This window comes from Leeuwenhoekiella polynyae (assembly GCF_004104075.1).
GTDB classification, from domain to species: domain Bacteria; phylum Bacteroidota; class Bacteroidia; order Flavobacteriales; family Flavobacteriaceae; genus Leeuwenhoekiella; species Leeuwenhoekiella polynyae.
In genome coordinates this window covers 1-43,463 of sequence record NZ_QOVK01000030.1, presented here as the reverse complement: position 1 = coordinate 43,463, position 43,463 = coordinate 1, and the positions used below count along the sequence as shown (strand labels likewise).

Below are 43,463 nucleotides of genomic sequence, written 5' to 3'. Positions count from 1 at the left end.
TTATTCAGGAGCATTATGAGCAGGCTGAAAACATCAGTATTGATTATGGTATCTTAGAGAAAAGTGGGAACGTAGGTGTTATTCCTGCAACATTTGATTGGAGTGATCTTGGTGCCTGGGGTGCTTTATATGACAACTTGGAGAAAGATGCAGAAAATAATGTAGTTGTTAATGCCCGTGTTGTTAATCGAGATTCAAAAGGCAACCTTATTCGTTCTGAAAAAGGAAAAGTGGTTGTGGTTGATGGTCTTCAAGATTATATAGTGGTAGATAGTAAAGAGGTGTTGGTCATTATGCCGAAGGCTAACGAACAAGATGTGAAAATTATGAGAGCGCTTGTTCAGGAGAAATATGGAGATGATTTAGTATAATATTTAATGGAAAACAAAGGCCAAAATCCAGAAACGGCAGGTTCTGTATCTAACGAGGCTGTTCGCAGAGATGTCAAGAGTCTTTTTAAGAGTGGAAGAACTTTTTTATCAGAGCTTCTAGATATTCGTAGCGATACAGATCGAGACTCTACGATTGAAGCAGTTAAGAAGGATATATCTTTTAAAGGGCATAACGCCTGGATTCTTATATTTTCAATTTTTGTAGCCTCTATAGGGCTTAATGTAAGCAGTACGGCTGTTGTTATTGGCGCGATGCTTATATCTCCTCTTATGGGTCCTATCGTAGGTATCGGACTTTCTTTAGCTATCAATGATATAGAGACTTTAAAACGCTCACTTATCAATCTGGCTGTAATGATTGTTTTGAGTGTGCTTACGGCTACACTTTATTTTGCGGTTTCGCCTATTTCAGAATTAACCCCAGAGCTTGAAGCAAGAACCTACCCAACAATTCTTGATGTGCTTGTAGCAATTTTTGGTGGTCTTGCCTTGATTGTCGCAAAGACCAAAAAAGGCACGATTGCTAGTGTTATTTTTGGTGTTGCGATTGCGACTGCTTTAATGCCTCCGCTATGTACTGTGGGGTATGGTCTGGCGATGGGAGAATGGCAATACTACGCAGGGGCATTTTATCTGTTCTCTATCAATGCAGTTTTTATCGCCCTGTCAACTTTTATCGTAGCAAAGTTTTTGGGTTTTCCGATGGTGAAATATGCAAATTCAAGACGTCGTCGCTTTGTGACTCAAATGGCATCTTTGATTGCGCTTGTGGTGATGATTCCTAGTTTGTATTTGTTTTACAAATTATATAAAGAGCAAGTGTTTACCTCAGCGACTAAAGAGTATGTGACGAATGTAATTCGCTATGAAGGCGCTGAAGTAGTGAAGTTTTCTCAGGATTATAAATCAAAAAGAATAGATGTCTATTTGATTGGAGCGCTCGTTCCTAAAGATAAAATCAACGAATGGTATTCTCAATTGACAGAAGATAATCTCTTGAGTGATGCACAGCTTAAAATCCATCAGGGCTCTGATCAATCTTCTCAAATGGCTGAACAATTGTCAAGTGCGGTGCGGTCAGGTATTTTAGAGGATCTGTATGTGAATAATCAGCAGGCTCTTTCAGATAAAAATCAACAGATTCAATTGTTAGAGGAAGAACTTACGAGGATTAAGGCTTCAGCATTGCCTTTTAATAGCTTAAGTCAGGAAGTGCATATTAATTATGATGATATCGACCGTTTTGGTTTTTCTAATACGATAAACACCAATTTTGAGAAGTCTGATACCATACCTACATTCATGGTAGCTTGGAAATCATCTTTGTCAGAAAGTTCAAAGCGTAAAGAAGAGGCAAAGCTTAAAGCCTGGTTAAAACTCAAATACAAACTAGACACGCTTGCAATTGCACGTTATTAATTAGGAGTCTTTAATAACCGCTTCTCTAACCTTTTTAAACAAATCTGAAGAGTATACAAAGTTTGTGACATCATCGTTGTCTGCTCTAAAAATGGTGTCTTTAGAGCCTTCCCAGGCAAGGTGCCCTTTTTGAAGGAAAACAATTTTCTCTCCAATTTCCATCACAGAATTCATGTCGTGCGTGTTGATGATCGTGGTGATCTCATACTCGTGCGTGATTTCCTGAATAAGGTTATCAATAAGTGTTGCTGTACGCGGATCTAATCCTGAGTTGGGTTCATCACAGAATAAATATTTAGGGTTGTTTACAATCGCTCTGGCGATTGCAACTCTTTTTTGCATCCCTCCAGATATTTCAGAAGGTAGTTTGTTATTCGCATTAATGAGGTTTACTCTTTTTATTACTTCATTAGCTCGTTCTCTACGTTCTGCTTTGCGTTGTTTGGTAAACATTTTAAGTGGAAACATAATGTTTTCTTCAACAGACATAGAGTCAAAAAGAGCACTTCCTTGAAAAACCATTCCCATTTGCTCTCGTAAGGTTCTCTGATTTTCAGGAGAAAGTTCAGAATACGCTTGACCATCATACAGTATTTTTCCTTCAGTGGGTCTAAAAAGTCCTAAAAGACATTTTAAAAACACGGTTTTACCCGATCCACTTTGGCCAATAATTAGGTTTGTTTTTCCTTTCTCAAAAGTTGTAGAAATTCCTTTTAGAACCAATTCATCTCCGCCAAATCCTTTCTTCAATTCTTTTACTTCAATCATTAGCTTAAGAGTAATTGGGTTATTAAATAATTTGAAAGAATGATAAATACACTGGTCCACACAAAAGATGTGGTGCTAGCTTTACCTACTTCCAGAGCTCCACCTTTCATATAATATCCAAAATAAGAAGGAATGGTTGCGAGCAATAGTGCAAAAACGAAGGTTTTAATGAAGGCATAAACCAACTGAAACGGCACGAAATCTTCTTGAAGCCCTTGTATGAATTGATCTCCTGTTGCAAAACCGCCTAATACTGCTGCGGTATACCCGCCTAGGATTCCCAGAAACATAGCGATTGCAATAACAAATGGATAAAAAAGCATCGCCACTATTTTAGGAAAAACCAAATAGTTCAACGAATTGATTCCCATTACTTCTAATGCGTCAATTTGTTCAGTAACGCGCATTGTACCTATGCTTGAGGTGATAAATGAACCCACTTTACCTGCCATAATGATGGAAATAAATGTAGGAGCAAATTCTAGTATTATAGATTGCCTTGACGCAAAACCTATTAACGATTTAGGAAGAATAGGGTTATCCATATTTAAGGCTGTTTGTATGGCTACAACACCCCCTACGAAGAAAGAAATAAAACATACGATACCTAATGAGCCTATGATAAGGTCATCTATTTCTTTTAGGATCAAATTACGTAAGACTGATGTCTTAGTGGGTTTGATAAAAACACCCTTAAGCATCATAATATAAAGACCTATCTCTCTCAGGTATCCCATAGTTATTTTTTCAGGTCTAAAAATAGCAAAAATAGGTGGGATGCATATTTAAGATTAACTTAAACTTACATCTTGCCTGTTATGTTTTAGCTTTGTGCGTCTAAAAATAATATGATGAAATTATCTTCCCTAAAATCACTGACACTTGGTTTAATGACTTTTGCAAGTGTATCTTCTTTTGGTCAAAAAACATCAGAAAAACCCAAGCTTGTCGTGGGGATTGTTGTAGATCAAATGCGTTACGATTATCTCACAAGGTTTGATAATCAATATGGTAAAGACGGGTTTAAGCGTTTGGAGCGTGAAGGCTTCAATTGCCAGAATAACCATTATAATTATATGCCTACTAAAACGGCTCCCGGTCATACCTCTATTTATACAGGGACGACACCGCAAAATCACGGGATTATATCGAATAGTTGGTATAACAAGTTTGAGAAAAAAGATGTGTATTGTGCCGAAGATACAACGGTAGCTTCAGTGGGTACAGATGATATTGGTGTTGGTCAAATGTCTCCAAGACGTATGCGTACTTCGACGATTACAGATCAGAATAGACTACACACCCAAATGCGTGGTAAAACAATTGGAATTTCTATTAAAGACCGTGGGGCTATCCTGCCTGCCGGGCATACAGCAAATGGAGCGTATTGGTTTCAAGGCGGTGATGAAGGTGTTTTTATCACGAGCACCTATTATATGAATGAATTGCCAAAGTGGGTAAATGACTTTAATAAAAAGAAACCTGCTAAAGCTTATATGAAAGACTGGGATACGTACAAGCCAATAAAAGAATACATTGAAAGCGGAAGCGATCTTAATGATTTTGAAGGTGGTTTTAGAGGAAAAGAGACTGCTACATTTCCTTATGATTTAAAAAAATTAGAAAAAGAAAACGGAGGCTATAGTATTTTAAAATCTACTCCTTACGGAAACTCCATTACTACAGATTTTGCTATTGCAGCGCTTGATGGGGAAGATTTGGGTAAGGATGCCGATACAGACTTTCTTGCGGTGAGCTATAGTTGTACAGACTATGTGGGGCACAACTTCGGTGTTAATTCAAAAGAGGTTGAAGATACTTATGTTCGATTAGATTTAGAGATCGCAAAACTTCTTGAAGCGTTGGATAAAAAAGTAGGTAAAGGAAATTACTCAGTATTCTTAACGGCAGATCATGCCGCGGTTCACGTTCCTGCATTTTTAAGCAGTGTGAAAATTCCTTCTGGATATTTTGATATTCGCAGCTTTAGAAACGAATTGAATGACTTCATTTCACAAAAATACGGTCGTGATGATTTGATTGAAGATATTTCTAACGATCAGGTGTTTTTTAGATATACTGTTTTAGCAGATGAAAGTATAGACGCAGAAGCTTTACAAAAAGATATCAAGCATTTTACACTACAATATAAAGGAATTAGTAAAGTTTATACACGCGCTCAAATGGAACAAGGATCGTATGAAACCGGAGTTGCTTCACTTGTTCAAAAAGGTTTTGACCAAGAACGTAGCGGGGATGTGTTTTTTATTCTTGATCCCGGTTATCTAACAGGAGGACCTACCGGTTCTTCTCACGGTACTCCATATAGTTATGATACGCACGTACCCTTATTATTCTACGGAAACGGAATTAAGCAAGGGCACACGTATAGCCAAACCGTTATTACTGATGTCGCTCCTACAGTTGCAGCACTTTTAGGAATACAAGATCCTAATGGTACAACAGGAACTGTAATTACAGAAGTTTTAGAGTAACTTTTGCTTGATCTTACTCCAGCGAAGTTTACGTATAAAAGCACCTTCTTCTTGAGTCACTAAAAAGGGAAGGTGTTTTTTTTGTGCGTTGAAATAACCGGTGAGATAATCTTTAAGGAGCGTGAAGCTTTTCTTTCTAAAAGCCAGTTTAGCTGAAGCAATCGCAGTTAATAACAACCCGTAGCGCATGCCGTAGAAGGCTTCACCTTGTTTATGCTTGGCTTTAGCAGAGTAGGTGTGACCTGTGGGTTTTAGATGCTTTACCTGTAAGCTTTCATTAGTTTGAACTTCCCAGCCATGATACTGTGCCAACAGTTCGTCTAAAGTGTCCCAACCCATAGCTGTTTTGAGTCCGCTAATAGCTTTAAAACAAGCTTTACGATAGCATTTAAGAGCACCACGAATGTGATCTTTGTTAGTGAGATTTTCCAGCTTCCATGAGCCATTTTGATCTACGTAACAAAAGCCGCCATACATACCTAATTTTTCATTGTGTTGAAATGCTTTAACTACCGTCTCTAAATAATTTTCAGGAAAAATAAGGTCTGCGTCAAACTTACAAAGCAAATCATAATCTATATTCAAATGTTCTAACCCGTAATTAAAGGCTTGTACAACTTTGCTTCCGGGTAGGTGTGCCGCTTCAGAATTTTTTTGAACAAGTTGTATGCTATTATTTTTTGCGGCATATGATGCTACAACCTGTAGTGTTTCATCTGTGCTGCCATCATCAACTACTACGATCTTTTCCGCAGAAAAAGTTTGTGCAAGTAATGAGTCTAGCGTTTTGCTAATTAGTGCGGCTTCATTATACGCCGGTATGATGATAACAATTCTCATTTCCGCTCTGCGTAAACTAAATAATATCTGGGTGTAAAAAGTCTTAGTATGGGTCTAAAACCTAATTTTTTTACAGGATGCGTGAATTTTTCACGCTTTTTAATTTCCCAGCCGGCCTTTTCTAAAAGCCAGTCAAATTGCCAATCTTCAAACTCGTGATAATGTCTGTCCCATTTATCTGTTTTACTTTGATAAGCCGGAGAAAACCATAATTTCAGCGGAATGCTGGCAACTAGTTTGTCTGTTTCAATAGCTTTCAAAACATTAAAAGGTGCTAATAAATGCTCAAAAATCTCAAATGCGGTTACCGCATCAACTGTTGTATTTTTTACTGCAGTAGTATTTAGATCCAGGTCTTCACCGCTGGTGTTAGTCACCGTGTAGCCCTCTTTTTTCATTATTTCTGAAAAAGGATTGGCAACACCTAGATCTAAAACAGCACTTCCTTGTGGTAAAACTTCATTTAGAAATTGGACTGTTTTGGCGTAGCGCTTATTAGGGAATGTTTTTTCGTACACGAATGTTTTAATTTAATGATCTCGCAAAAGTAAGTGATTCTTAGTGTTTCTCTAAAATTTTAAAAAGACAATAAAGAGTAAAAGGGGAATCTTAAATTAGCTGAAGCTTGCTGATGAGAATTGTGTAAATTTACCACTTGTTGATGCAACAGATTTAACAATTATGGCAAACCACCAACTTGATCCCCAAAAATGGGTGGACAAATATTCAGATTACCTCTACAATTACACGATTGTTAAGGTGAATGATAAAGAGGTTGCTGAAGATATCATCTCAGAGACCTTTTTAGCCGGGTTAAAATCTATGAAAAATTTTAAAGGAGAAGCTAGTGAGCGAACCTGGTTGATTTCGATTCTTAAGCGTAAGATCATTGATTATTACCGAAAGATAAACTCTAATAAAGGCAAAGCTGAGGTTAGAATGAATTATTCTAGCGATGAGGAAACCGGGGATTGGTTAGAAGAACGGGTTGCAGACCCCTTTGATCGTACAGCAGAAGATGACTTAGAAAATACTGAGCTGGGCGTGGCTATTTATGCATGTTTAAATAAATTGCCTGAAAAACAAGCGGCTATATTTAAGAAAAAAACCATTGAGGGTCAGGATACCGAAACTATTTGTAAAGAATTTGATATTACACCGTCTAACTTGTGGGTTATCATACACAGAGCCCGCACAGCACTAGCAAGTTGCTTAGAAGAAAACTGGTTATAAGAGATGAAACTATTTGTAGATTGTAAAAAAGCCGGGCACCTTTGTGATAAAGGTCAATATGAAGATGCTTCTTTCTTTGAAAAGCTTAATGTGCGTTTTCATAACCTTATTTGTAAACATTGCTCTGATTATTCAGAGCGTAATGCAAAATTGACAAAGCTTCTTAAAGATCCTAAATGCAGGCAAATGCCCGAAGAATGTAAGAAGCGTATAAGAGAAGAGTTAGAACGCGAACTCGCTAAAAACAAAACTGAGCAGAAACCATAAAATAGGAATTCCTTCTACAAAAAAAGACGAATAATATGAAGGTTGAACGGTTTTAGCTTTTAGTATAGCGAAAGCTGTTAACGCTAACATTATAAAGTGAAGAATGCTGGCAGAGCTAAACCAACTTTCTCTAAAAATTTCTAAGATTACACATCCTGTAACCATCAAAAGGCCAAATAGTTTGGTTTTTTTTATGCCTAATTTTTGCGGAAGCGTCCCTAAACTTGAGGCATCATAATTAAAATCACGTATCTCAAACGGAATTATTAACGACAAAACGAGTAAAAACCGTTGAGCAGTTAATAATGTCGCATCTGTTGACCAGTCTGTAAAATCATAAACTACCGGTAAATATACACTCACTCCCGCCCATACTGCTGCAATTATAAAAATCTTAAGCGAAGGCACCATCCGTAAATTCTTCTTATGCGGTAAAAAAGGCAATGCATAGAGTAGAGTTAAAAGTGCCAGCGGTACGCAAAAAATCCAAAATTGAAATTCAAACTGAATTCCAAAATAAATCATCGCTATAAAACAAAAAACAGAGAAAACCTGAATGCTTTTTAAGCGCTCTGTTAGGTTGCGGTGATGCAAACCTGCAAGCGCAGCATACTTTACAAAATTATAACCGGTTATTGTCCCAAAAAAAATGAACCAGTCAAAGGTTTGCTCGTGTAGAAGATTCAATTCTTCTTGACTGATAAACGAGAGGCAGACAACAGACAAAGCCACGTGAATACTACTGTTGATATAAAAATCAAAAATGCTTTTAAGGCCTTTCATTTAGCAAATATAGGTTATGTGTTGATAAGTGCTTTAAGTGGTTGAAAAACTCATAATCACATGTGATTATATTCCTAACTGATATTGTAATTTTGCGCCATTCTAAACACAGATAATTTGTATATGAGAACAGATGTTTTTGCTTTAAGGCATATAGGGCCAAGACCAGAGGAAAAGGATGTAATGCTGAAAGCTTTGGGCGTTGATACAATAGACCAATTAATCTATGAAACACTTCCTGACGGAATTAGGTTAAAAAAGGCATTGAATCTTGAGCCTGCATTAAGTGAGTATGAGTATGCCACGCATATAAATGCGCTAGCAAACAAAAATAAACTGTTCAAAACCTATATAGGTTTAGGGTATCACGAGGCAAAAATTCCTGCGGTAATTCAACGTAATATTTTAGAAAATCCGGGTTGGTATACCGCTTACACTCCATATCAGGCAGAGATTGCTCAAGGGCGTCTTGAGGCATTATTGAATTTTCAGACGATGATAAGCGACCTAACCGGTATGGAGCTGGCAAACGCATCTTTATTAGATGAGTCTACAGCAGCTGCAGAAGCAATGACTTTGATTGCAGCAGTACGCAGCCGGGTTCAGAAGAAGAATGATGTAGTTAAGTTTTTTGTAGATAAAGAAGTTTTACCACAAACCCTTTCTGTGTTAGAGACCAGAGCACTTCCTGTAGGTGTAGAGTTAGTTATAGGTAACCCGCAAGAATTTGAATTTGGTTCTGACTTTTTTGGTGCTTTATTGCAATACCCTTCAGCTTCAGGAGAGATACACGATTATGCAGGTTTTATTTCCAAAGCAAAAGAAGCAGATATCAAAGTAGCTGTTGCTGCAGATATTATGAGTTTGGTCTTACTGGAAGCTCCGGGTCATTTAGGAGCAGATGTTGTTGTAGGTACTACGCAACGTTTTGGTATACCGCTAGGATATGGTGGGCCACACGCAGCTTACTTTGCAACGCGTGAAGAATTTAAAAGAAACATTCCGGGTAGGATTATTGGAGTGACCAAAGACCGTAATGGAGACCGTGCTTTGCGTATGGCGCTTCAAACCCGTGAACAGCATATTAAGAGAGATAAAGCAACTTCAAATATTTGTACTGCACAGGTTTTATTAGCAGTTATGGCCGGTATGTACACCGTATATCACGGTCCTAAGGGGCTAGAATATATTGCTACAAAAATTCACAGAACAGCAGCGACGCTAGCAGATGCTTTAGAAAACATAGGTCTATATCAGTTGAACTCTGCCTACTTTGATACCATTAGAGTGAAGACAGATGCAGAAAATGTACGCAAGTTCGCAGAAGCTAACGAAATTAATTTCTATTATCCGGATGCAGGTACGGTTTCGGTTTCAATAAATGAAACCACCAGTCTAGCTGATCTGAATAAAATTATTGCTGTTTTTGCGGAAGCTTTAGGTAAAGAGTTTACCCACTTAGAAGGTTTAGCTGGAAATATAGCAATCCCGGAAGCTTTAAGTCGTAAAACGGAATTTATGACCAATCCGGTTTTTAACAGCTACCATTCAGAAACTGAATTGATGCGTTACATCAAGCGTTTAGAGCGTAAAGATTTATCGCTTAATCACAGTATGATCTCATTAGGATCTTGTACGATGAAATTGAATGCTGCTGCAGAAATGCTTCCGTTAAGCGATGTACGCTGGGGAGGAATTCACCCATTTGTACCGGTGGAGCAGGCAGGCGGTTATCAGGAAGTATTGAAGAAGTTAGAAGACCAACTTACTGAGATCACCGGTTTTGCAGGCACATCTTTGCAGCCTAACTCGGGTGCTCAAGGTGAATATGCCGGTTTGATGGTGATCAAGGCATATCACGAAAATAGAGGAGAGGCACATCGTAACATTTGCTTGATTCCTTCTTCTGCACACGGAACCAATCCTGCAAGTGCTGTAATGGCGGGTATGCAGGTAGTAGTAACTAAAGCAACAGATACAGGTAATATTGACGTAGATGATTTGCGTGAAAAAGCCGAAAAGCATAAAGACAATCTAGCAGCATTGATGGTAACCTATCCATCAACTCACGGAGTTTATGAAAGTGCTATTCAAGAAATCACCGGAATCATACACGATAACGGCGGTCAGGTTTATATGGACGGTGCTAATATGAATGCTCAGGTAGGTTTGACCAATCCTGGAAAGATTGGTGCAGATGTTTGTCACCTTAATCTTCATAAGACCTTTGCTATCCCTCACGGAGGAGGTGGTCCTGGTGTAGGTCCTATTTGTGTGGCAGAACAGTTGGAGCCTTTCTTACCAACAAACCCTGTAATTAAAACAGGAGGAGAACAGGCAATTTCTGCAATTTCTGCTGCGCCTTGGGGTTCTTCTTTGGTTTGTTTAATTAGTTATGCATATATAAAAATGCTTGGAGCAGCTGGCTTAAAAGAATCTACAGAAGCTGCAATTTTGAACGCAAACTATATTAAAGAGCGTTTAAAAGGAGCATTTGAGGTATTGTATTCTGGTGAAAAAGGTCGTGCCGCTCACGAGATGATCATAGATTGTCGTCCGTTTAAAGAAAATGGGATCGAAGTGGTTGATATCGCCAAGCGTTTAATTGACTACGGTTTTCATTCACCTACAGTTTCTTTTCCTGTTGCTGGCACAATGATGATTGAACCTACAGAAAGTGAAAGCAAGCAAGAATTAGATCGCTTTTGTGATGCGATGATTAGCATCAGAAAAGAGATTGATTCAGCAACTGCAGATGATGAAAATAACGTGCTTAAAAATGCACCACATACATTACATATGCTTACTGCAGAAACCTGGGAATTCCCGTATACCCGTCAGCAAGCAGCTTATCCTTTAGAATACGTTGCAGACAATAAATTCTGGCCTGCGGTACGTCGTGTTGATGATGCATATGGAGATCGTAATTTAATTTGTACCTGTGCTCCTATAGAAGAATATATGGAAGCATAATTTATTATGATAATAATGTTAAAACCCCCGCATTTGCGGGGGTTTTTGTTTTACAACAAATCGTCATCAAGATAAAGTCCGTATGGTACCCCGATTATAACGGCGGGAATAAAACCCATAATAAAACAATATATGGGAGAGACCCATAGAATGGTTAAGTGATCAGTAATGTATTTGGTATTAGTAATGCATTCATATATAAAATAAGGAATGTTGAAGAGCATAGAAAATATAATTAACGACAACAATGTAAAAACTAAGCCCATTAACTTTGAATTTCTTCCATTTGAAATAGCTTTTAAGCACCAGTTGCTTACACAAATACTTACAGTGTAATTAATTATACAGGCAATCAAAAAGAAGTTTATAATATCATTGTTAAATGCATATTTGAAAGAATCAAAAAAGAAATGCATAATAGCTAAAAACGATATGATACCAAATGTTGCCAATAAAACTCCTCCTTTTACAGCTTTCTCTTGGAGTTTCATAACTGTTGAGTTTTCAAAGTTTGTCTTGATTTTTTTCTTCCTCTAAAGAATAAAAATATATTGAAGAATAGCATTAAGCCTAAATAGATCGTAAATCCACCAATTTTAGAACTTAAAACTTCGGCTAGATTTTGATAGGTGTCATCGAAGCCATAGTCGTGAATCTCCATAATTAAAAGAGCAAAACCAATGTTTAAAAGATAGAATCCTACTTTAAATAGCTTATTTGTAGCTAAAGCAATTTCTTCCTTCCCTTTAAAGATATCTATCATAAACAACCTGCCGTTTTTGAAAAGTATGTTTGATACGAAAAGCGTTAATGCAATGGTGATGGGTAAGTAGATAAAATAGCCGACTAGAATTTTTGAAGTTTCCATAAGTAATTGAATTAATGATTAATAATTTTTTTGAGTAGGTGGGTTATAAAATAAATGTTGAAAAAATGAAGTAACGCGAGTGCGATTAATAAAGAGCCTACGTATGTGCTTATCTTATTTATTATCTCTAGAGAACTCACAATTTCTGGCCATCCCTGTACTGTATATATTACAAACCCAATATTCACTAAATAGTAACCTGCTAAAAGTGATTTGTTGGTTCTGATAGTAAGTTCTTCGTCTTGGATTGCATTTAAAATAAAAGCTTTGCCGTTTGTGTAGCATACCTTGCCGATGCTGTAGATAATAATCACCATCAGAATTATATAAATACTATAAGAAAGAAGGTTATAATTCATCTCGTTATTTTTAAAGTTTCAGAAAATATTGAAATTATTATTTAAAAAAATATTAACTCATCAGTTTCATGATAGTTTTAGTAATCCAGTTTTCTTTTTGGTTTACTATTTTACCAAGCATCGTATCTGCCTTACTCACAAATTCATAAAGCTCTTCGGTCTTCATTTTAAACTTTTGAGCTTCATTACTTGGGTTGTCGTTAAAGTTTTTAACATCTGCGAGTACACGCAATGCAGGTTTGATTTCTCGCTTACTGCGTTCGATGGCAATTTTACGTGCCAGCGAGTCAACATCTTGATCTGCTTTAAAATATTCTTTGCGTTCACCGGGCTTATACTCTTTATAAACAATTCCCCAATCAATCAAACCTCGAAGGTTCATACTTGCATTTCCGCGGGAGATTTGCAGTTCTTCCATCACTTCTTCCATAGAAAGCGAATCTGGAGAGATCATCAATAGCGCGTGAATCTGAGCCATCGTTTTATTAATGCCCCACTGAGAACCTAATGCTCCCCAGGTTTGTAAAAATTGATCTTTTGCTTCCTTGAATTCCATGTTTCAAATATAGTATTTATTTTTAAAATTTCAATATTTATTGAAACTTATTTTTATTGCTGCGGTAAAACTATATTTGCGTTATGAAAGTACTCTTCTTAGGTAATGTATGGCCAGAGCCGGTTTCTTCTGCTGCAGGAACCCGTATTATGCAATTGATCAAAGCGTTTCAGAATAAGAGCGCTGAAGTGCATTTTGCCTGCGCAGCCGGTAAAACACCATTGTCTGAAGACTTATCAAAAATTAATGTGGCAGAAGAGATCATCCAACTTAATAACAGCAGTTTTGATACTTACATTAAAGATTTAAATCCCCAGGTGGTTGTTTTTGACAAGTTTGTTATTGAAGAACAATTTGGCTGGCGTGTAAAAGAGCAGTGTCCAGATGCGGTACGGATTTTAGAAACGATAGACTTGCACGGACTTAGAAAAGGGCGCGAAGCAGCTTTAAAAGCCGGAGAGTCTTTTTCTGAAAAGTATTTCCATAACGATTTTGCAAAGCGCGAATTGGCGAGTATATATCGCTGTGATTTGACCCTGGTTATTTCAGAATTTGAGATGGAAGTATTGAACGATTTTTTTAATGTTCCTGATCAACAATTGTTTTATTTGCCTTTTCTGGTGGAACCTATTTCTGATGAGGTGATTTCTATTTGGAAGCCTTTTGAGAAACGAAAGCATTTTGTGACCATTGGTAATTTTAGACACGAACCCAATTGGCTTTCAGTACGGTATTTAAAAACCGAAATCTGGCCCATAATTCGTAAACAGTTACCTGATGCAGAAATGCGTGTTTACGGTTCATACCCCGCAGAAAAACACACCCAGCTACACAATCCTAAAGAAAATTTCTATGTCTTAGGCAGAGCCGAAAGTGCACACGAGGTTATTGAAGATGCACGTGTTTTACTTGCCCCATTACTTACAGGAGCCGGTTTAAAAGGAAAATTGCTAGATGCGATGCAGTGTGGTACTCCTGCTGTAACTACAAAAGTTGGTGCTGAAGGCATGCACGGCACATTGCCTTTTAACGGAAGCGTAACTGATGATTTTAATGATTTTGCAGATGCTGCAGTCAGCCTTTATAAAGACTCCAAAGCTTGGTCAAAAGCACAAAAAAATGGAGTTAAAATTATAAATGAGCGTTTTCTACAAAGTTATTGGCAACCCCTATTTCATTCAAAAATAAATGAGCTTCTGAAAAATTTAGAACAGCATCGTCAAGCAAATTTTACAGGGGCAATGCTTTGGCATCAATCGCTACAAGCTTCAAAGTTTATGAGTAAATGGATTGAGGAGAAGAATAAATAAGCCTTCTAAAAGTATAACTTCTAGAAGGCTTATTTTATTTGTTTTCAAATTGCAAAAGCGGAGTTATGAGTAAGGAGCCCAATAAAAATATAATAGCTGCTATGCCAATCCCTATTAATACATTCTCTACGCTTGGATTTTTAGAACCAAAATATAGAAAAGACATTAATATTGATGTTCCAACAATTAAACCGCCATATAATCTGTTTTTCGCACTGTGAACTATTAACGAACCACAGCTTTTACATTCAATATTGGAGTAGCCTTTGTAACTCAGAAAGCTTTTGTAAATACTTATTGAGTTTAAATTGCTATTACAATTAAGACGCTGTGCCATTCATTAGGATTTAATCAACCCTGCTCTTTTTAATAGTGCTTCAGGATTGGGTTCTTTTCCGCGGAAGCGCTTATACAACACCATAGGATCTTCGGTGCCTCCTTGAGAAAGGATATGATTTTTGAACTTATCTGCAACTTCTTTATTAAAAATACCATTTTCTTTAAAATATGCAAAAGCGTCTGCATCCAGAACTTCAGCCCATTTATAAGAATAATAGCCACTTGAGTACCCTCCTTGAAAAATGTGAGAAAATGCTACACTCATGCAGTTTTCGGCTACATCAGGATATAATTTTGTTCCCTCAAAAGCTGCTGTTTCGTGAGCTTTTACATTTTTAATTCCGCTAGGATCTGTTGCATGCCAGGACATATCTAGTATACCAAAACTCAATTGACGCAAGGTTTGCATTCCTTCTTGAAAGTTTGCAGCCTTTTTAATTTTATCGATCAATACCATCGGGATGGTTTCTCCGGTTTCGTAATGCTTTGCGAAAAGCGCCAGAGCTTCAGGCTCATAACACCAGTTCTCTAAAACCTGACTCGGTAACTCTACAAAATCCCAAAATACAGAAGGACCGGACAAACTAGGATATGTAGTGTTTGCAAGCATCCCGTGTAAGCCGTGACCAAACTCGTGAAATAAAGTGGTAACCTCATTAAACGTTAGTAAAGAAGGCTTAGAAGGGGTAGGCTTGGTGAAGTTACACACATTAGAAACGTGTGGTCTTTCATTAACGCCGTCTTTTATGAATTGCCCTTTAAATTGGGTCATCCAGGCTCCGCCACGTTTGCCGGCGCGCGGATGAAAATCAGCATAAAAAAGAGCTTCAAAATTATCTTTATCATCAAATACCTGATAGGTTTTTACATCCTTATGATATTTTGGGATATCAAAAACCTCCAAGAAACGTAGTCCGTATAATTTTTTAGCAACATTAAATACACCGTCTATGACATTCTCAAGTTTGAAATAGGGTTTCAGCAATTCATCATCCAATTCAAAAAGCTGTTGTTTTAACTTTTCAGAATAAAAAGCGCTATCCCATTTTTGTAATTGCTCTATCCCGTCTCGTTCTTTAGCAAAGTTTTCCAGCTGTTTAAATTCCAGCTCTGCTGCAGGTTTTGCTTTTTCAAGTAGATCTTCTAAAAATCGCTCAACATTCTCGGGAGCTTTAGCCATACGCTCCTCAAGTACAAAGTGGGCGTGAGTTTTATAGCCCAGTAAATTTGCACGTTCGTGACGCAGGTTTACGATAGTTAAAACGTTGTCCTGATTATCCAACTCGTCATTATGAAAACCTTTTGCGCCAAAAGCAATCGCCATTTTTTTTCGTAGTTCACGATTTTCGGCATACTTCATAAAAGGAATATAGCTGGGGTATTCTAGTGTGAAGATCCAACCTTCTTTTTCCTTTTCTTCAGCAGTCTGTGAAGCACTCTCTATAGTGCTTTCCGGCAAACCGGCAAGATCAGCTTCATCAGTAATGTGGAGCTCAAATTTGTTCGTTTCGGCTAAAATATTCTCACCAAAAGTCAACGCGAGTTTAGAAAGTTGAGTGTCTATTTCACGTAAGCGTGCTTTTTTATCTTCAGGAAGATTTGCTCCATTTCGAGAAAAACCTTTGTACTTCTTTTCAAGAAGAACCTGTTGCTCTCTACTGAGTTCTAGAGAATCCTTAGTATCAAAAACGTGTTTTACACGTTTGAATAGGGTTTCGTTTAGTGTAATGTCGTTAGAAAACTCTGATAATAGCGGAGATACTTCTTGAGCTGTTTTTTGAATAGTCTCATTCGTCTCTGCACTGTTTATGTTAAAAAAAGCGCTGGTAATACGATCTAACTTATAGCCCGCATAATCTAAAGCAGCTATCGTATTTTCAAAAGTTGGAGGTTCACTAGAATTTGCAATTAGGTCGATTTCCTTACGAGCTTCTAGTATAGCTTGTTCAATAGCCGGTTTATAGTCAGTATCTTGAATTGCATCAAAAGGTGCGATATCAAAATTTTTAAGCAATATATTTTCTGAATCTTTCAATTTCGTATAGTGTTTTTTAAAGAATAAGCATTTAAGCTAGAGTTGTGATGTCTTTGTCGAGTATTATACTTAATTTCGTTTAAATTTAATACACGAAAAAACTGGAATAGATTTGTAGATGGGTTTGATTAATAATATTTAGAATGGTTAATAAATACTTTAATTTACCTTGACATTTCTATACTGAGCCGCTTTTAGCGGCTCTTTTTTATTTCTTAATCGAAGCCGCGCCTTGTATAACCTTATCTTTTAAGCCGGTTTTATACTGAATCACTTTCTCACGAACGACAGCATCTGAAGCTCCAAGAATCTGAGCAGCAAGAATACCCGCATTTTGTGCTCCGTCTAATGCAACGGTTGCTACAGGAACGCCGCCTGGCATTTGTAATATTGAAAGTACAGAATCCCAGCCATCAATAGAATTACGAGATTTTACAGGAACGCCAATTACCGGTAACGGTGATAATGAAGCAATCATTCCCGGAAGATGCGCTGCCCCACCGGCACCTGCAATAATTACCTGTATGCCGCGTTCGTGCGCATTTTTGCCATAATCAAAAAGTTTATCTGGTGTACGGTGAGCAGACACGATGTCTATCTCAGTAGCGATACCAAAATTTTCAAGAATATCTATTGCAGCTTGCATCACCGGCATATCACTGGTGCTTCCCATTATGATTCCTACCATTGTTTTTTATTTTGTAATTACTCGTATTGTTTTTTTAACTTCTTCAGCGATTTTACGTGCTTCACTTAAGTCACTGTTCACTATGGTCACGTGCCCCATTTTTCTAAAGGGTCTGGTCTCGCGCTTTCCGTATATATGTGGAGTAACGCCTTTAAGCGCCAAAATATTTTCGATTTTCTCATAGAAGACGTCTCCTGTAAAGCCTTCTTCACCTACAAGATTAACCATTACAGCACCAATTTTACTTTCGGTTTCTCCTAGCGGAAGGTCTAAGATCGCACGTAAATGTTGCTCAAATTGATTGGTATAACTTCCTTCTATGCTGTAGTGACCACTGTTGTGAGGTCTTGGAGCCACTTCGTTAACCAGAATCTGATCGTCTTCGGTCTGAAACAGCTCAACAGCTAGCAAACCTACATGTTCAAAAGCTTCAGAAACCTGAGTGGCAACTTCTCGTGCTTTTGCGGCAACTTTATCGTCTACTCGGGCCGGGCAAATCACATATTCAACCTGATTGGCTTCGGGATGAAATTCCATTTCTACAACCGGATAACTTTTTACTTCGCCTTTGGGATTACGAACAACAATAACAGCCAGTTCATTTTTAAACGGGATCATATCTTCTGCAATACAAGGTGTATCCACAAGTTTTTCAAGATCCGCTTGTGAGCGCACAACTTGAACTCCTTTACCGTCATAACCCCCTCGACAGCTTTTCCATACAAAAGGAAAACTCGTTTGATTTGCAGTAATAGCAAGCTTCAAGTCTTCTAGTTTTGCAAAGTGTTTGTAAGGGGCCGTAGGTGTATTTTTTTCAGTATAAAAATCTTTTTGAATTCCTTTATCCTGAATCTTGCGCAAAGTTTGTGGACTGGGGTAAACCTTGATTCCGTCTGCTTCCAGTTTTTCAAGCGCATCTACGTTTACAGCTTCGATCTCAAAAGTTACCACATCTGCTTGTTTTCCAAAATTGTAAACTGTATCAAAGTCCATCAAATCTCCCTGCTCAAAATAATTTGCAGCAAGTCGAGAAGGAGCTTCAGGATTGGGATCTAAAACGAGAGTTTGAATATCAAATTTGCGTGTTTCGTAAAGGAGCATTTTGCCCAGTTGACCACCGCCTAGAATGGCAAGTTTAAAATCTGAAGAAAAATAAGATGTCATTAAAATAGTGTCTTTTTTACTCGATACTCGAGATTTAAATAATCAGGGGTTAATCGTCTAGAATTTATCTTACAAAAGTAACTTTTTACATACAGATTGCCGAAGCGCTTACCGAAATACTTCGATTTAAACCCAGTAGATTTTTATTTTGAGCTTCCTTGTGTAATTGAAAGAGGCTCACAATGATATTCATTAACAATATGTATCTTTGCGGCTTAGTTTAAACGACTACCACACCAATCATGATTACATTAAACGGACTCCAGTTTCAAGAGTATATTTCTGAAAAAGAAGTACTCCATTCAATAGATGAGGTTGCGTTAGCCATCAACAGAGACTTTAAAGATAAGCGACCTGTTTTTTTGGTAGTACTCAACGGGGCTTACAAATTTGCAACAGAACTTCTAAGCCGTTTTGAAGGGGATTGTGAGATAGAATTCATCAAGATGAGTTCTTACGATGGTACGGCAAGTACAGGGCATGTGCAAACACATATTCCGCTTGAAGCAGATCTTGAAGAGCGTGAGGTTATTGTTATTGAAGATATTGTAGATAGCGGCAATACCATTGAGAAAATCACGCAAATGATGGTAAGTGCCGGAGTTAACAAATACCGCATTGCGAGTTTGTTTTTTAAACCCGGTTCGTATACAAAAGAATACAAAATACATTACGTAGGCCTTGAAATTCCTAATGATTTTATCGTAGGTTATGGCTTAGATTATAACGGCTTGGGGCGTAACCTCAATGCGATTTATAAACTTAAAACCACAAAAATGACAAATCTGGTATTGTTCGGCCCTCCGGGAGCAGGTAAGGGTACACAAGCCTCTTTTTTAAAAGAAAAATACAATCTAATTCATATTTCTACGGGAGATGTTTTTAGATACAATATTAAAAATACTACCGAATTGGGTACTCTGGCAAAATCATATATTGATAAAGGTCAGTTGGTGCCAGATACGGTTACCATTGATATGCTTAGTGCTGAAGTAGATAAAGCACCAGATGCTAACGGATTTATTTTTGACGGGTTCCCAAGAACTACTGCACAGGCTGAAGCTTTAGATGTGCTTTTAGAAGAGAAAGGAACTCAGGTCGCAGCAATGATTGCCCTAGAAGTAGATGATGAGATTTTAGTAAAGCGTTTGTTAGAGCGCGGAAAAACTTCTGGTAGAAAAGATGATGCAGACGAGGCTGTGATACGCAATCGTATCAAGGTTTATTATGAGGAGACCGCTATTTTAAAAGGCTATTACCAGAAACAAGATAAATATTACGGAGTGGACGGTGTAGGTGAAATCAATGAGATCACTGCACGTTTAAGCTCAGTTATAGATAAGCTTTAAAGGCTAAATAACATAAAGTTGATTATAAACCGCTTTTGTCAAGAGCGGTTTATTTTTGTATTTTGAATTAAACAATAAACAGAAAATGACCGAAGGAAATTTTGTTGATTACGTAAAAATGCATGTGTCTTCAGGAAAAGGAGGTTCAGGTTCTGCCCATTTGAGACGCGAGAAATTCGTCACAAAAGGTGGGCCTGATGGTGGAGATGGTGGTCGAGGAGGACATATTATTGCACGTGCAAACCCTAATTTGTGGACGTTGTTACACCTTAAGTTTAAAAGACACATCAAAGCTGGCCACGGAGGGAATGGTAGTAAACAAACAAGTACCGGTGCAGATGGTGAAGATATGTATGTAGATGTGCCACTGGGAACCGTAATACGTGATACTGAAACTCAGGAAATACTTAAAGAGATCACCGAAGAAGGGCAAGAGTATATCATTGCAGAAGGTGGTATGGGAGGCTTAGGAAATTCACATTTTAAGACTTCTACAAATCAAACGCCTCGCTATGCACAACCCGGTATAGGAGGTAAAGAGGTTGATGTGACGTTAGAGCTTAAGGTTCTTGCAGATGTAGGATTAGTAGGTTTTCCTAATGCAGGGAAGTCGACTTTACTTTCTGTAATCACAGCAGCAAAACCTAAGATTGCGAATTACGAGTTTACAACGCTAAAACCTAATTTAGGAATCGTTCAGTACAGAGATTTTCAAACCTTTGTAATTGCAGATATTCCCGGGATTATTGAAGGTGCTGCTGAAGGTAAAGGACTTGGTTACCGTTTCCTTAGGCATATAGAGCGCAATTCAACCTTGCTATTTATGATTCCTGCAGATGCACCTGACGTGTCTGAACAGTATCAGATTTTATTGCGCGAACTCGAGAAATATAATCCGGAATTATTAGATAAAGACAAACTAATAGCTATCACAAAATGCGATATGCTTGATGACGAGTTAAAAGCAGAGCTTAAAACCGAACTAGACAAGAATTTACCCGTTGAGTATTTGTTTATTTCGTCTGTGGCTCAGCAAGGTCTTACGCAATTAAAAGATCGCTTGTGGGCGATGCTTAATCGTCCTGCAGTACAAGAATAACTTTCCTTATTTTAGGATTTTATTGACTCTTAAGGTGCTTCATTTTATCTATTTTTAAAAGAAAAGATATGATGAAGCATTTTTTATTTTTAGTCCTTACAGCTACACTTTTCTCTTGCGGAAGTACCAAAGTGGCTTATGACTATGATGAGCAGATAGATTTCACAACCTACAAGACTTATAACTACATAGGCGAAATGCAAACTGGTATGAGCCAGCTTGACGATAATCGCCTTATGGATGCAACTGATCTTGTGATGCAAGCAAATGGATTTTCAAAATCTGAAACTCCAGATTTACTCATCAATATTGTAGTAGAACAGTATGACGCTGCACCTCAAAATTCAGTGGGAATAGGAGTTGGAGGAGGTAGTTATGGAGGCGGAGTAAGTGTAGGTGCCGGTATTCCGCTAGGCGGAAGAAAAGACTATCAGACCATCACGTTTGATTTGGTTGATGCACGTAAGGATATGTTAGTCTGGCAGGCTGTTAGCGATAGTAATGTTGCCGTAAATACGAATCCTCAGGATCGGGTAGCGTATTTTACTAAAATCGTTCAAAAAGTATTCTCAGAATTTCCACCTGAGAAATAATAGTTCAGTTTCAAGATTCATTTATTATAGTGGTCTGCTTTTTGTTTAGATTTGACTCAAACAACCAGATATGCATTTAAGAATTCTTTTTTTTCTACTTTTTTCAGCAACAGTATTTGCTCAAAAAACAGATTTTCAAAAAGCTGAAGGATATTTTAAAGCTGAAAATTTTGATAAGGCTAAGCCTATATTTTTAGCTTACTTAAAACAACATCCTAATGATGCTAAAACGCGTGAATATCTGGGTGATATAGCTTCTTACAGAGAGAATTGGGACGATGCTATAACATATTATGAGGAGCTTTTAGAAGAGAATCCTTCTAGTGCTAATTTTAATTTCAAATATGGGGGAGCTTTGGGTATGAAAGCTTTAAATATTAGCAAATTGCGTGCGCTTACTTATATAGACGATATCAAAAAACATTTTACCCGTGCTGCAGAATTAGATCCTAGACATATAGAAACACGCTGGGCGCTTGTAGAATTATACCTTCAGCTTCCGGGAATCATCGGTGGGAGCGAGAAAAAAGCTGAAGCTTATGCGATGGAACTTCAAAATATATCTCCGGTAGATGGTTATATCGCAAGAGGCTATGTAGCCGAATATAAGAAGGACATGAAAAATGCAGAAGCACTTTATAAAAAGGCTATTGAAGTGGGAGGGTCTCCCACCACTTATGAAAAGCTAATTAATCTGTATGAGAAAAAGAATGAACCTAAAAAAGCTTTAGATACAGCAGCTTCTAGTCTAAAACTTCACAAGCGTAACCAGATCAATTATCAGATAGGTAAAATTGCTGCAGAATTTAATATCGAGCCCGATTTAGGATTGGCAAGTCTTAAGCATTATATCGAAAACCATTCTGTAAAAGACGGGGTGCCGGTTAGTTGGGCACATTATCGTATGGCTCAAATCTATAAAAATAGAGGCGATAAGACTCGCGCAATTCACTACATCAATCTGGCTCTTACCGATAAGCCTGATTTTGAGCAAGCTTTAGAGGAAAAAGAACGTATTTCTAAATTATAGAATACTTATATTTCGGTCGCTTTTGATGCCGTTGATTTCTTAACTTGCGTTTTCTATTTTAACAGCAATTACAGACTATGCGTGTACATTTTATAGCAATTGGCGGTAGCGCTATGCACAATCTGGCTTTAGCATTACATCACAAAGGATATCAGGTAAGTGGAAGTGATGACGCCATTTTTGAACCTTCTAAATCTCGTCTAGCAAACTATGATTTGTTGCCGAAAGAATTAGGTTGGTTTCCTGATAAAATTGAAAAGAATTTGGATGCTGTTATTCTAGGAATGCACGCAAAGCCTGACAATTCAGAATTGCTGAAAGCCCAAGAACTCGGACTCAAAATCTACAGTTATCCGGAGTTTTTATACGAGCAGTCTAAAGAAAAAACCCGAGTTGTAATTGGCGGTTCTCACGGTAAGACCACAATTACATCGATGATTTTGCACGTGTTGCATTACCACGATCGCGAAGTTGATTTTATGATTGGTGCCCAGTTACCGGGTTTTGAGACAATGGTTCATTTAACTGAAGAGAATGATTTTATATTACTTGAAGGTGATGAGTATCTCTCTTCACCAATAGACCGCAGGCCCAAATTCCATTTATATAAACCTAACATTGCTTTGATAAGTGGCATTGCCTGGGATCATGTGAATGTGTTTCCAACTTACGAGAATTATGTTGAGCAGTTTGAGATCTTTGCAGACTCTATTTCGCGAGGCGGAATTTTAGTTTATAATGAAGAAGATGCTGAGGTCAAACGCATTGCTGAAGCTGCTACAGCTCCCACCAGAAAGCATCCTTACACCACACCAGAATATACGATTGAGAATGGAGAAACGCTGTTAGAAACTCCAGAGGGCCCCATGCCAATATCTGTTTTCGGAAAGCATAACCTGAGTAATCTTGCCGGCGCAAAATGGATTTGTCAGCATATGGGTGTTGATGAAGATGATTTCTACGAGGCAATCGCCAGTTTTGAAGGGGCGGCAAAACGTCTGGAAAAAATAGGGGAGACCGCTGATAATATTGCCTTCAAAGATTTTGCACACTCACCTAGTAAAGTAGAGGCAACTACCCAAGCAGTTAAGAATCAATTTCCAGATCGTAAACTTATTGCTTGCTTAGAATTACATACCTACAGTAGCCTTAACGCCGAATTTATAAAAGGATATAAAGGAGCTTTAGACGCTGCTGAAGAAGCGGTGGTTTTTTATTCACCGGAAGCAGTTGCGGTAAAAAAACTCGATGCGATCAGTAAAGAGCAAATAGCAGCAGCTTTTGAGCGTGAGGATCTTATTGTTTTTACAGATTCCGCTGATTTTAAAAATTATCTAAACGAGCAGGAATTCAAAAATTCTGTGTTGTTGCTTATGAGTAGTGGTAATTATGGTGGGTTAGATTTTGATAGTGTGCAAAATATGCTCTAGCCCTTTTTTATGTGGTTCGTATAGACCGAATCTAGATATATAGGAATGACGTCTGTATAATTTGTTGTAAGCGCTTGTTTAGCAGCGGTTTGATCTTTTTTATTTTTGTCTTGCGATAATTTAAATTTACCTTCCCAGGCTGTTATTTCTAGTTCAAAACCGGTAACATAATTTACAAAGGCTTCCATCCGTGGGTCTTCTTTTTCTAGAATATATTTTTGATCAGAGCCCTCAAGAAATTTGGTGAGTTCTATCATTTCCATTTTAAGTTCATCATTGCTTAAAATACGGTTTACTTTTCCTTCTAAATGTACTTTGATATAATTCCAGGTAGGTAGCTGTTTGGTGTTATAAATACTGGGTGAAATATAGGTGTCAGGGCCATTAAAAACAATTGTAGACGTAACTCCCTGTTTTAAATTTTTGAGTTGGGGATTGTTGTTATCTATATGTCCGCTGAGCATCCCGAACTTTTCATTTCTGGAATATCTTAATGGCAAATGTGTAATTATAGGTTTGTTTTCATAAACTGAAATCAACTGAGCCAGAGGAAATGTTTCAATCGTTTTGATAACGTTTTTAAACTGAGATTCCTGATGGTGTTGAGGTGGATATAAACTCATACTCCGAATTGTCTAAAGTGATGATCCAGATGTTTGTATTGCATTTTACCCCATTGCTCTGGAGTGAAGTTTCCAAAAACCGGATGCGGTGTCCAATCTTTTTTATTTTTCAGGCTGTAGAATGACTCGATAAGCGATTTTAAACGTTCTTTTTCAGTAGAAAAATCTTTAAATTCAGATACTTTAAATCTTTTTGGGGTTGGCATATTTTTTCGGAATGTACTATCATCATACATAGGCTTTTTGAAAAAAGAACGAATTAGGAAATTAGATTTGAGTCCAAAATCCTTATTATAAATAGCAATTTCCAAAGGTTTTTGACAATGATTGAGCATTTGCCCTACATTCATTTTTCCCCATTGGGCAGTACTTTCAGGAGAAAGATTAGCCAGTCGTTCTAGAATAGCGTTGTAAGTGTCTGATTCAAAAAGACTTTTCATGTTTTTTAAAAGTTTAAAGATGTGATTTAAAGGTACATTTTTTTAACTTTAGAATTCAATACGCTACTTTACAGCTGTTTAATTAAATACAATCATTAAGGTCTTTTGATGAGATCTTAAACCCAACTCATATTTATGGAGCATAAAACCGAACATTTTTCAATTAAAAATTGGTCTTTAGATGACCGACCCAGAGAAAAATTACTACAAAAAGGTAAAGACACTTTAACCGATGCAGAGCTCATTGCGATTTTGATAGGTTCAGGAAGTCGCAATGAAAGTGCGGTGAGTTTAAGTAAACGCATTTTAGCTTCCGCAGAACACAACTTGACGGCTTTAGGGAAGTTGAGTATATCTCAGTTAATGGAATTTAAAGGTGTAGGTGAAGCAAAAGCCATAACGATTGCTGCAGCGATGGAACTGGGTCGCAGACGTCGAGCAGAGAGAACCGAAGACGTTAAGAAAATCACTGGCAGTAATGCAGTGTATGAGCTTTTGAACCCAATACTGGGGGAACTCGGTCACGAAGAATTTTGGATTTTATATCTTAACAACTCTAATAAAGTGATGACGATGCACCAGCTTAGCAAAGGCGGAATGACCGGCACCTTAGTTGATGTGAGATTGGTATTGCGCAAAGCTCTTGAGACGGGTGCGGTATCTATAATTTTAGCACATAATCACCCTTCTGGTAGTTTACGTCCCAGTCAGGCTGATAAAGATATCACGGTAAAACTCAAAACCGCAGCAGCAAGTCTTGATATAAAAGTGCTAGACCATCTAATCATTACCGAAAATGCGTATTTTAGCTTTGCCGATGAAGGTTTGCTTTAAAATCTTCAGTGCTTGGAGTAAGAATAAAATCTTTGGGCTTTAAATCCTTAGAATCTTGCTTCAATCTAATTAACTGTAATTCTTTCGACTTTACTGGAAAATTGCAGAACTTGCCATTAAGAATTTGTAGATGCTCCTAATTTATACTCATAAAGTAACCCCGCGCTTACGTTATACGTTTAAGCATATTTGTACAAATATTTTAGGGATTCCTGTCAAGTTTACGACTGCGGTAGATGAGTTTATCGTGCATGACAGTCTTAAGCTTTCTTATACTAATAAGCCGCTTGGTAAAGAATTATATATAAAAAGTCAAGAGGTGCTCTTTGAGCAGGGAATAACAGATATGGAAGTCAAAGTGCAAGAGTGGCGTGATACAAAATGCTTCTTTGTTACTGGTACTAAGAGTTTCTTACCTTATGATATTTTTGCAGCAGCTTTTGTTCTTTTAAGTAGGTATGAGGAGTTTTTACCACACGTAAAAGACGAGCAAGGGAGGTTTCCTGCAGGAGAAAGTTTAGGGTTTCAGAACGAGTTTTTAACACAGCCTGTTATTGATATCTGGGCTTGTTATTTTAAAGAAGTTCTAGAGGAAAAATATCCTGATTATGATTTTGCGAAGCGGAAATTTTCTTTTCAGGCATTGGTTGATGTTGAGCAAGCTTATGAAATGTATGGCATAGGAATAATGCGCTGGTTAACCAGTTTTTTAAGTGACTTGGTACATTTTCAGTTTCAACGTATTTGGTTACGCTTTAGGGTAAATATTGGTCTGCGAAAAGATCCGTACGATACCTTTAGTTGGTTGATAAATGTTCAGAAAAATGCCAAATTTAAGTTTGTCTTCTTCTTTATGGTAGGTAACTATTCTACCTATACCAAGAACATCAGATACAATAAAAAAACTTTCAGAGAGCTCATAAAAATGGTGGGCGATTACAGTGAGATTGGCTTGTTACTTTCTAAAGAAGCTTTGTCTGGTAAAAAACAAATGAAGCTAGAAAAGAAACGAATCGAAGGTATTACTAATAAAGAACTCAATGCTGTACGTTGCAGTGCGCATATGGGGAGTTTGCCTATGCATTACCGTGAGATGATTCAGCAGGAAGCCAAGAATGATTATTCAATGGGTTACCCTGATGTTTTGGGTTTTAGAGCCGGTACTTGCACACCTTTTAACTTTTATGATCTTGATTATGAGAGTATAACTCCATTAGTTGTTCATCCTATTTGTGCACAAGCAAGTGCTTTTGAATCCCGAAGAGTAGATGTTAAAGAATTGAATCATGAACTAGATATTTTCTTTAAAATGAAAGAAGAAGTTGAGCGGGTAAAAGGTAATTTTGTGTTCAGTTTTAAAAATAAATCAGTCACTGGTAAAGGTCAGGATGAAGGCCAGTGGAAACAATTTTTTAGAGAATTAGTCAATGACTAAATTTAAAGGTATTAAGCACGTTTTTTTTGATCTGGATCATACCCTTTGGGATTTTGATCGCAATTCAGAATTGGCGTTTCAGGATATATTTAAGAAGAACAACATCAGTGTGAGTGTTGAAGATTTTTTGAAGGTTTACGTTCCTATTAATTTTGAATATTGGAAATATTATAGAGAAGCTCGCGTAACCAAAGAACAATTACGTTATGGGAGGTTAAAGAAGTCTTTTGATGCTTTACAGATAAATATTGATGATTTTCTGATAGATAGACTTTCTGTAGATTATATAGACTATCTGCCAAAACATAACCATCTTTTTGATGGTGCTATGGAGCTACTTGAAGAACTCAACGAGAAGTATCATTTGCATATTATAACCAATGGTTTTGAGGAGGTTCAAACCTTAAAGCTTCAGAATTCAAAAATAGGCCACTTCTTTAAGACGATGACTAGTAGCGAAGCTGCTGGTGTTAAGAAACCAGACTCTAAAATTTTTCACCATGCTTTAAATGCTGCAGCTGCAACTGTGACTGAAAGTATAATGGTGGGTGATACTTATGAGGCAGATATTGTAGGGGCACAAAATATTGGAATGCAGACAATCTGTTTTAATTATCACAAAGCAGATTTACACGTTGATGAAATTGCAGTAGATGATATCAAGTCTGTTCGCTTATTTTTGTAAATTGAGAACGATAACAAAACAAGATTTAGTTCGTTAGACTAATAGATTATAAAACATGATGAAAAAGAATTTAATACTAGCCGTGGCATTACTATTAGGAGTTGTAAGCCTTTCGGCTCAAGAATTAGGAGATTATAAATACATCGTTGTTCCTCAGAAATTTGAGTTTCAAGATGAAGCTGGTGAATATGATGTAAATGCACTAACCCGTTTTCTATTTATAAAATATGGTTTTGATGCATATATGGAAAACGAAGAGTTGCCTGCAGATTTAAATGAGAATGGTTGTAATACATTATACGCTAGAGCTACCGTTAGTGGGTTTTTAAGTATTAAAGCCTTGATTTCTTTAGTGAATTGCAGAGGTAAAGAAGTCTTTGTTTTACCGGAAGGGAAAAGTAAAATAAAGGAGTTTAAGGCAGGTCATCAGGATGCATTTAGAGATGCGTTTGAAGAGCTTGAAGAAGAATATGGTTATACATATTCTGATGAGATAGTAGACCGTGCTGAGCTCATTGAAGAAGATGAAGATGAGGCCGCAGAATTGGTGCCGGAAATAAGAAAAAAGCAGGAGTCTAAGGTCGTTGCTGTGACTGCCGTTGTTAAGAATACAGGTAAAGAAATAAAAGAAGAAGTGAGCACAGCGATTGATGCAGAAACTACTACTGCTCCCAGTACAAATGAATCTGTAATAGAAGAAGATATTTCAACTGTTTTAACTAGTGAAGATGGTTCATTTAGTATGAAAGCCACAACTTCTGGATTTGATGTTTACGAAGGGAGTTCTAAAATAGGGACCGCTGTAAAAACTTCAGCAGGCTCTTATTTAGTAAGCACTTCAGAATTCACGGGAGTTGGTTATTATAATGGTACAGAGTTTACTGTAGAACGTGAAATAAAAGGAGTTTCCGGATTGGTGAAAATGATTTTCACTAAAAAGTAAATAAGAATATTTACCAATAAAAAACTCCATCCTAAACTTAGGGTGGAGTTTTTTATTGGCACCGCTAAAGGGTCTATTATCCCGAGGTTTGTCATGAAATTGAGGATTTTTTTATAATGAGTGCCTCTTGAGCTTGCTTCGAGGTAGTTTACTGGAGTTAAAAGAATCAATCTAAGACTTAGTAGTTGTATTTATCTCCCCAGCGATTTTTAAGAAACTTGCGAATGCCGTCTTCTCGTGTATTGTTTCCCGGTTCATAGAGCTTTTGATTTTTAATCTCCTCGGGTAGAAATTCCTGGTAAATAAAATTTCCCGTACCATCGTGAGAGTATTTATACTCATCTCCATATCCCAATTCTTTCATCAACTTTGTAGGGGCGTTACGTAAAGCAAGCGGCACAGGTAGATCTCCGGTTTGTTTTACCAATTGCTGAGCTTTGTTAATCGCCATATACGAAGCGTTGCTTTTTGCTGAGGTTGCTAAATAGGTCACGCATTGACTCAATATAATTCTAGATTCTGGGTAGCCTATAGTTGTTACTGCGGTAAAAGCATTTGTAGCCATAATTAAAGCGGTTGGGTTGGCATTGCCAATATCTTCTGAAGCGAGAATGATCAAGCGTCTTGCGATAAATTTGAGATCTTCTCCGCCTTCAATCATTCGGGCTAGATAGTAAACCGCTGCATTGGGATCGCTACCTCTAATTGATTTTATAAATGCTGAAATAATATCATAGTGTTGCTCGCCGGTTTTGTCATACATCACCGTGTTTTGTTGCACCTTTTGCTGAACCATTTCGTTGGTAATAACTACTTTTTCAGAATTTGTGGTAGTAACAAGCAATTCAAAAATATTAAGCAGTTTACGTGCGTCACCGCCACTTATGCGCAGCAGCGCTTCAGTCTCCTCGAGTATTATTTCTTTTTTAGCAAGAATTGCATCTTGAGTCATTGCACGTTTTAAAAGCGCTCTCAGGTCATCTGCAGAAAACGGATTGAGCACATAAACCTGACAACGCGACAAGAGAGCAGGAATTACTTCAAAACTGGGGTTTTCGGTAGTTGCACCTATTAACGTCACCCAGCCTTTTTCTACCGCTGCAAGTAGCGAATCTTGTTGCGATTTGCTAAAGCGGTGGATCTCGTCTATAAATAGTAATGGGTTTTTCTGAGTGAATAATCCACCGGCATTTTTTGCTTTATCAATAACTTCACGCACATCTTTAACACCACTGTTTATAGCGCTTAAAATATAAAAAGGACGCTTTGATTCTTCGGCTATAATAGAAGCTAGAGTAGTTTTACCAACTCCCGGAGGGCCCCATAAGATCAATGAAGGAATAATACCTGATTTTATTGAAGAAGTGAGTGAGCCTTTATCACCCACAAGATGTTCTTGACTTAGATAGTCGTCTAGAGTTTTAGGACGTAAACGTTCTGCTAGTGGTGCATTCATTCTTCAAAATTATTTATTTAGCGGTGATTAACTCAAAAACTCAACTTAAAATTGAGAAATGTTTCGGCATTATTAATAACTGGTAGTTAATGGCGCAAATTACTGCCAGTATTTCCTGTTTTCGATTTTTGGTTAAACAATTGCATATTAGAAATCATTATGTGTGTGAACGATCAAAAAACAGGTTTTCAATTTAGTACAGGTGTGGTTTTGTATCCCGTATTAATTGTGCTGTTCATGTGGCTGGTCTTTTGGTTTGAACTTCGTTTTGGATACAATTTTACAGATTTTGGTGTTTTGCCCAGAACGCTTTCTGGCCTACGGGGTATTATTTTTTCACCATTTATTCACTCTGGTTTGAGTCATTTGTGGCATAACAGCGTTCCTACTTTAGTTCTAATGGGTGGCCTTTTTTACTTCTACAGACCTGTGGCTTGGCGCGTATTACTTATTTTGATACTTATTTCAGGTTTGGGAACGTGGTTATTTGGCAGACAGGCTTATCACATAGGAGCAAGCGGTGTAATTTATGGTTTGGCTTCCTTTTTATTTTTTAAAGGAATCTGGTCTAAACATTATAGGCTTACGGCCTTCTCGCTAATTGTTGTTTTTCTCTACGGAAGTCTTATTTGGGGAACGATGCCTATTCAGGAAGGTATGAGCTGGGAAGGACATTTGTCTGGTTTTCTGGGTGGACTTTTACTGGCTTTTGTGATTAAAAATAAAATACCAAAACCCGTTAAATATCATTGGGAAACCGAAGCTTATAATCCTGAAAATGATCCTTTTTTGCGACAATTTGACGAACACGGAAATTTTATAGATCCGCCAGAAGAATCTGATGAAGATTCGGAAGACGATTCAATTGTTTAGCTTCGTTGTCTTACAATTTCATATAAAAAAGCACCGCAAGCAACTGAAACATTAAGTGAGCTGATTGTTCCGACCATTGGTAATTTTGCTTTTTGATCTACGAGTTTTAAAACTCCTGCAGTTACACCTTTTCCTTCGCTACCCATAACTAAAGCAGTGGGAGTCGTGTAGTCTAAATCGTAAACTGAGCTTTCAGTTTTTTCTGTTGCAGCCACAACCTGAACTCCTGATCCCTGTAAGTAAAAAAGTGCATCTTTAATATGATCTACTTTACAAATGGGGATATTGAAAATAGCTCCGGCTGAAGTCTTAACCGTATCGTCAGTTACTGGTGCTCCCCCAGATTTGGGTACGATTATAGCATCAACACCTGTGCAAACTGCTGTACGGATAATTGCGCCAAAATTTCGAACATCGGTCAGTTGGTCTAATAATAAAAACAGTGCCGGCTTATCTGCTGCCAAAATAGCTTCAGCAGTAGCTTCAAATTCAGCAAAGCGAATAGGGGAGATTGTAGCAATCGCTCCCTGATGGTTCTGATCTGATAATTTATATAATTTTTCCTGAGGAACGTAAGAAACTGAAATTCCGTGTTCGCGGATTAAACCTTCCAACTCTTTAGAAAGCGGGTTATTCAATCCTTTTTGAAGATATATTTTACCTATTTCTTTACCGGCATTTATCGCTTCTATAATCGCCCGTGTACCGTAAATGTGAGTGCTTTTTGACATACGGCAAAGATAGGTTTGTTTTGGTGGATGCAGAAATAAAAAAGCCATCTGTAATACAGATGGCTTTTAAATCAAATAATAACTAGAGAACTTAGTTTACATCCCAGAAAATAGGAGTGTCTAATTCGTCACCACCTATTGCAGAAGCAGCAGCTGAGTAACCAGAGTTATTTAAGTTTTGTTCAATTACAGGATACGTAAAACGTAATGGAACAGCATCGAAACGAGATTGTTCAGGAGCTTCAAGTTGTGGGTAATCTAGGCGACGGAACTCTGTCCATGCTTCAAAACCACGATTGTACAGACCTATCCATTTTTGGATACCTATCTTTTGCTTGTAATTGCCCTCTGCTGTTGCATAAGCAACAGATGGTTGAGCAAGATATGTAGCAGCATCTACTTCGCTTACACCCCAATAAACCATACTGGCAGTAATGGCATCATTATAATAATCAGCAGCAACACCCGTTATGAAACCACGTTCTACGGCTTCAGCCAATAAAAAGTTGCCTTCTACTGCGTCAAAAATCACACCTTCTAAATCTGGAGTGTAAAATAAAGCTCCTAAATGAGAATAATCATTATAAGTTATATTGTCTCCATAAGGAGCTCCTATAAATTCTCCATTTACTGGATCTGACAAGAAAATTGGTCGGCGTGGATCTTCTAATTCATTTACAACATCAACAAAAGTATCAGCAGGTACAAAATCTTTTCTCTTACTCTGTACTAAATCAACCCAAAGTGGATTGGTATTAGGTGTTGTAGTAAAATAAGTTATGGTTGCATTTTGTTCATTTGTTAGAATCACATCATCTGCTGCTTCAGAAACTAATTGAGCTGCTAAAGTAGGATTCACATCTGCTAAATGCATACCCAGACGTAATTTTAAAGAATTACCAAGAGTAACCCAACTTTCTACATCTCCACCGTAATATAAATCCTGATCACCAAAGCTACCATAAGTAGGATCTAGTGCATCTAAAGCTGAATTTAAATTATCAATGATACTCGTATAGATAGCTTCATCATCTGTATACGAAGGATTAATGTTTTCTATATCTAAAGCCTCTGTATAAGGAATATCACCAAAAGTGTCAACTAATATTTGCCAAGCAAGCGTTTCTTGAATCTGAATAATTGCCAGTTTATTTGCTTTAATAGCGGTGTCTTCAGCAAATTGACCTGCAGAAACATTAAGAATTTCTTCTGCCTCGATATTTATAGCGGCTTGATCAAAATCTTTAAGAATATCACGATACATTATATTCCAGTGTCTTTCAGGAATTGATCGTGTAATAATGTTATAACGAGATTCATCGGTATACTGAGCCTCGCTCCATTGTTGCGCGAACAATCTAAATACATTGTTATTGACATTTGTATTTACTAATTGATCAGCAAGTTCTCTCTGGGCATTAGACATTAGCATCTCTCCCGGAACATCGGTAAAAGCCTTTCCGTTTTCGTTAAGACCTTCTAAGTCACTAGAGCATTGTGCAAACACAAGCCCAAGACCTATTAAAATTATCTTTTTTATCATCATTGTTTTTTTTTAGAATTGAAGACTTACATTAAATCCATAATCTCTGGTTGTTGGTAACACACCACTTTGATAACCTTGAAGGTTACCGGAGCTTAAACCAGCTTCTGGATCAGCATAAGGAACGTTTTTGTGAATGATCCAAAGGTTAGATCCTGTTAATGTAAATGTTGCTTTAGTAAAGAAAAGGTTATCTAAAAAGCGTGATGGTAAATTATAGCTTAATGCTACTTCTCTAAGTTTTACATAAGAAGCGTCATAAACAAATTCTGAATTAGGAAATGTTTGATATCCAAATACTCCAAATTCACTAACATCAACACGAGTAGTGTTTGGAGAACCATCAGCAGTTACACCGTCAAAAATTACACCACCACCATCTGCAAGAGAATTACGTACAGGGTTTCCTAAGTCATTCGTAAATGCTGTATTTGGATATAAGCCTGTTGCCTGACCATAGTACTGATCAAGAGAAAATACGCTACCACCTTTTTGAACATCTATTAAGAAGCTAAGACTGAGGTTTTTGTATTTAAAAGAGTTGAACACACCACCTGTATAGTCAGGATTAACGTTACCAATAACTGTATTAGGGCTGGTTGTGGTATAGTAACCGTCTTCATCAATAATACGATTCCCGTTATTGTCTAGCGCATAGTCTGTACCTTTTATTATACCGTATGGCTGACCGATAGTTCCATTAAGCGTAACACCACCTTGAAAAGAACCAAGTACTAAGTTATCTGTGCCTTCAAATAAAGAAAGCAACTTATTGCGGTTACGAGCGAAGTTTACTCTAATATCCCAGCTAAAGTTTTCAGATAGAATAGGGGTGGCGTTTAAAGAAACTTCAACCCCTTTGTTCTCTAACTCACCAGAATTAACAATTTTCGTAGTATAACCTGTAGAGCCAGAAACTCGTAAAGGCAAAACCTGATTAGTAGTGTTTGTTTTATAAACAGACAGGTCTAAGCCGAGTCTTCTTTTGAAAAAGTCTAATTCTAAACCTCCTTCGTAACTTGTTAAACGCTCTTCTTTTAAGTCAGGATTACGTCTTGTGCTTGATACAGAAAAGATATTTGCATCTCCAAATTTTGTAGGTTTAGCGAAAACATCCCTCAATTGAGCAAATTCTGCACCCGTACCAACTTCTGCATAGTTTAAACGAAGTTTACCGAAGCTCAGCCAGTTAGCATTTATGTCGTTAGAAAATATATAACTCCCAGTTACAGAAGGATAATAGAAAGAGTTGTTGCCTTCAGGAAGTGTAGATGTAGCATCCCGTCTGATTGTACCTTCTAAGAAAAACTTATTGTAAAAACCGAAGCTTGCTTGTGCATAAACCCCGTCAACGCCTATTTGCTCATCTTGTTCAATTGGAGCTTCAATAGGATTTTCTGAATTAGCAAGAGAGTAAACACCAGGAACTACAAGGCCACCATTAGTTATTGCGTAAACAGACTTAATATCATTTCTTCTGATATTTGTTCCTAAAATACCGTTGAAGGAAATGTCATCTGTAATATCAGTGTCAAAGTTCATGATTAAGTCATAATTGTATTCTCTAAATGTTCTGTTGAAACGAGAATATTTTGCGACAGGATTACTTCCTACAGAAGTACGTTCTTCTTGAAGCTCATCATAAGAATCCATTGTTACACGACCAACAATGTTGAACCAGTCTGTTACATCATAAGTTAAAGCAACATTACCATAAACGCGGTTACGCTCATCGTTCTGAAAGTTTTCGTTGCGAATATAATACGGGTTGTCCCAGTAAATAGGAGTGTCATCAGTTGGAGAAGTATAATTCCAAGTATAGTTTTGACCTGTTCTTTCGTAGGCTCTTCTTTGATCTTCAAAGTTTACGTTAGTTTGAGCCCACTGGCGGAAGTTAGAAATGATGTTATCACTATAACCCGTACTATTACGACCTAAAGTTTTTTGGTTGATAAAGTTAATATTTGTAGAAACAGAAAGCTTATCTGAAAAATCATGTGACCCGTTAAAGTTGATCGTATTCTTATTTTGCTCACTATTTGGCATAATACCGGTAGCGTCAAATTTAGAATAGTTTAAGCGGAAAGCAGATTTATCAGTACCTCCAGAAACAGCTACACTGTTTGTTAAAGTAACAGCTGTGTCAAAAAATGAAATTGGTCCATTGTCTCCTGCAAATGTCCAAGGGGTTGCTTGGCCAAAGTTAGGATTAGTGGGGTCAAAGAAAGCGTCCCATTGATATACTAAAAGACTAGGGTCAAAAGCTGAACCGTAAGATGCATCATCGTTAAGAGGAGCAACAGCATCAGTTGTACCATCTCCATCTACATCTTCTGATAAAAAACCAGGACCGTATCCAGCACCGTACTGACTTTGGTATTTTGCGAAAGTCTCTTTATTAACACGACCAATCTGAATTCCAGAATTGATAGAAACACCTATACCTTCATTTTTAGCTCCTTTTTTTGTGGTGATAATGATAGCTCCATTTGAAGCGCGGTTACCATAAAGAGCTGTTGCAGCTGCACCTTTAAGTACGTTGACAGAAGCAATGTTATCTGGGTTAATGTCAGACGCAGCATTACCGTAGTCAAAACCACCTCTAGCTTCTTGTTGATTACTCCCATTAGTGTTTGAGTTGTCAATAATAACACCGTCAACAACAAACAAAGCTTGGTTGTTACCCGTTAATGAGTTTGTACCACGCAATAATACGTTTGTAGAACCACCAATATTGCTGTTACGCTTAATCTGTAGACCAGAAACCTTACCTGATAAGGAATTTGCAATGTTACCTCCTTGTGTAACAGTGCTTACTTGATCACCAGAAACTTCTTCAGTTGCATAACCTAAAGATTTTTTCTCTCTAGAAATCCCTAATGCTGTTACTACAACTTCATCAAGTGCTTCACCTGCTTGTAATGTTACATTAATGGTGTTTGAAACGCCTACTTCCTTTTCTGAGTCACCAAAACCAACATACGAGAAAACCAAAGTTTCTCCTGCCGAAGCAGAAATTGCATAGTTTCCATCAAAATCAGTTTGTGTTCCTGTAGTGGTTCCTTTAATGACGATGTTAACGCCAGGAAGGGGAACTCCGCTTCCATCAGTAACCGTACCGGTTACTTCTTTCGTTTGTGCAAACGAGATTTGCACTACTAACGCTAAAAGTAGCGTTAGCAATCCAGTAAATTTAATTTTCATGTTATTGTTTATTTGAATTAGCCAATCGCGAATTTGTGTAAATAATATTCAATAAACAATTTATTTCTCTTAAAAGTTCAACGAAGCCTTGATAATAATTTGCTTTAAAGCTTCAAATAGTAGGAATAATTCAATTTTATATAGTTTTTTAAGTGTTCAATTGCGTATTCTTAAAATAGCGTTAAATGGGATTTATAAATGTCTGTATTGTAGACTTTTCTGCGTATAATTTTTGGTAATTATAGGCTTGTATATATCGATTTCGTTTTGCTGTTCGTTTGACTAATATGTCAATTTGAATATATTATATTAAATGAGGTTAATTTTTTATGGTATACTACTATGTTTAGAAATAAAAAAGCCTGCAATCTAGATTGCAGGCTTTCTATTCGACTATTGGCTGATAGTCTACGTGGTGGTTAATTTTGATTGTCTATTGAGCACAAACGGTAATTGGTAGTAAACCAGAAGCTTGTTCGCCAAAGTCACCAGAGTCATAAACTAAATCCCCATTAGGAGCATAAACTTCAAATCTTATTTCGCCATAATTATCTCCTGGGAAATTCCATTCTGCGCTTAATGTTCCATCTGGTATAGTGACGGTTGCTACTCCTGAAGATCCATCATTTGGTGTACAGCCTCCTGTGCTATTATTTAAAAAAGCACCGTCACAGCCACTATAAGGAGAGCATAGCCCTACTTCTAATGTGCTATTATCAAGAACTATAGTAATACCAGATCCTCCGTTACCACAATCTGTTTGCCAGCCGTCTCCATACGAATCAAACATTCTAACTGTGTAATCTCCTGGTTCAGGGGAACAAGTTAATAGTGCATTGTATTGAAAAGGAGCCTTAAAGAAGACGCCTGTTAACACTCCGGAACTACTCTCAGGGCCTAATGAACGTCCGTCTGTAAGATTAAGAACAAGATCTACTATAAAAACATCACCTGCGGTGTAATCACTATCAGAGATTCCCATGGCTGCAACTGCTTCTCCGAATGTAACGGTTAAAGTCGCTCTAGGTAATCCTACTGGCCCTTCTGAAAATTCTGAGGCTGCAATTGTTTTTACAAGACTTCTGTTTGGATCTGTAGTTCCGTTGTCTGGAGAAAGATCTCTCAGAGAAACGTAGATGTCTACACTTTCCATAAGGCCTCCATCTTGAGCGTCCTGTTCTTCAACAGTTACAGCAAAAGTAGAGCTGGGGTCGCTTGAATTTAATGAGGCATTGATTACTTCAATAGTTCTCAAAGCGGCACCTTTCTCATAATCTAATACTGTGTAAATTGCATTATCAGGATCTTCGTCACATGAGATTGCATTGAAGACAAGCCCGAGCATTAATATGTATTTATATATGTTTTTCATCTTCATTAAATTTTTAGTTTGCAGGATTAGTTACTCCAGAATCCCAAAATACCTGAGTTAGGTTATCCTGTCTCTGATTTAAGTTAGGATTTGCGTTTACTTCATCAGAAGGGTAAAGTAACGTTCTAGGGAAAGGGCCTGGGTTTGGATCTATGTTTCGGGCAAGAGTTCTTGGATACCCTGTGCGTCTGATAAAGTTAAAGCCGTCAGCTCCGCCACCATACATTGCGATAAAGAATTGTTCTCCTAAAATATCCAATTTTGCTTTTTCTATTGGCCAGCCTTGAGCATCTAACCCTGTTGTTCGTGGTGCATCAGTAAATTCTTGAACAGTAGCGCCAATGAAATCAGAAATTTCTTCTGCTGTAGGTTCTAGCGATAGATCAGCTGTTGTGTCTGTAAAAGAAGTTACATAGCTAACTGATTCTGTAACCCCGGCTTCTATTGCACTTGCGGCTTCTGCATCTCGTTGAAGCATCGTGTAAGCTTCAGCTCTCCAAAATTCTACAAATGAAGAAAGAATAATAGGTTCTATTCCAGCACCACCCGCTCCAAGACTTAAGCCTACTGCTGCATCGTAAAACTCAATAACTGGAGGGTCTTCGCTAGGGTCAATAAGAGTGATCCAGTCTTGATTGTCATCAAAGCGGCCTCCTGCAGGGTATACGCCAACAGCGGTTCTTCCAAATGAATCTGGTGGAATTCCTTCGTTATTTCCATGTATTCTTCCCCAATACCCAAGTCTCATAGAGCACCAATAATTTTCCTCCTCCGTAAATTGAAGGTGATTAGGTGTGTCTTGAACAGAACAAGCTAATGTTTGAGCGTCTTCTGTTGAAAGGCCCAAAGCATCCGGGTATATATAGAATTGATTATTTAGTTCATAAAGCATATTGGTAAAACTTCCTGGTGTAACACCTGCTTGTCTATAGAAGTAATATCTTCTTCGAGGATCGTCATCTCCACTTATATCCCCTAGTTCTCCAATCATTAAGTTCATCAACCAATTTGACCTGTAAAGATTAGCACCGCTATCAGTGTAATCACTTGCATAATCCGGGTGTCTGGTGTCTGGCTGTTGAAGATTTGTTCCGTATGCGAATGCAAAATTATCCTCTTCAGTTTCAATAACATTAGTGGCATTTATGACTCCAGTGTAATCTCCAGTCGTTAACGCTGCACGCATTTTTAACGTGTTGATATACTTAATCCATTTCGAAGAGTCTCCCTCGTAATAAAGATCTGTAGCTGTGCCTAAACTTGCGCCTTGCATAAGTGAGGTCGCGTCATTTAAAAGAGCTAGCGCTGCTTGATAAACAGCTTCATCATCATCAATAGCTGGATTGGGAAAATCTTTAGGCATATTAGCTTCGCTCCAAGTGATATCTCCAAGATAGTCCACTAAAAGCATCATTAAATGCGCTTGCATAGCTTTTGATGCTCCTATTAAATAATTTTGAGACCCATCTTCATTTAAGCTTTCAATTAAGCTTATGTCTGGATTCATGGTGCTGAATAAATTATTCCAGGCTCCGTTTAATGATCCACCAGTATAATTTGTTACATATACTCGACCACTCATTTGATCTATTCTCGAAAGCTGAGCTCCGATATTGTTGAAAGAGGTAACAGCATTTTTATAGCTGAGTTGTACATTATTAAATAATAATGAAGGGTCTGCTTGATCTGGACTTAAATAGTTTGGGTCTTCTAGTTTTTCGAGTTCAACTGTTTCACAGCTCTGAAAGACGGTTAAGCCTAAAAGAAAAACTATAACTAAAATATTATATGTTTTTTTCATATTTAAAATTTTTGAGTAGATGCTTTAGTTAAAATATTTGCCTCTACGTTTTCTTAGAATGTAGCTTTAACACTTAAACCATATCTTATAGAACTAGGTCCGTTTAAGTAATCAAACCCTCGTCCATTACCAACTCCAATACCAGCTACGTTAGGATCAAAGTTTGCACGTTTTGGGGTGTTATAAGCATCATACCATAGATTATACCCTGCAGCTGTAATAGAGAGATTTCCGAATGGAGTGCTTTCTAACCATTTCTTTGGCATATTATAGCCAAGAGAAAGTTCTTTTAAACGTATAACTGATGCGTCATAAATTTGTAATTCACTTGGTCCAAAAAGAACATTATCAAAATAGAATGAAGAGTTATCTAATTGTTTTCTGTTTGGTGTTCCGTCAGCTAAAACTCCGGGAAGTATGAATGGCTCTCTTCGATCTGGGTTTATTAAACCACGACCTAATAAAGTAGCAATGGTTTGGGAGTAAATATCTCCACCGCTTACATGACTTATTTGAAAACCTAGTGTTAAGTTTTTGTAAGAAATAGAGTTGATGAAGTTCATTACATAATCTGGGTTAGGATTACCGATGATTGGAGCAATAGCTCGAGATCCATCTGTTCCTACAGGAACTTCATTGTTGTCTGCATCAATTGCAATTTGTGTCTCAGGTAAATAAAAGCCGTCATTACCAACAACAAAATTGCCATTATCGTCTCTTAATACTCGACTACCTATAATAACACCTAATTGCTCTCCTTCAATAGCAGCGTTACCAAGATCTGAGAAACCTGCATATACTATTTGGTCACTATCTTGCTCTGTAACAATTTGTTTGTTTGTAGTGAAATTTACTCTTGAGTTCCAGTTGAAACCACCTGATTCAGAGCTTTTAAAAATGTCAATTCCCAGGTCAACTTCCCAACCTGTACCCTCAACTTTCCCAATATTATCTTGGATTTCTTCATAGCCGGATGAAGGAGAGAGCGGTCTGCCTACAATTAAATTTTTAGTGGTACGGTCGTAATAAGATAGGCTAATATCCAAACGATTTTTTAAGAATCGAGCATCGAATCCAACCTCCCATTCGCTAATGAGTTCTGGCTTTAAATCTGGATTTGCTAAGATGTTTCTTACTGTGTTTGTTACAACACCAGAAGAGCCCCCAATAGCACCTCCGTTTTGCTGGGTGCTCTGTTGTAAAGTAGGTACTGTTGGGTAATTAGAAGGGAAACCAGCTGAAGACCCAAGACCTGCTCTTAACTTAAGGTAATTAAGGCCTATGCTATTACCATTCCCAAAACCTTCAAAAGCTGATGTAGGAATGAAAGAGGCACTTACGCTCGGATAAAACTGACTGTTGTTTTCTGTAATTAAGTTAGATATCCAGTCATTTCTTCCTGATAAAGAAAGGTATAAGAAGTTATCATATTCAAATGATAAATCACCGAATAAACCTATTGTATTTCTCTCTGTGGTACTCTGAATGGGAAGTTGGTTTTCAAAGTTGAAATGTCTTTGAACATTGTATACTATCTGGCTTGAGCTTGCAACACCTTGTTGGTCAAAATACTCTCCCAAAGAACTTCCTCCTAGAAGAAAACTAACGTTTAGCTTTTGATCTGCAGTTAGGTCGTAGTTTCCTGATATTGCAGCATAATGATTAAACGTTGTTGAGTTGTTGTCCCAAGTTTCATAATAACCAAATCTATCTCTATCACTATTTACACCGCCTTTGTTTGAATACGAGTGGTTTCTTTCATTATAAATATCAATACCTCCGCGATATAAAACACTTACATTATCGTTAAACTCATAAGATAACTGAGCATTACCAAATACACGGTTGGTTAGCTGCCCGTTCTGAGCATTAGCAACAATCCATCGTGGATTTACAATATCATTACCATTACGATAATAAATACTTCCTCCTGTTTCAGGAATTTCAAAAGGAATATTCATTAAGTCAACACTAATAGGTGTAAAGAATACTTGGCCAAAAACTGAAAGGCCATAGTTGGCATTACCATCACTTGCAGCCACTGGTGGGGTTACAAAATTACTTCTAGAGTAGTTTAATATACCGGTTACTGTAAATCTATTACTTAGTTTAGCGCGACCACCTACTGAAAGCGTATTTCTTGTAAGGCTGTTCCCAGGTGTAAACCCTTCGTCGTCTGTGTGACCAAAGTTTACATTGAAAGACATATTGCCGTCATCAGAACCTCCCCTAATGTTTAAAGAGGTGTTACTTACGCTTCCTGTTCTGAAGAAATTTTTAACACTCGCATATGGTTTAAAAGCATAATCTACGCCTTGAAATGATTGAAATAATTCATTGTCTCCGCGAAGAAAGTTACTTAGAAAAGAGTTTGTAGAATATGGATGAGGAACATTCCCATTAGCGTCAACTATTCCTGCAGGATCATTTAGATAGCCATCAACTCCATTAGGATTGAAATTTGGACCATAGTTACTAAAGAACCATCCGAAAGATTGGTTGAAACCGCCTCCATACGATTGTTGATAATCAGGAAGAGAAGCAATTTCATTAAAAAAGAAAGACTGATTTAATGTAATTTCAGTTTTCTTCTTACTTGCTTGTCCACTGTTCGCTTTAGTGGTTATTAAGATAACACCATTTCTACCGTCTGTTCCATAAAGCGTTGCAGCAGCAAGTCCTTTAAGAACGGTTATGCTGGCAATGTTGTTGGGGTCGATGTCTAAGAATCGACTTGAACCGACATTACCATCGCGGAAATCAGCGGCATTGTCTCTACCGCTAGTATTAGTTCCGCTACTAAAAGGAACACCATCCACCACAAATAATGCTTGGTTGCTACCATTAATAGAGGTGTAACCTCTTATTACAACATTAGTTGCAGATCCTGAAGTGCCATTTTGAGCTGTAATCTCAACCCCGGAAGCTTTACCGGAAAGAACCCTTGCGACATCAGATTCAGGTCTTTGCTCTAAATCCTCAGAAGCAACCTCGCTAACTGCATAACCAAGAGCTTTCTTTTCTCTCTTGATACCTTGTGCAGTAACTACTACTTCTTCAAGAGATTCTCCAGCTTGCATCTGAATATTCACCGTAGATGAAGCTCCAATTTTTGCATCCTGTGGTGTAAATCCGACATAACTAAAAGTAAGTACATCACCTGTTGATGCTTCAATAGAATACAATCCGTCAAAGTCAGTTTGAGTTCCGGTAGTTGTTCCGGAAATTAGGACATTAACACCAGGCAGTGGAACACCACTATCATCGGTTACCGTTCCAGAGATTGTTCTGGTTTGTGCAAAAGAAAACTGCACAACTAATACTAAGAATAGCATTAGAAATCCTTGTAATCGTTTTTTCATGTTTAATATTTATTTGAATTAGCCACGCTAAAAATGATTAAAAAAAAGAATCAAAACAAATAAATAGATGTTATTTTTTAAATTTTTGTTAATTTAATGAAGCTTAAGTGTTAATTAAAGATATTTTTAAATTTTAGCATATTAAGTTGAGAATGTATTAATATTAATGAT

Annotated in this window: 37 protein-coding genes and 1 pseudogene; 17 read left to right on the top strand and 21 right to left on the bottom strand. The window is 37.4% G+C overall.

The genetic code is table 11. From position 1 onward, the window contains the following. Both DSM02_RS19110 and DSM02_RS19105 read left to right on the top strand, forming a co-directional pair. Nucleotides 1–371 (top strand): annotated as a pseudogene (locus DSM02_RS19110) (mannose-1-phosphate guanylyltransferase); the annotation flags it as partial. A gap of 6 nt (nt 372–377) precedes the next feature. Then, a complete protein-coding gene (locus tag DSM02_RS19105; RefSeq protein WP_128767087.1) occupies nt 378–1,811 on the top strand; it encodes a DUF389 domain-containing protein in 1,434 nt (477 codons plus the stop codon). Here DSM02_RS19105 and DSM02_RS19100 read toward each other — a convergent pair whose 3' ends face one another. Next, a complete protein-coding gene (locus DSM02_RS19100; RefSeq protein WP_128767086.1) occupies nt 1,812–2,579 on the bottom strand; it encodes an ABC transporter ATP-binding protein in 768 nt (255 codons plus the stop codon). It lies immediately after the preceding gene. After that, nucleotides 2,579–3,316, bottom strand: a complete 738-nt coding sequence (locus DSM02_RS19095; protein ID WP_128767085.1) for an MlaE family ABC transporter permease — start codon at nt 3,314–3,316, stop codon at nt 2,579–2,581. Before DSM02_RS19095 ends, DSM02_RS19100 begins: the two co-directional genes overlap by 1 nt. A gap of 114 nt (nt 3,317–3,430) precedes the next feature. Between DSM02_RS19095 and pafA the strand changes: the two genes are divergently transcribed. After that, nucleotides 3,431–5,074 carry an alkaline phosphatase PafA gene (pafA, locus tag DSM02_RS19090; RefSeq protein ID WP_128767090.1) on the top strand — a complete coding sequence of 548 codons (1,644 nt, stop codon included), beginning with the start codon at nt 3,431–3,433 and terminating at the stop codon, nt 5,072–5,074. Here pafA and DSM02_RS19085 read toward each other — a convergent pair. Further along, nucleotides 5,066–5,914, bottom strand: a complete 849-nt coding sequence (locus DSM02_RS19085; RefSeq protein ID WP_128767084.1) for a glycosyltransferase family 2 protein — start codon at nt 5,912–5,914, stop codon at nt 5,066–5,068. The two genes, pafA and DSM02_RS19085, sit on opposite strands and share 9 nt — an antisense overlap. Beyond that, on the bottom strand, nt 5,911–6,432 hold the full coding sequence (locus DSM02_RS19080; RefSeq protein WP_128767083.1) for a methyltransferase domain-containing protein: 522 nt from the start codon (nt 6,430–6,432) through the stop codon (nt 5,911–5,913). Before DSM02_RS19080 ends, DSM02_RS19085 begins: the two co-directional genes overlap by 4 nt. 163 nt (nt 6,433–6,595) lie before the next feature. Between DSM02_RS19080 and DSM02_RS19075 the strand changes: the two genes are divergently transcribed. Further along, nucleotides 6,596–7,147, top strand: a complete 552-nt coding sequence (locus DSM02_RS19075) for a sigma-70 family RNA polymerase sigma factor (protein WP_128762310.1) — start codon at nt 6,596–6,598, stop codon at nt 7,145–7,147. A gap of 3 nt (nt 7,148–7,150) precedes the next feature. Continuing rightward, nucleotides 7,151–7,414 (top strand): hypothetical protein, encoded by a 264-nt coding sequence (locus DSM02_RS19070; protein ID WP_128767082.1) that lies wholly within the window; start codon nt 7,151–7,153, stop codon nt 7,412–7,414. On the opposite strand, the gene DSM02_RS19065 is transcribed toward DSM02_RS19070, so the two are convergent. After that, a complete protein-coding gene (locus tag DSM02_RS19065) occupies nt 7,370–8,197 on the bottom strand; it encodes a UbiA prenyltransferase family protein (protein WP_128767081.1) in 828 nt (275 codons plus the stop codon). The two genes, DSM02_RS19070 and DSM02_RS19065, sit on opposite strands and share 45 nt — an antisense overlap. A gap of 123 nt (nt 8,198–8,320) precedes the next feature. Here DSM02_RS19065 and gcvP point away from each other — a divergent pair, with 123 nt between their 5' ends. Then, a complete protein-coding gene (gene gcvP, locus DSM02_RS19060; protein ID WP_128767080.1) occupies nt 8,321–11,170 on the top strand; it encodes an aminomethyl-transferring glycine dehydrogenase in 2,850 nt (949 codons plus the stop codon). 50 nt (nt 11,171–11,220) lie between these two features. Here the strand turns inward: gcvP and DSM02_RS19055 are convergent, their stop codons facing one another. The 3 genes from DSM02_RS19055 to DSM02_RS19045 all read right to left on the bottom strand — a co-directional run bounded on the left by DSM02_RS19055 (nt 11,221) and on the right by DSM02_RS19045 (nt 12,953). Continuing rightward, nucleotides 11,221–11,661 carry a hypothetical protein gene (locus DSM02_RS19055; protein WP_128767079.1) on the bottom strand — a complete coding sequence of 147 codons (441 nt, stop codon included), beginning with the start codon at nt 11,659–11,661 and terminating at the stop codon, nt 11,221–11,223. Continuing rightward, the gene (locus tag DSM02_RS19050) at nt 11,658–12,038 is read right to left on the bottom strand and encodes a hypothetical protein (protein ID WP_128767078.1); all 381 of its coding nucleotides are present in this window, start codon (nt 12,036–12,038) and stop codon (nt 11,658–11,660) included. Before DSM02_RS19050 ends, DSM02_RS19055 begins: the two co-directional genes overlap by 4 nt. A 411-nt stretch (nt 12,039–12,449) precedes the next feature. Then, nucleotides 12,450–12,953 (bottom strand): GbsR/MarR family transcriptional regulator, encoded by a 504-nt coding sequence (locus tag DSM02_RS19045; RefSeq protein ID WP_128767077.1) that lies wholly within the window; start codon nt 12,951–12,953, stop codon nt 12,450–12,452. Between the two features lie 83 nt (nt 12,954–13,036). Between DSM02_RS19045 and DSM02_RS19040 the strand changes: the two genes are divergently transcribed. Next, nucleotides 13,037–14,263, top strand: coding sequence for a glycosyltransferase family 4 protein (locus DSM02_RS19040; RefSeq protein ID WP_128767076.1), 1,227 nt, complete (start codon nt 13,037–13,039; stop codon nt 14,261–14,263). Nucleotides 14,264–14,297: 34 nt separating this feature from the next. On the opposite strand, the gene DSM02_RS19035 is transcribed toward DSM02_RS19040, so the two are convergent. The 4 genes from DSM02_RS19035 to DSM02_RS19020 all read right to left on the bottom strand — a co-directional run bounded on the left by DSM02_RS19035 (nt 14,298) and on the right by DSM02_RS19020 (nt 18,489). Beyond that, nucleotides 14,298–14,600 (bottom strand): hypothetical protein, encoded by a 303-nt coding sequence (locus DSM02_RS19035; protein WP_128767075.1) that lies wholly within the window; start codon nt 14,598–14,600, stop codon nt 14,298–14,300. 3 nt (nt 14,601–14,603) lie between these two features. After that, on the bottom strand, nt 14,604–16,637 hold the full coding sequence (locus tag DSM02_RS19030; RefSeq protein WP_128767074.1) for a M3 family metallopeptidase: 2,034 nt from the start codon (nt 16,635–16,637) through the stop codon (nt 14,604–14,606). A gap of 208 nt (nt 16,638–16,845) precedes the next feature. Next, nucleotides 16,846–17,325 carry a 5-(carboxyamino)imidazole ribonucleotide mutase gene (gene purE, locus DSM02_RS19025; protein WP_128767073.1) on the bottom strand — a complete coding sequence of 160 codons (480 nt, stop codon included), beginning with the start codon at nt 17,323–17,325 and terminating at the stop codon, nt 16,846–16,848. 6 nt (nt 17,326–17,331) lie between these two features. Next, nucleotides 17,332–18,489 carry a 5-(carboxyamino)imidazole ribonucleotide synthase gene (locus DSM02_RS19020; RefSeq protein ID WP_128767072.1) on the bottom strand — a complete coding sequence of 386 codons (1,158 nt, stop codon included), beginning with the start codon at nt 18,487–18,489 and terminating at the stop codon, nt 17,332–17,334. Between the two features lie 242 nt (nt 18,490–18,731). Between DSM02_RS19020 and DSM02_RS19015 the strand changes: the two genes are divergently transcribed. From DSM02_RS19015 to DSM02_RS18995, 5 genes are all read left to right on the top strand, one after another. After that, complete coding sequence (locus DSM02_RS19015; RefSeq protein ID WP_128767071.1) at nt 18,732–19,838, top strand: adenylate kinase; 1,107 nt, start codon at nt 18,732–18,734, stop codon at nt 19,836–19,838. A gap of 85 nt (nt 19,839–19,923) precedes the next feature. Next, nucleotides 19,924–20,937: a GTPase ObgE gene (gene obgE / locus DSM02_RS19010; RefSeq protein WP_128767070.1), complete on the top strand. Its 1,014-nt coding sequence runs from the start codon at nt 19,924–19,926 to the stop codon at nt 20,935–20,937. A gap of 68 nt (nt 20,938–21,005) precedes the next feature. Next, nucleotides 21,006–21,530: a DUF4136 domain-containing protein gene (locus DSM02_RS19005; protein ID WP_240674111.1), complete on the top strand. Its 525-nt coding sequence runs from the start codon at nt 21,006–21,008 to the stop codon at nt 21,528–21,530. A gap of 70 nt (nt 21,531–21,600) precedes the next feature. Beyond that, entirely contained in the window at nt 21,601–22,560 is a 960-nt protein-coding gene (locus tag DSM02_RS19000; protein ID WP_128767069.1) for a tetratricopeptide repeat protein, read from the top strand. A 77-nt stretch (nt 22,561–22,637) separates the two neighbouring features. Further along, nucleotides 22,638–23,990 (top strand): UDP-N-acetylmuramate--L-alanine ligase, encoded by a 1,353-nt coding sequence (locus DSM02_RS18995; protein ID WP_128767068.1) that lies wholly within the window; start codon nt 22,638–22,640, stop codon nt 23,988–23,990. On the opposite strand, the gene DSM02_RS18990 is transcribed toward DSM02_RS18995, so the two are convergent. Together DSM02_RS18990 and DSM02_RS18985 are read right to left on the bottom strand one after the other, a co-directional pair. Then, the gene (locus DSM02_RS18990; protein ID WP_128767067.1) at nt 23,987–24,613 is read right to left on the bottom strand and encodes an FMN-binding negative transcriptional regulator; all 627 of its coding nucleotides are present in this window, start codon (nt 24,611–24,613) and stop codon (nt 23,987–23,989) included. The genes DSM02_RS18995 and DSM02_RS18990 overlap by 4 nt on opposite strands. Further along, a complete protein-coding gene (locus DSM02_RS18985; protein ID WP_128767066.1) occupies nt 24,610–25,053 on the bottom strand; it encodes a DUF1569 domain-containing protein in 444 nt (147 codons plus the stop codon). The genes DSM02_RS18990 and DSM02_RS18985 overlap by 4 nt, the downstream gene beginning before the upstream one ends. A gap of 135 nt (nt 25,054–25,188) precedes the next feature. On the opposite strand from DSM02_RS18985, the gene radC reads away from it, so the two are divergent. The 4 genes from radC to DSM02_RS18965 all read left to right on the top strand — a co-directional run bounded on the left by radC (nt 25,189) and on the right by DSM02_RS18965 (nt 28,950). Then, nucleotides 25,189–25,887: a RadC family protein gene (gene radC / locus DSM02_RS18980; protein ID WP_128767065.1), complete on the top strand. Its 699-nt coding sequence runs from the start codon at nt 25,189–25,191 to the stop codon at nt 25,885–25,887. Nucleotides 25,888–26,017: 130 nt separating this feature from the next. After that, nucleotides 26,018–27,322 (top strand): polysaccharide deacetylase family protein, encoded by a 1,305-nt coding sequence (locus tag DSM02_RS18975; RefSeq protein ID WP_128767064.1) that lies wholly within the window; start codon nt 26,018–26,020, stop codon nt 27,320–27,322. Beyond that, nucleotides 27,315–28,007, top strand: coding sequence for a YjjG family noncanonical pyrimidine nucleotidase (locus tag DSM02_RS18970; protein WP_128767063.1), 693 nt, complete (start codon nt 27,315–27,317; stop codon nt 28,005–28,007). Before DSM02_RS18975 ends, DSM02_RS18970 begins: the two co-directional genes overlap by 8 nt. 55 nt (nt 28,008–28,062) lie before the next feature. Continuing rightward, nucleotides 28,063–28,950 carry a hypothetical protein gene (locus DSM02_RS18965; protein ID WP_128767062.1) on the top strand — a complete coding sequence of 296 codons (888 nt, stop codon included), beginning with the start codon at nt 28,063–28,065 and terminating at the stop codon, nt 28,948–28,950. Between the two features lie 178 nt (nt 28,951–29,128). Here the strand turns inward: DSM02_RS18965 and DSM02_RS18960 are convergent, their stop codons facing one another. Beyond that, entirely contained in the window at nt 29,129–30,406 is a 1,278-nt protein-coding gene (locus tag DSM02_RS18960) for a replication-associated recombination protein A (protein ID WP_128767061.1), read from the bottom strand. Nucleotides 30,407–30,565: 159 nt separating this feature from the next. On the opposite strand from DSM02_RS18960, the gene DSM02_RS18955 reads away from it, so the two are divergent. After that, nucleotides 30,566–31,279 (top strand): rhomboid family intramembrane serine protease, encoded by a 714-nt coding sequence (locus DSM02_RS18955; RefSeq protein WP_128767060.1) that lies wholly within the window; start codon nt 30,566–30,568, stop codon nt 31,277–31,279. Here DSM02_RS18955 and rlmB read toward each other — a convergent pair. From rlmB to DSM02_RS18925, 6 genes are all read right to left on the bottom strand, one after another. After that, the gene (rlmB, locus tag DSM02_RS18950; RefSeq protein WP_128762287.1) at nt 31,276–32,010 is read right to left on the bottom strand and encodes a 23S rRNA (guanosine(2251)-2'-O)-methyltransferase RlmB; all 735 of its coding nucleotides are present in this window, start codon (nt 32,008–32,010) and stop codon (nt 31,276–31,278) included. The two genes, DSM02_RS18955 and rlmB, sit on opposite strands and share 4 nt — an antisense overlap. Nucleotides 32,011–32,101: 91 nt before the next feature. After that, a complete protein-coding gene (locus tag DSM02_RS18945; RefSeq protein WP_128767059.1) occupies nt 32,102–33,556 on the bottom strand; it encodes a SusD/RagB family nutrient-binding outer membrane lipoprotein in 1,455 nt (484 codons plus the stop codon). Nucleotides 33,557–33,565: 9 nt separating this feature from the next. Then, on the bottom strand, nt 33,566–36,757 hold the full coding sequence (locus DSM02_RS18940) for a SusC/RagA family TonB-linked outer membrane protein (RefSeq protein ID WP_128767058.1): 3,192 nt from the start codon (nt 36,755–36,757) through the stop codon (nt 33,566–33,568). A 433-nt stretch (nt 36,758–37,190) separates the two neighbouring features. Continuing rightward, the gene (locus DSM02_RS18935; RefSeq protein WP_128767057.1) at nt 37,191–38,129 is read right to left on the bottom strand and encodes a hypothetical protein; all 939 of its coding nucleotides are present in this window, start codon (nt 38,127–38,129) and stop codon (nt 37,191–37,193) included. Between the two features lie 13 nt (nt 38,130–38,142). Beyond that, nucleotides 38,143–39,930: a SusD/RagB family nutrient-binding outer membrane lipoprotein gene (locus DSM02_RS18930; protein WP_128767056.1), complete on the bottom strand. Its 1,788-nt coding sequence runs from the start codon at nt 39,928–39,930 to the stop codon at nt 38,143–38,145. Nucleotides 39,931–39,983: 53 nt separating this feature from the next. Next, nucleotides 39,984–43,292, bottom strand: coding sequence for a SusC/RagA family TonB-linked outer membrane protein (locus DSM02_RS18925; RefSeq protein WP_164918343.1), 3,309 nt, complete (start codon nt 43,290–43,292; stop codon nt 39,984–39,986). Between the last annotated feature and the right edge of the window lie 171 nt (nt 43,293–43,463).

Excerpts from the sequence above, each read along its gene's own strand:
- DSM02_RS19105 (WP_128767087.1), top strand. The coding sequence starts at position 378 with ATGGAAAACAAAGGCCAAAATCCAGAAACGGCAGGTTCTGTATCTAAC.
- DSM02_RS19100 (WP_128767086.1), bottom strand. The coding sequence starts at position 2,579 with ATGATTGAAGTAAAAGAATTGAAGAAAGGATTTGGCGGAGATGAATTG.
- DSM02_RS19095 (WP_128767085.1), bottom strand. The coding sequence starts at position 3,316 with ATGGGATACCTGAGAGAGATAGGTCTTTATATTATGATGCTTAAGGGT.
- pafA (WP_128767090.1), top strand. The coding sequence starts at position 3,431 with ATGAAATTATCTTCCCTAAAATCACTGACACTTGGTTTAATGACTTTT.
- DSM02_RS19085 (WP_128767084.1), bottom strand. The coding sequence starts at position 5,914 with ATGAGAATTGTTATCATCATACCGGCGTATAATGAAGCCGCACTAATT.
- DSM02_RS19075 (WP_128762310.1), top strand. The coding sequence starts at position 6,596 with ATGGCAAACCACCAACTTGATCCCCAAAAATGGGTGGACAAATATTCA.
- DSM02_RS19070 (WP_128767082.1), top strand. The coding sequence starts at position 7,151 with ATGAAACTATTTGTAGATTGTAAAAAAGCCGGGCACCTTTGTGATAAA.
- DSM02_RS19065 (WP_128767081.1), bottom strand. The coding sequence starts at position 8,197 with ATGAAAGGCCTTAAAAGCATTTTTGATTTTTATATCAACAGTAGTATT.
- gcvP (WP_128767080.1), top strand. The coding sequence starts at position 8,321 with ATGAGAACAGATGTTTTTGCTTTAAGGCATATAGGGCCAAGACCAGAG.
- DSM02_RS19055 (WP_128767079.1), bottom strand. The coding sequence starts at position 11,661 with ATGAAACTCCAAGAGAAAGCTGTAAAAGGAGGAGTTTTATTGGCAACA.
- DSM02_RS19050 (WP_128767078.1), bottom strand. The coding sequence starts at position 12,038 with ATGGAAACTTCAAAAATTCTAGTCGGCTATTTTATCTACTTACCCATC.
- DSM02_RS19045 (WP_128767077.1), bottom strand. The coding sequence starts at position 12,953 with ATGGAATTCAAGGAAGCAAAAGATCAATTTTTACAAACCTGGGGAGCA.
- DSM02_RS19040 (WP_128767076.1), top strand. The coding sequence starts at position 13,037 with ATGAAAGTACTCTTCTTAGGTAATGTATGGCCAGAGCCGGTTTCTTCT.
- DSM02_RS19035 (WP_128767075.1), bottom strand. The coding sequence starts at position 14,600 with ATGGCACAGCGTCTTAATTGTAATAGCAATTTAAACTCAATAAGTATT.
- purE (WP_128767073.1), bottom strand. The coding sequence starts at position 17,325 with ATGGTAGGAATCATAATGGGAAGCACCAGTGATATGCCGGTGATGCAA.
- DSM02_RS19020 (WP_128767072.1), bottom strand. The coding sequence starts at position 18,489 with ATGACATCTTATTTTTCTTCAGATTTTAAACTTGCCATTCTAGGCGGT.
- DSM02_RS19015 (WP_128767071.1), top strand. The coding sequence starts at position 18,732 with ATGATTACATTAAACGGACTCCAGTTTCAAGAGTATATTTCTGAAAAA.
- obgE (WP_128767070.1), top strand. The coding sequence starts at position 19,924 with ATGACCGAAGGAAATTTTGTTGATTACGTAAAAATGCATGTGTCTTCA.
- DSM02_RS19005 (WP_240674111.1), top strand. The coding sequence starts at position 21,006 with ATGATGAAGCATTTTTTATTTTTAGTCCTTACAGCTACACTTTTCTCT.
- DSM02_RS19000 (WP_128767069.1), top strand. The coding sequence starts at position 21,601 with ATGCATTTAAGAATTCTTTTTTTTCTACTTTTTTCAGCAACAGTATTT.
- DSM02_RS18995 (WP_128767068.1), top strand. The coding sequence starts at position 22,638 with ATGCGTGTACATTTTATAGCAATTGGCGGTAGCGCTATGCACAATCTG.
- DSM02_RS18990 (WP_128767067.1), bottom strand. The coding sequence starts at position 24,613 with ATGAGTTTATATCCACCTCAACACCATCAGGAATCTCAGTTTAAAAAC.
- DSM02_RS18985 (WP_128767066.1), bottom strand. The coding sequence starts at position 25,053 with ATGAAAAGTCTTTTTGAATCAGACACTTACAACGCTATTCTAGAACGA.
- radC (WP_128767065.1), top strand. The coding sequence starts at position 25,189 with ATGGAGCATAAAACCGAACATTTTTCAATTAAAAATTGGTCTTTAGAT.
- DSM02_RS18975 (WP_128767064.1), top strand. The coding sequence starts at position 26,018 with ATGCTCCTAATTTATACTCATAAAGTAACCCCGCGCTTACGTTATACG.
- DSM02_RS18970 (WP_128767063.1), top strand. The coding sequence starts at position 27,315 with ATGACTAAATTTAAAGGTATTAAGCACGTTTTTTTTGATCTGGATCAT.
- DSM02_RS18965 (WP_128767062.1), top strand. The coding sequence starts at position 28,063 with ATGATGAAAAAGAATTTAATACTAGCCGTGGCATTACTATTAGGAGTT.
- DSM02_RS18960 (WP_128767061.1), bottom strand. The coding sequence starts at position 30,406 with ATGAATGCACCACTAGCAGAACGTTTACGTCCTAAAACTCTAGACGAC.
- DSM02_RS18955 (WP_128767060.1), top strand. The coding sequence starts at position 30,566 with ATGTGTGTGAACGATCAAAAAACAGGTTTTCAATTTAGTACAGGTGTG.
- rlmB (WP_128762287.1), bottom strand. The coding sequence starts at position 32,010 with ATGTCAAAAAGCACTCACATTTACGGTACACGGGCGATTATAGAAGCG.
- DSM02_RS18945 (WP_128767059.1), bottom strand. The coding sequence starts at position 33,556 with ATGATGATAAAAAAGATAATTTTAATAGGTCTTGGGCTTGTGTTTGCA.
- DSM02_RS18940 (WP_128767058.1), bottom strand. The coding sequence starts at position 36,757 with ATGAAAATTAAATTTACTGGATTGCTAACGCTACTTTTAGCGTTAGTA.
- DSM02_RS18935 (WP_128767057.1), bottom strand. The coding sequence starts at position 38,129 with ATGAAAAACATATATAAATACATATTAATGCTCGGGCTTGTCTTCAAT.
- DSM02_RS18930 (WP_128767056.1), bottom strand. The coding sequence starts at position 39,930 with ATGAAAAAAACATATAATATTTTAGTTATAGTTTTTCTTTTAGGCTTA.
- DSM02_RS18925 (WP_164918343.1), bottom strand. The coding sequence starts at position 43,292 with ATGAAAAAACGATTACAAGGATTTCTAATGCTATTCTTAGTATTAGTT.